This window comes from Pseudoalteromonas sp. A757, from assembly GCF_004103285.1.
In the GTDB taxonomy this organism is placed as follows: Bacteria; Pseudomonadota; Gammaproteobacteria; order Enterobacterales; family Alteromonadaceae; genus Pseudoalteromonas; species Pseudoalteromonas galatheae.
In genome coordinates this window covers 1-57,671 of the sequence record NZ_QNQN01000053.1, presented here as the reverse complement: position 1 = coordinate 57,671, position 57,671 = coordinate 1, and the positions used below count along the sequence as shown (strand labels likewise).

Annotated in this window: 46 protein-coding genes, 1 tRNA gene and 1 pseudogene (1 of these 48 running past the window's edge); 25 read left to right on the top strand and 23 right to left on the bottom strand. The window is 42.9% G+C overall.

Going from position 1 to position 57,671, the window contains the following annotated elements:
* The 3 genes from nusA to DRB05_RS02395 all read right to left on the bottom strand — a co-directional run.
* Nucleotides 1-1,071, bottom strand: partial view of a transcription termination factor NusA gene (gene nusA / locus DRB05_RS02405; protein WP_128725524.1) — the 5' portion only. It extends 429 nt beyond the left edge of the window; the window shows 1,071 of its 1,500 coding nt (coding positions 1-1,071); its start codon is at nucleotides 1,069-1,071; its stop codon lies beyond the left edge, outside the window.
* Nucleotides 1,072-1,110: 39 nt separating this feature from the next.
* Nucleotides 1,111-1,566 (bottom strand): ribosome maturation factor RimP, encoded by a 456-nt coding sequence (gene rimP, locus DRB05_RS02400; RefSeq protein ID WP_088531273.1) that lies wholly within the window; start codon nucleotides 1,564-1,566, stop codon nucleotides 1,111-1,113.
* Between the two features lie 270 nt (nucleotides 1,567-1,836).
* A tRNA-Met gene (locus DRB05_RS02395) sits at nucleotides 1,837-1,913 on the bottom strand.
* Nucleotides 1,914-2,569: 656 nt separating this feature from the next.
* On the opposite strand from DRB05_RS02395, the gene DRB05_RS02390 reads away from it, so the two are divergent.
* From DRB05_RS02390 to DRB05_RS02370, 5 genes are all read left to right on the top strand, one after another.
* The gene (locus DRB05_RS02390) at nucleotides 2,570-3,349 is read left to right on the top strand and encodes a delta-class carbonic anhydrase (RefSeq protein ID WP_128725523.1); all 780 of its coding nucleotides are present in this window, start codon (nucleotides 2,570-2,572) and stop codon (nucleotides 3,347-3,349) included.
* A 211-nt stretch (nucleotides 3,350-3,560) separates the two neighbouring features.
* Nucleotides 3,561-4,031, top strand: a complete 471-nt coding sequence (locus DRB05_RS02385) for a hypothetical protein (protein ID WP_128725522.1) — start codon at nucleotides 3,561-3,563, stop codon at nucleotides 4,029-4,031.
* A gap of 149 nt (nucleotides 4,032-4,180) precedes the next feature.
* Nucleotides 4,181-4,693 (top strand): hypothetical protein, encoded by a 513-nt coding sequence (locus DRB05_RS02380; RefSeq protein WP_128725521.1) that lies wholly within the window; start codon nucleotides 4,181-4,183, stop codon nucleotides 4,691-4,693.
* A gap of 59 nt (nucleotides 4,694-4,752) precedes the next feature.
* Complete coding sequence (locus DRB05_RS02375) at nucleotides 4,753-6,060, top strand: DASH family cryptochrome (RefSeq protein ID WP_128725520.1); 1,308 nt, start codon at nucleotides 4,753-4,755, stop codon at nucleotides 6,058-6,060.
* Nucleotides 6,057-7,616 carry a cryptochrome/photolyase family protein gene (locus DRB05_RS02370; RefSeq protein WP_128725519.1) on the top strand — a complete coding sequence of 520 codons (1,560 nt, stop codon included), beginning with the start codon at nucleotides 6,057-6,059 and terminating at the stop codon, nucleotides 7,614-7,616. Before DRB05_RS02375 ends, DRB05_RS02370 begins: the two co-directional genes overlap by 4 nt.
* A gap of 24 nt (nucleotides 7,617-7,640) precedes the next feature.
* Here DRB05_RS02370 and DRB05_RS02365 read toward each other — a convergent pair whose 3' ends face one another.
* Nucleotides 7,641-8,039 (bottom strand): DUF3019 domain-containing protein, encoded by a 399-nt coding sequence (locus DRB05_RS02365; RefSeq protein ID WP_128725518.1) that lies wholly within the window; start codon nucleotides 8,037-8,039, stop codon nucleotides 7,641-7,643.
* Entirely contained in the window at nucleotides 8,029-8,844 is an 816-nt protein-coding gene (locus DRB05_RS02360) for a MipA/OmpV family protein (protein ID WP_128725517.1), read from the bottom strand. The genes DRB05_RS02365 and DRB05_RS02360 overlap by 11 nt, the downstream gene beginning before the upstream one ends.
* A 212-nt stretch (nucleotides 8,845-9,056) precedes the next feature.
* Here DRB05_RS02360 and DRB05_RS02355 point away from each other — a divergent pair, with 212 nt between their 5' ends.
* Genes DRB05_RS02355 through DRB05_RS02345 form a run of 3 tightly spaced genes read left to right on the top strand, consistent with a single transcriptional unit; the run spans nucleotide 9,057 to nucleotide 11,769 of the window.
* Nucleotides 9,057-10,067 (top strand): phospholipase, encoded by a 1,011-nt coding sequence (locus DRB05_RS02355; RefSeq protein WP_128725516.1) that lies wholly within the window; start codon nucleotides 9,057-9,059, stop codon nucleotides 10,065-10,067.
* On the top strand, nucleotides 10,067-11,245 hold the full coding sequence (locus DRB05_RS02350) for a peptidylprolyl isomerase (RefSeq protein ID WP_128725515.1): 1,179 nt from the start codon (nucleotides 10,067-10,069) through the stop codon (nucleotides 11,243-11,245). Before DRB05_RS02355 ends, DRB05_RS02350 begins: the two co-directional genes overlap by 1 nt.
* Entirely contained in the window at nucleotides 11,242-11,769 is a 528-nt protein-coding gene (locus DRB05_RS02345; RefSeq protein WP_128725514.1) for a hypothetical protein, read from the top strand. The genes DRB05_RS02350 and DRB05_RS02345 overlap by 4 nt, the downstream gene beginning before the upstream one ends.
* A gap of 50 nt (nucleotides 11,770-11,819) precedes the next feature.
* Here DRB05_RS02345 and DRB05_RS02340 read toward each other — a convergent pair whose 3' ends face one another.
* The 3 genes from DRB05_RS02340 to dapE all read right to left on the bottom strand — a co-directional run bounded on the left by DRB05_RS02340 (nucleotide 11,820) and on the right by dapE (nucleotide 14,489).
* Nucleotides 11,820-12,488, bottom strand: coding sequence for a hypothetical protein (locus DRB05_RS02340; protein WP_128725513.1), 669 nt, complete (start codon nucleotides 12,486-12,488; stop codon nucleotides 11,820-11,822).
* A gap of 217 nt (nucleotides 12,489-12,705) precedes the next feature.
* Nucleotides 12,706-13,152: an Hsp20 family protein gene (locus DRB05_RS02335; RefSeq protein ID WP_128725512.1), complete on the bottom strand. Its 447-nt coding sequence runs from the start codon at nucleotides 13,150-13,152 to the stop codon at nucleotides 12,706-12,708.
* A gap of 155 nt (nucleotides 13,153-13,307) precedes the next feature.
* Nucleotides 13,308-14,489: a succinyl-diaminopimelate desuccinylase gene (gene dapE, locus DRB05_RS02330; RefSeq protein ID WP_128725511.1), complete on the bottom strand. Its 1,182-nt coding sequence runs from the start codon at nucleotides 14,487-14,489 to the stop codon at nucleotides 13,308-13,310.
* 259 nt (nucleotides 14,490-14,748) lie between these two features.
* Between dapE and DRB05_RS02325 the strand changes: the two genes are divergently transcribed.
* Nucleotides 14,749-15,399, top strand: coding sequence for an OmpW family outer membrane protein (locus DRB05_RS02325; RefSeq protein ID WP_128725510.1), 651 nt, complete (start codon nucleotides 14,749-14,751; stop codon nucleotides 15,397-15,399).
* Nucleotides 15,400-15,473: 74 nt separating this feature from the next.
* Here the strand turns inward: DRB05_RS02325 and DRB05_RS02320 are convergent, their stop codons facing one another.
* Nucleotides 15,474-16,007 carry an acyl-CoA thioesterase gene (locus tag DRB05_RS02320; protein WP_128725509.1) on the bottom strand — a complete coding sequence of 178 codons (534 nt, stop codon included), beginning with the start codon at nucleotides 16,005-16,007 and terminating at the stop codon, nucleotides 15,474-15,476.
* A gap of 272 nt (nucleotides 16,008-16,279) precedes the next feature.
* On the opposite strand from DRB05_RS02320, the gene DRB05_RS02315 reads away from it, so the two are divergent.
* Nucleotides 16,280-16,774: a hypothetical protein gene (locus tag DRB05_RS02315; protein WP_162847778.1), complete on the top strand. Its 495-nt coding sequence runs from the start codon at nucleotides 16,280-16,282 to the stop codon at nucleotides 16,772-16,774.
* Between the two features lie 28 nt (nucleotides 16,775-16,802).
* Here the strand turns inward: DRB05_RS02315 and tyrR are convergent, their stop codons facing one another.
* A complete protein-coding gene (tyrR, locus tag DRB05_RS02310) occupies nucleotides 16,803-18,359 on the bottom strand; it encodes a transcriptional regulator TyrR (protein ID WP_128725508.1) in 1,557 nt (518 codons plus the stop codon).
* 290 nt (nucleotides 18,360-18,649) lie between these two features.
* Between tyrR and DRB05_RS02305 the strand changes: the two genes are divergently transcribed.
* From DRB05_RS02305 to DRB05_RS02275, 7 genes are read left to right on the top strand one after another with little or no spacing between them, the layout of a single operon-like run.
* Entirely contained in the window at nucleotides 18,650-20,854 is a 2,205-nt protein-coding gene (locus tag DRB05_RS02305; RefSeq protein WP_193554551.1) for a CapA family protein, read from the top strand.
* A gap of 15 nt (nucleotides 20,855-20,869) precedes the next feature.
* Nucleotides 20,870-22,843: a hypothetical protein gene (locus DRB05_RS02300; RefSeq protein ID WP_128725507.1), complete on the top strand. Its 1,974-nt coding sequence runs from the start codon at nucleotides 20,870-20,872 to the stop codon at nucleotides 22,841-22,843.
* Nucleotides 22,844-25,948: a poly-gamma-glutamate biosynthesis protein PgsC/CapC gene (locus DRB05_RS02295; protein WP_128725506.1), complete on the top strand. Its 3,105-nt coding sequence runs from the start codon at nucleotides 22,844-22,846 to the stop codon at nucleotides 25,946-25,948.
* The gene (locus tag DRB05_RS02290) at nucleotides 25,935-28,187 is read left to right on the top strand and encodes a hypothetical protein (protein WP_128725505.1); all 2,253 of its coding nucleotides are present in this window, start codon (nucleotides 25,935-25,937) and stop codon (nucleotides 28,185-28,187) included. Before DRB05_RS02295 ends, DRB05_RS02290 begins: the two co-directional genes overlap by 14 nt.
* Nucleotides 28,174-28,926 (top strand): hypothetical protein, encoded by a 753-nt coding sequence (locus tag DRB05_RS02285; protein WP_128725504.1) that lies wholly within the window; start codon nucleotides 28,174-28,176, stop codon nucleotides 28,924-28,926. The genes DRB05_RS02290 and DRB05_RS02285 overlap by 14 nt, the downstream gene beginning before the upstream one ends.
* Entirely contained in the window at nucleotides 28,905-33,128 is a 4,224-nt protein-coding gene (locus DRB05_RS02280; protein ID WP_128725503.1) for a hypothetical protein, read from the top strand. Before DRB05_RS02285 ends, DRB05_RS02280 begins: the two co-directional genes overlap by 22 nt.
* Nucleotides 33,118-37,182, top strand: a complete 4,065-nt coding sequence (locus tag DRB05_RS02275) for a poly-gamma-glutamate synthase PgsB (protein WP_128725502.1) — start codon at nucleotides 33,118-33,120, stop codon at nucleotides 37,180-37,182. The genes DRB05_RS02280 and DRB05_RS02275 overlap by 11 nt, the downstream gene beginning before the upstream one ends.
* Before the next feature lie 11 nt (nucleotides 37,183-37,193).
* Here the strand turns inward: DRB05_RS02275 and DRB05_RS02270 are convergent, their stop codons facing one another.
* A complete protein-coding gene (locus tag DRB05_RS02270; RefSeq protein WP_128725501.1) occupies nucleotides 37,194-37,373 on the bottom strand; it encodes a hypothetical protein in 180 nt (59 codons plus the stop codon).
* Here DRB05_RS02270 and DRB05_RS02265 point away from each other — a divergent pair.
* On the top strand, nucleotides 37,339-38,511 hold the full coding sequence (locus DRB05_RS02265; protein WP_275669071.1) for a nitronate monooxygenase: 1,173 nt from the start codon (nucleotides 37,339-37,341) through the stop codon (nucleotides 38,509-38,511). The two genes, DRB05_RS02270 and DRB05_RS02265, sit on opposite strands and share 35 nt — an antisense overlap.
* A gap of 114 nt (nucleotides 38,512-38,625) precedes the next feature.
* Nucleotides 38,626-39,642: a UDP-N-acetylglucosamine 2-epimerase gene (locus DRB05_RS02260; RefSeq protein WP_128725499.1), complete on the top strand. Its 1,017-nt coding sequence runs from the start codon at nucleotides 38,626-38,628 to the stop codon at nucleotides 39,640-39,642.
* Nucleotides 39,643-39,713: 71 nt separating this feature from the next.
* On the opposite strand, the gene DRB05_RS22715 is transcribed toward DRB05_RS02260, so the two are convergent.
* Complete coding sequence (locus DRB05_RS22715; RefSeq protein WP_162847777.1) at nucleotides 39,714-39,875, bottom strand: hypothetical protein; 162 nt, start codon at nucleotides 39,873-39,875, stop codon at nucleotides 39,714-39,716.
* A 451-nt stretch (nucleotides 39,876-40,326) separates the two neighbouring features.
* Nucleotides 40,327-40,800, bottom strand: a complete 474-nt coding sequence (locus DRB05_RS02255; RefSeq protein WP_128725498.1) for a VOC family protein — start codon at nucleotides 40,798-40,800, stop codon at nucleotides 40,327-40,329.
* Between the two features lie 197 nt (nucleotides 40,801-40,997).
* Here DRB05_RS02255 and DRB05_RS02250 point away from each other — a divergent pair, with 197 nt between their 5' ends.
* The 3 genes from DRB05_RS02250 (at nucleotide 40,998) to DRB05_RS02240 (ending at nucleotide 46,295) form a co-directional block, all read left to right on the top strand.
* Nucleotides 40,998-43,550: an Ig-like domain-containing protein gene (locus tag DRB05_RS02250; protein ID WP_128725497.1), complete on the top strand. Its 2,553-nt coding sequence runs from the start codon at nucleotides 40,998-41,000 to the stop codon at nucleotides 43,548-43,550.
* Nucleotides 43,551-43,918: 368 nt separating this feature from the next.
* A complete protein-coding gene (locus tag DRB05_RS02245) occupies nucleotides 43,919-45,268 on the top strand; it encodes an MFS transporter (protein ID WP_128725496.1) in 1,350 nt (449 codons plus the stop codon).
* Between the two features lie 88 nt (nucleotides 45,269-45,356).
* Nucleotides 45,357-46,295, top strand: coding sequence for a hypothetical protein (locus DRB05_RS02240; protein ID WP_240036190.1), 939 nt, complete (start codon nucleotides 45,357-45,359; stop codon nucleotides 46,293-46,295).
* On the opposite strand, the gene DRB05_RS02235 is transcribed toward DRB05_RS02240, so the two are convergent.
* Complete coding sequence (locus DRB05_RS02235) at nucleotides 46,292-47,407, bottom strand: AraC family transcriptional regulator (protein ID WP_239966197.1); 1,116 nt, start codon at nucleotides 47,405-47,407, stop codon at nucleotides 46,292-46,294. The genes DRB05_RS02240 and DRB05_RS02235 overlap by 4 nt on opposite strands.
* A gap of 176 nt (nucleotides 47,408-47,583) precedes the next feature.
* Here DRB05_RS02235 and DRB05_RS02230 point away from each other — a divergent pair, with 176 nt between their 5' ends.
* Nucleotides 47,584-48,417, top strand: coding sequence for a DUF2306 domain-containing protein (locus tag DRB05_RS02230; RefSeq protein WP_128725494.1), 834 nt, complete (start codon nucleotides 47,584-47,586; stop codon nucleotides 48,415-48,417).
* Nucleotides 48,418-48,529: 112 nt separating this feature from the next.
* A complete protein-coding gene (locus DRB05_RS02225; protein ID WP_128725493.1) occupies nucleotides 48,530-49,705 on the top strand; it encodes an alpha/beta hydrolase-fold protein in 1,176 nt (391 codons plus the stop codon).
* Between the two features lie 131 nt (nucleotides 49,706-49,836).
* Here the strand turns inward: DRB05_RS02225 and DRB05_RS23075 are convergent, their stop codons facing one another.
* The 9 genes from DRB05_RS23075 to DRB05_RS02180 all read right to left on the bottom strand — a co-directional run bounded on the left by DRB05_RS23075 (nucleotide 49,837) and on the right by DRB05_RS02180 (nucleotide 57,186).
* The gene (locus tag DRB05_RS23075) at nucleotides 49,837-49,959 is read right to left on the bottom strand and encodes a hypothetical protein (protein WP_275669070.1); all 123 of its coding nucleotides are present in this window, start codon (nucleotides 49,957-49,959) and stop codon (nucleotides 49,837-49,839) included.
* Between the two features lie 9 nt (nucleotides 49,960-49,968).
* Nucleotides 49,969-50,877 carry a DUF808 family protein gene (locus DRB05_RS02215; protein WP_128725492.1) on the bottom strand — a complete coding sequence of 303 codons (909 nt, stop codon included), beginning with the start codon at nucleotides 50,875-50,877 and terminating at the stop codon, nucleotides 49,969-49,971.
* Nucleotides 50,878-50,948: 71 nt separating this feature from the next.
* A complete protein-coding gene (locus DRB05_RS02210; RefSeq protein WP_128725491.1) occupies nucleotides 50,949-52,922 on the bottom strand; it encodes a DUF2207 domain-containing protein in 1,974 nt (657 codons plus the stop codon).
* 205 nt (nucleotides 52,923-53,127) lie between these two features.
* Nucleotides 53,128-54,063: an endonuclease/exonuclease/phosphatase family protein gene (locus DRB05_RS02205; RefSeq protein WP_128725490.1), complete on the bottom strand. Its 936-nt coding sequence runs from the start codon at nucleotides 54,061-54,063 to the stop codon at nucleotides 53,128-53,130.
* A 12-nt stretch (nucleotides 54,064-54,075) separates the two neighbouring features.
* On the bottom strand, nucleotides 54,076-54,714 hold the full coding sequence (locus DRB05_RS02200; RefSeq protein ID WP_128725489.1) for a DUF1826 domain-containing protein: 639 nt from the start codon (nucleotides 54,712-54,714) through the stop codon (nucleotides 54,076-54,078).
* A 23-nt stretch (nucleotides 54,715-54,737) separates the two neighbouring features.
* A complete protein-coding gene (locus tag DRB05_RS02195; protein WP_128725488.1) occupies nucleotides 54,738-55,115 on the bottom strand; it encodes a MerC domain-containing protein in 378 nt (125 codons plus the stop codon).
* A gap of 303 nt (nucleotides 55,116-55,418) precedes the next feature.
* Nucleotides 55,419-55,850, bottom strand: a complete 432-nt coding sequence (locus DRB05_RS02190) for a hydrogenase (protein ID WP_128725487.1) — start codon at nucleotides 55,848-55,850, stop codon at nucleotides 55,419-55,421.
* A 171-nt stretch (nucleotides 55,851-56,021) separates the two neighbouring features.
* A complete protein-coding gene (locus DRB05_RS02185; RefSeq protein ID WP_128725486.1) occupies nucleotides 56,022-56,615 on the bottom strand; it encodes a Crp/Fnr family transcriptional regulator in 594 nt (197 codons plus the stop codon).
* Between the two features lie 199 nt (nucleotides 56,616-56,814).
* The gene (locus tag DRB05_RS02180; RefSeq protein WP_128725485.1) at nucleotides 56,815-57,186 is read right to left on the bottom strand and encodes a nuclear transport factor 2 family protein; all 372 of its coding nucleotides are present in this window, start codon (nucleotides 57,184-57,186) and stop codon (nucleotides 56,815-56,817) included.
* 321 nt (nucleotides 57,187-57,507) lie between these two features.
* Between DRB05_RS02180 and DRB05_RS02175 the strand changes: the two are divergent.
* Nucleotides 57,508-57,671 (top strand): annotated as a pseudogene (locus DRB05_RS02175) (transposase); the annotation flags it as partial.

The following is a 57,671-nucleotide window of genomic DNA, read 5'->3' as shown; positions in this document are numbered from 1 at the left end:
TGATTCTTCCGCGCTCTTACGCTCCATCTCTTCCACTGTCATTACATTTAGTTCCCAACCAGTAAGTTGGCTAGCTAAGCGTACGTTTTGACCATTACGACCAATCGCTTGCGCTAGATTGTCAGCTTCAACTGCAATTTCCATCGTACGCGTATCTTCATCCATTACGATTGAAGCTACTTCAGCCGGTGCCATTGCGTTGATTACGAACTGTGCTGGGTTATCATCGTAAAGTACGATGTCAACACGTTCACCGCCAAGCTCTGAAGAGACTGCTTGTACACGTGCGCCACGCATACCAACACACGCACCTACAGGATCGATTCGCTTGTCGTTTGATTTTACAGCGATTTTAGCACGAGAACCAGGGTCACGTGCAGCGCCTCTCAGTTCAATCATTTCTTCGCCGATTTCAGGAACTTCAATACGGAACAGTTCCATCAACATTTCTGGCTTAGAACGCGTAACAAATAGCTGTGCACCACGTGCTTCAGGCTTCACTTCATACAGCAGACCTCGTACACGGTCACCTGGACGGAAGCTTTCGCGTGGTAGCATGTCTTCACGGTAAATTACCGCTTCAGCATTGTTACCAAGGTCGATAACGATAGCGTCACGCGTTGCCTTTTTAACAACACCTGTCACTAGCTCGCCTTTTTGATCTTTATATGCATCAACGACTAATGCGCGCTCAGCTTCTCGTACTTTTTGTACAATTACCTGCTTCGCCATTTGTGTCGTGATACGGTCAAATTTAATTGATTCGATCTGTTCTTCGACGTAATCACCTAATTGAATATCCGGCTCATCAACTTGCGCCGCTTCAAACGTAATTTCCGCATACGGATTTTCTAGTGAACCATCTTCTTGTGGCTCAACCGCTTTCCAACGACGAAAAGTATCGTACTCGCCCGTTTTACGGTCGATAGTAACGCGTACTTCGATTTCACCGTCGTGCTTCTTTTTTGTTGCTGTCGCTAGTGCGAACTCTAATGCTTCAAAAATCTTTTCTCTTGGGACCGCTTTTTCATTGGAAACAGCTTCTGCCACCAATAATATTTCTTTTGCCATAGGTAATGCCTCGCTTGCCCTTGTCCTTCGCACTCAAAGTTAGAATTTTGCGATGATATTGGCACGTTCAATGTTACTCAACATCAAGATAAAATCCTGACTGTCAACTTTCAACGTGATCATATCGCCATTAACTGCTACTAAGTCGCCTTTAAAATTACGGCGACCTTCTTGCGGAAGTTTAGTACGCAAACGTACTTCCTCTCCCACTGCTGCTTCATAGTGAGCTTGTTTGAATAATGGTCTGTCAACACCAGGAGAAGATACTTCCAAACTATATTCGTTCGTAATCGGGTCTTCGACATCTAAAATTGCACTAACTTGACGACTCACTTCCGCACAGTCATCTACATTAATGCCGTTTTCATGATCGATATATACACGAAGTGTAGAATGACGACCAGCTTGCACAAACTCAAGACCGAGTAATTCAAAGCCACACGCAGCAACTGCAGGCTCCAACATTTCAGTCAAATCTTGCTCGAGTTTTGACACAGAACTCCTCCATACAAACAAAAAAAGGGCCTAAAGCCCCAAATCATAGCTGCTTGATCTTGGGCTCAGAATACACCTTGCGCCAGATACAACAACGCCCCGAACCAAGCGGGGCGTCACACGAATAACAAACTGTGTGGCCAAAGGCCGTGCTTGGTTTGCGAGCTATCTCAGCCAAATTAATCATCAACTTAAACAAAAAAGCTGATGCTTAAACGCAAAACGCGCATTACAAGGAATGCGCGAAATCAAAGAACTCAATCTTTAACTTGGTTGCGGGAGCCGGATTTGAACCGACGACCTTCGGGTTATGAGCCCGACGAGCTACCAGGCTGCTCCATCCCGCGCCAACACATAAAATTGTTTTACTTCTACTTTTCAAAGAAGTGGCAATCGGATTTGAACCGACGACCTTCGGCTCTTTACAAAATTAAGCGCCCGACCATCTATCAAGCAACTCCATTCCACACCGAAACATAAATTGTTTTACTTCTACTTTTCAAAGAAGTGGTATCTTAAAAATACCATTTTACTGAGCAATGCATCGCTCATGCTTAAAGACAATTATACTGAAAAACAAAAGTCTCAGGCCTATTGCCTAAATATGCTGCGTATTATAAAGACAGTATGCCTAGATAGCAACCTTGATTTAGAACTATCTTCTGGTGTTTCAGTTCATTGTTGAGGTGCAATCCGGCATTTTACTTTTCATATATCACATCATCGCACCCAACTCATCGGTCCAGTTTGATTTTAACACTGCTTTATGTAACAAAAAGTAAACTCCTGATCCATAATTGAGTGCAATAAAATTAACTTCCTTCAATGATTAAACTAAGATTGAGGCAAGAGAGCCTTATCGATAGTAAGGCAAGAGCTTTACTATTTAATTATCTTAAAAACAATTTTTAACGTAATAAATGATAGGTTTGCTCCTTCAAGTCGAACAAGCTATTAATTGAAGCTGAAGTAGGAACAAAATGATGAAAGAAAGGAAAACCAAATGAAAGCAGCTATAAAATCAAGCTTATTACCAGCATTATCTTTATTTAGCTTTGAAGCATTTGCAGCGCAATGTGCATCGGCAGGACCACAAACACCGAGAGATATTGATAGTTCGCAGGGTCACAACAAACGAGTTTTTGCTATGGCTCCACCAAAAGAAAAACTCAACCTATGTAACATTCACTTTCATAAAAATGCGGAACACAAAGCCAAAGACTTCTCAGTAGTCTCTAATGACCCAAAATACGGTGGATTCCAGTGTAATGCGACAGCGAGCCTTACCCCAGCAGAGCTTGCTCCTGTAGAGGGTAAAGTATGTAGCAACGTAAAACCGGGCGACACAATTGAAGTACACTGGGTTCATAGCTCTTGTGATGTAAAACCAGGGCCCACACTTGGTGCTTGCTTGAACGACAGCTGTGCCAACCCCGATCTACGCGTTGAAACTCAGGTATTTTTGGTGGTTAATGATAAAAATGCGCAAGACTTCACTGCGCTTGATTATCAAGGGCAAGTTGGCGGCTACCATCAAGCAGGTGCTCTACCAAGTAATACAGGCACGCCGGTTGAGTTTCTAGGTTCAACCACAGGACCTAGCTATAACAACCAACAGTGTTCACCTTTACAGGTAAGCTGGAGCGTACGCCCAAGCTGTGCCAAGGTTGATATAAATAGTCTCGCACGTTGGTGTAAAGACAATGATTTTGAAGAGGACCATGCGCATGGCATTCGCAAACTTGTGACAGATCCACAGTTACTTTCTCCAATTACGCACTAATATTTTTAAATGAACGTGGGCCGTTGCTCAATATCGGCCTACTGTAGCTGGCTTCAGCATATTGAAATTCAATTAATTATTGCAATGTAAGAAAACTCTCACAAAAAGATATTAAAAAGTCTCGCATTTAAAAAAAACAGCTATACTCAAGCTTAGGCAATTTGTTTTCTTGAGCAAAGGATCCGCTCTTCACCAGTTTGAAGAGGCGTCTATGAGCATAACTCCCTATCAATATCAACTTTTAACTCAAACGCTAGCGAGTATTCGCCCGAATTTCCACGGCTTTTGCACCTCTTGGTATAACCAGATCCAACATTACGATTTACGTATGCAAATACCAACAAGCGTTGGACAAATTATAATCTGGGAACATCAGATATTCGATTTTGTACAAAATTGCGTAATGCGGATTCCGCAACAATCCAACTTATTGCTTTATCTGCAAAAGCAACGAGAAACACTTTTATTTATGGGTACGACAGAAAGAGATATCAGTGTCTTACTATTCACATTTACCGCAACATTGAAGAGTCACCTGGGCAGGCACTTTACCAGTGCCGCAAAGAATGCTTGGAATAAAGCGTTGCTACTTATAGAGAATATGCTTCGTTTTGAGTTATTCAAAAAGACAAATGTTATTGGCCTGCAGGAATTTAAAAAAGCACAACAGCAAGTGAACTAACTGAGCTTCTAGTCATAATTAGACAACTGCAACCACTAAACATCGCTCTAAAGCCAAAGTCTTGCTGAGCTTGCAAGTCCAAACTCTGCGTGACTTCTGGCTCTTAGCTTATTAGACTTTCATAAAATTTTTATATAGGAAGTGATAAAATGCTAAGAGCGATTGCCTTTGCGTCTACTATTGTTGTCTCACTCACCGCATGCGATATGCTGGAAGATTCTAAAGCCCAAATCGAGGCGCAATACTTGTCTGAACATCAAGAGCTACAGCAAGTGGTTGAACAGATCCGTGATAAAGGAATTGAGTCAGTACAAGCATCAGCAAAGGCAGGTAGTGTTGCAGCTTGTGTAGCAAACAATCTTGACGCCGACCCGATGGGGGCACTTATTACCGTTGAAGGGGCATTGCAAGACAGTGCAAATCTAAGCGACCTACTCAACTCTATTTCTCGCCTCAGTCAGCAGGAAATTTCCATCGAACAATTTCCTGATTTACTTCAGCAAGGTGCTGATACCGTTAGATATTTAAGAACCCTGCTCGAGCAGTACGATTTGGCTGAGCTAAAACAGCAAGCGAGCAACTTACTTGAACAAGGCCAAACCAAAACACAAGACGTTGGTGCTCACTTGCGGACACTTATCGAATCTTGCCAAACTAACTGAGCAATTTAGCTGATTGTTACGTATAGAGTCTTATTCGTTCATGACTGTTAAGAATAAACGTGAAAGTAGGACTCTATTTATTTGAAAACGACTGTCGCCTTAGTGATAATCCCGCACTTACAAAGCTGGCGTCTCTAGTCGACACACTTATCTGTATTTATCTACCCAGTGTAAACCTATGGACGGCTCGCAAAGCACAGTGTTCAACTTCTTTTGCTGTCGAATGTTATCGCAATCAGACGCTCAACGCCTTGCATCAATCACTAACGTCACAACAACAGAAGCTGTATATACTACGTGACACAACTCACCTCAAAGCACTGACCGAGATTATTCATACACAGCAGATAACTCATATTGGCCGCGCAGCTCATCCAGGATTCGATGAACAAAAACTTTGGTTAAAGTTACAAGACAAGTTTCCGCATATTCAATATATTAGCGCTTATTCTAGTACGCTATTTGAACCAGAGATATTACCACTCAAAATCAGTGAGCTGCCACCTAGTTTTACGCCATTTAGAAAAGCAGTTGAGGAAATTGAACCTAATCCACCTATTGCAACCGCTATACTTCCACCAAGGCCAAACCAGGTTGCTGATTTAACCGAATTCAAAGCAAATGTTCCATACAGTGTCAAAGTGCCAGCGGGTGAAGCACAAGCACAACAGCAGCTACAACAATATTTTCAAACGGATGCAGCGCTTACATACAAAGAAACCAGAAACGCCTTGTTCGGTGAGCATTTTTCCACTCGCTTTAGCCCGATACTCGCCTTTGGCGCTATCAGCCCTAAACAGATCAAGCAAGCACTTACTCAATTTGAGCAGCAAAGAGGCGCAAATGAGTCAACCTACTGGATTTGGTTTGAGCTTCTGTGGCGTGAGTACTTTCATTGGTATGCATTCAAACATCAACAGAAGCTATTTTACTTTTCAGGCGTCAAAGCCAAAACACCAAAAACCAGTTTCTATCCAGAGCGCTTTTTAAAGTGGTGCCAAGGTCAAACGCCCAGCGCACTAGTCAATGCCATTATGCACGAATTAACTAAAACTGGCTGGATTTCCAACAGAGCGAGACAAATAGCTGCGAGCTACTTTGTAAATGAGCTACAACTAGATTGGCGCTATGGTGCTGCTTTTTTTGAGCAACATCTTATCGATTATGACGTCGCGGCAAACTGGGGAAATTGGCAGTATAGCGCGGGCGTTGGGGCTGACCCTCGAGGCGGTCGCCATTTTAATATCAAAAAACAGCAAGAGCTATTTGACCCAGACAGCAAATATATAAAACTATGGCAAGGAGACGCCTCCTCACAACTAGATAGCTATGATTACGTTGGCTGGCCTTTGGAGAATAATGAATGACACAGCAAAAGCATCAGTACAAAGCCATCAGATTGATTCTTGGCGATCAACTCAACGCCAAACACAGTTGGTTTTCTGACGATAAAGCCGAGTATCTATATTTGATAGCAGAGCTCAAGCAAGAAGCTAACTACACCAAACATCACATACAAAAGGTATGCGCATTCTTCAAAGCCATGAAAAATTTCGCTATTGCTCTGGATACAGCAGGATTCAATGTGCTTCACCTTACACTTGATGAGACTCAGGACTATTCAGATCTTCCCGCTTTAATTACTGATTTATGTGATAAGTATCAAGTATCAAACTTCGACTATCAGCGACCTGACGAATATCGCTTACTCAAACAAATGACGGAGTTGAGATTAGACCATTTACAAGTTCGCTGCTTTGATACTGAGCATTTTCTAGTTCCATATGAAGAGCTGGATGACTATTTAACCCCAGGAAAACACACCACAATGGAGTTTTTCTATCGCAAGCTGAGGCGACGTTTTAATATATTGATGGAAGAAGGAGAACCCGTTGGTAAACAATGGAACTTCGACAGCCAAAACCGTAACAAGCTCAAACCAAAAGATATCGACGCTATTCCACAACCACTTTGTTTTGCCAACAATGTTAGTGACATTTTAAAGCGGATTGAACACCATAAAGTGAAGACTATTGGTAACACTAAAAATGAACTGCTTTGGCCGACTACACGCGCTCAAGCCCAAGAACTTTTATGCTATTTTTGTGAGCACCTACTGCCTTCATTCGGTCAATTTCAAGATTCAATGACCTGCAAAAGTGACGATAAATGGTCGCTGTATCACTCACGGCTCTCTTTTGCGCTCAACACAAAGATGCTCCACCCTAAACATGTTATTGATAGCGCGATCGCAGCTTACGAAAACAACTCACAAATTGATATCGCCCAGATTGAGGGGTTTGTTCGGCAAATATTGGGCTGGCGAGAATATATTCGAGCCGTTTACTGGCTCAATATGCCTGACTACCGCCATAAAAATTACTTGCTCGCTCAGCGCAACTTGCCAAGTTACTTTTGGCACGGAAAAACGAAGATGCGTTGCCTAAGTGAAGCCATCACTCAAAGCCTAGATTATGCCTACGCCCATCATATTCAAAGATTAATGGTCACAGGAAACTTTTGCCTGTTAACCGGAATTCACCCAGATCAAGTGGATGAGTGGTATTTAGGTATATACATCGACGCCATTGAATGGGTGGAAATGCCGAACACAAGAGGTATGACACAATTTGCTGATCACGGCATAGTAGCAACCAAACCTTATGCTGCAAGTGGTAACTACATGCAAAAAATGAGTGATTATTGTCAGCATTGCCACTACGACGTCAAACAAAAATCGGCGGACGATGCTTGCCCGCTTAACAGCCTTTATTGGCATTTTATGCACCGCCATGAAGACAAATTTGCCAATAACCATCGTATTGGCATGATCTATCGAAATTGGCAAAAACAAGATGAGAAAACACAGCAAGAAATACTTACAAGAGCACAGTGGTGTCTAGATAACATTGAGCAGCTTTAGGCTGCGCTTGCTCGCAACCTAATATTAAAAGAGACGCCAACGCCTTTTTTTAATTTTTACTTTATGAACCCAGTTCACCTCAATGGTAGTGACGGCAAGTACATCTCGAGACTGCTTTGAAATAAGTTCATAACTTAAACTCTCATCAGAACTAAAGTCTAACTCATATTTAAAAGTGTCTGTTTTAGCCCAGCATTGTAGGATTTTTTTCGACAAACTTTCTCGAATACAGTAGTCACCTTCAGTTGGTGCATTTACGGTTACTTTGACGTCCGCATAGCAGGTCCTCCCCTGGTTCAGGGCAACACACTTGCTTGGTACGGCATGGAGTATTCCCACTGAGACAGTTTCTTCGGCATGTAGCAATTCACTAAATAGCAAACCTAGAAACAACACTATCCATGTGATTAATTTAGAAAACATACTTCACCCCAGTAAAAAACACTCTAGCGTGACGAGAGCGAACTAAGGGGCTATCTAGCGTATCTTGCGATCCAACCAACCAAGATGCACCAGCGCTGAACACCCAATCTTCTGCAATGGGATAATTAAGCTGCATTTGTGCAAATGCAGAGGCTGAGGCACCGGGTTTATAGGGAGAAAGATACTCATTAACTTCAGCCTCAGAAACACCGTAAAAGTAGCTATGAAAATTACTAGAATAATAATTAGCGCCGAAATTTAGCCACAAATCCCAGTTTCTTAATTCAAAGTTACGTGTCGCTTCAAGGTGAAACACCCAACCATTGGTATCTCCAAAGACATCATAAACAACTTCAGCAACAGCAAGAAACTCTCCAACATGGCGGTAATATGAAAAACCTAGTGAATTGTCTTGTTTACGCTCTCTGATCCCTCGCAGCTCAGGCACTACATCGTCACTTTCATAGTAGCCGCGCTCCGAAAAAGGCAACATATAGCTGCCATAAATGGCATCTATTCCCCACTCACCATTATTGATAATTTGGTAACCAATATCCGATCCGCCAAAGAAATCCCCTGAATGAGTATTGAGGTAAAAGTTTTTATATTCTATTTTTGCATCGACAAGAAAGGTACCGTGTTTAAATGAAGAATCCGTACCAACCAAAGCCGGCATAGTCATATCAACATAGAAAGCACCAACACTCAGCTGCCAAGCAAACTCGCCGTCGAGCTCATCATCCCGTTCTTCGCATATTCCGTAAAACGGTAATAATAAACTGATTATTATAAGTAGTTTATTCATGGTTCCATTTATCTAGCGCAGATGTGCCTAAATTCTACCCGAGATCATACCTGACCCATTTATGACCAACAAGCTTCTTCTCTATTTTTTAGCCATCAGCATAAATTAACTTTATTTTAATTAAAAGTTCACATAAATTATTTTAAATAGCGCACTTTGCTTTTAGCAGAAAAATTTGCGTTCACATAAATTAAAATGAATAGAGGCAACTCATGAAAAAATATGTACTCCCTATAGCGCTACTAGTTGCAGCAGGTCAAAGCCACGCATTTAGTCAAGAAACACATAAGCGTATCGTAATCGATGCGGTGAACTACATGGCACAAAATCCAACAACGACACAGTATGCGAAACTACAAGCCTATGCTCAAGCTAACGGCATGTCTGTATCGCAGCTCGCCAATGTACTAGGTCAGGCAGCTTATGATGTCGATGACTTTGAAGATACGTTTTTTTGTGGCGCTATTACGGGTGATTGTGTACAGGCACCTCTTTGGGGGGCAGCTGAAAGCATAGTGAAATATACTAGCTACTGGCACTTCCAAAACCATACTCAAGGAGCTGATACTCACGGTAATGACTTCGGTGGTTATAATTATCAAAAGCTAACCGTGTGGGGCTCTGTTGATACAATGGCGGCTACTTGGTTAAAAGGTGACTATTTAGACGATGGTCATGGCGGAGAAACGGGTTGGTTCAGTGCTGATGACACTAAATACGATAGTTATGGGGTCACAGAAAAGCACTATCGCATTGATAGTCACTCAACATACAGTATGTACGATGATTTTGAAGAAATGCCTTTTCAACCGATTGATAACTTAGGTCAGTATTGGTACCAAAGTTATGTGCAAAGCGGAAACCCACAGGTACTCGGCTTTGTATTTCACACCACGGATTTACTGCAACCACACCATACTTGGACAACATCAGCTCTGAATCATGCTGGCTGGGAGTCTTGGGTAAAAGACTATTATGATCAAGAATCATTAAATGATTTTACTTTGGTCAAGCAAGCAATGAATAGTTTTAGTGCGGTTGATACTAACTCAACAGACATCCGCCCATTACTAACCCAAGGCGGCGCTTTCTCCTATTCGCAAGGTGGCATCGTATTGAATTCTGAGGATCATTACGACCGTGTGAATACAGGAAAACAAGTGATCCCACATGCGATAGCTATGGTTGTTCACTTACTCAATCACGCGATGGACGTGAGATAATGCGATTTTTTTTACTTCTCTTGGTAAGCAGTTATTGCTTACCAAGCTTTGCCTCACCAAGTATACCTAAAGCCCTGACGCCTTTGGTTCACCAACTCTATCTTGAGCAAGGTCGAAAGCTATCTAAAAAGCAAACTGCGGCGCAATTGCTTGAAAACCAATTTTTATTATTCCAAGCGAGGCAACTTAACCCAAGTATTTTGGAGCGCCAATCTAACGTTGGTTTCAGCACCGAATATCACGTCGATAAGTTTCTCGCAAGCTCACTCTTGCACTGGTTCCCAGTACTTTCTCAGCTTGAAAAAAAACACTACCCCTTGGTATTTGATAAAAATCAAATGCTCTCCTTACTGGGTCAGTACCCCGCTGACGGACAATATACTGCAGAGCAATTACTCAAATGGCAACAGCAGCAGCTAACAAAATCAGCGCCACTGACACTTGCTCAAGTATTACACAGCCAATCAATGCAAAATCGCTTTAAACTTCACCAAGGAGAGCTCGCGTTACTGCAAGCTATTGTCAATCAACATCTCAATCAACAGGCGCTATTTACCGCCGCAAAACCTTACGTGGCAAAGCAAGGTCTGACAATAGAACAGTTACGACAAGTGGTAACCGCAGAACTATTGAGGCCGAGCATGCTGGCATTTCTTGGTGTTAAGGAAGAGATGCACGGTGCAACGAGCCAGTATGTTGATGCCCTAAGAAGTGAAATTCCAGAAAGTGCTATCGCGAAGTATTATGAGCGTCATAAGAAGAGGTTTAAATACATCAAACAAGTCAGTGCAAGCGCAGCAAAGTTCCCCGAACAAAAAGCCGCACAGCAATTTAACGAATATGCAAATGCACACTCATGGCAACAAGCCGTCGCTAAATATACTCCCAATTTAATATGGCAAGCCAAACTCATTCCGCTGACGCGCCAAAGCACGCCAAAATGGGAAACACAGCTGGCGTTTAGTAACCAACAGGGCAAGATAACGCCTAGTATTCGCACGCCAAGTGGCGAATGGCTGGTATTGTATAGCCAATCACCGATATATGATTACTACGATGTGAAAAGTGAAACAGTACGCTACCAAGCACTGCGAGCACTAACCCAAGAGTTTGCTCAGCACAAATTCGAGCAAAATTATATGGCTTGGAAAGCAGCAAACAGCGGAGCGGTAATATGAAGTATTGGCAAGCATTGATCGTTATATTCCTTGGGGCAGTGATCGCTGCATTCACACTGCGTTTTGCCAACATCAGTTGGCAAAACGCCACATATAACGCCCTATCACAGGCAGAGGCTGAGCCCGAGCCGGAGAAAAGAGCTGAAGCATTAAGCGCACCAATCAATACTTATGCTCCACTCAACTCAAATGCCAAGACCTCACGCAAAGCTGTTAAGTCGATCACGGATCCTGAATATGTGCCGCCAATAAGCCGAGTCGAAAAGCAGAAGGATAATTTTCAGGGCGACTTGTCGGATACTAATGCCTACCAAGCGTATTTGAATCAAAAAGACGCCAAGTTAAAACAACAGTATATTGCGGCCGTCGATGTCAAAGTAGAGCAAATAGAAACACTGCTAGCGCGTGGGATTAAAGAGGGATTACCACAACAACAGTTACAAGAGGCAAGAGATAAAATCAATGCACTTAAAGACATGCAAAGTGAATTACGTATTGAACTAAGTGAACGTGATAACAAATAAAGTTAGGCAGTAGCTCCACTCGCCTAACCCCCTGCCAAAAGCGAAAACAATTAACGTACCTGCAGCTGAACCTTGCCGCTAGCCACATTAGGGTTTTTCATCACCGCATTGAGGACTACATCTTGTTGACCTCCGTGATAATAGCTAATAATTTCTTCCAGCACTTTTTTGGGAGTACTTGGATTCATCGCAAGTGCAAGGTGGGTAGCAAAGTCTCGTTTTAGACTCAAATAAGTTAGCGTGTTTGGTGCCGTCGCGGGGTTTTGTGCAACAGCTATATCTATCACATCGCCACTTTCAGGGAGATAAGAAACCAACGCTTCGAGTTGCTGAGCTGAAGTGTGACTGTCTTTGGCTTGTTTTAACACTACAACATGTTGATTCATGTGTAATAAGATATAGATCGCAATGCTGACAACACCTCCCCAAAGCGCTAAGTGTGTATATTTGATGCTCAGAACTAAGCCATCGACATGCATATCATGACGGGCAGCATGCATTTTCAAAAAGAAATAGCTAAAAATGGCGCTGAATAGAAAAACCAAAAAACTATGAATTAGCATGGCGTTTACACCAGCATCTTGCGAAAAGGGAGAAAATGGCACCTGGTGATGAAATTGTGCAGACATCCGAAACAACAGGGTATAAAATCCCCCCGCAATGAGTAACGATAACCCACCTGATTTCAACAACAATATCAGCTTATCTTTTAGTTCCATTCTTCATCTCAACGCAATATTTTTCTTCTACCATACAAGTAACCCGCTAAAAACACTACACAGATAACCTAAACAGCACTAAATTCACAGCCAATAACCCAACTTAGCCTTCTTTGAGCAAGTGGATGAAATACAAACCATACAGAGTAAAATCAGAAATTAGACAAAAAAAGCCGCCTTGCGACGGCTGGTTGGAAATCAATAGATTAGCTTAATATTACTTGCTCTCAAGTAAGTTGCCCGAGCCAATTTCTATTTTTCTTGGCTTCAGTGCTTCCGGTATCTCACGCTCGAGATCAATAACCAGTAAGCCGTGCGTTAGGTCTGCACTTAATACTTTGACGTGATCACCAAGTTGGAATTTGCGCTCGAAACCGCGCTCGGCAATACCTTGGTGAATAAATTTACGCTCTTTAGCTTCGTCAGCCGCTTGCTTTTGACCTTTCACAGTCAACGTATTGTTTTCTGACTCCAGCGTTAGCTCTTGCTCGGTAAATCCTGCAACAGCCATGGTAATTTGGTACTTGTCTTTACCTAGCGCTTCAATGTTGTATGGTGGATAGCTAGGTTGTTTATCTGTTCTTGCGGCATCATCCATCATAGAAGCTAAATGATCAAAACCGATAAATGAACGATATAATGGTGATAAATCTACTGTACGCATAATTTTGTATCCTCTTAAAGCTATACATAGGTGCTCACTCTTCAAAAAGAACAAATAAGCACTTTAAAAACAAATGGTTATTTAATTTATGAGGCCCTATCGGCGTCCTCATAAAGCTATTTATGGCCAGCAAATTTATTTTCAAGGAAATTCTTTTAAAAATTTTCAACTTTTATAAAAAATCTTTTTAAAACAGACAAGTATATTTTTTCTATCACATGTAGGTCGCTGAGGGATAGATGTTCATTCACTTGATGAATTGAATCATTCTTTACCCCGCATTCGATCACTTGCGTTTTTCCAGTCGCGAAGAAGCGACCATCAGAGGTGCCGCCTGCGGTACTTAAACTCGGATATTGCCCCGTTGTTTCTTGGATTGCTTGCTCTACCAGAGTTAAAAAGCAGTTTTCTTGCTTCGCGCCGGTGTAAAATGATTCACAAGGCCGCTCCCAACAGATCTCCAACTCAGTACCGGATTTAGCCAGCGACTCCTGAATGTACTGCACCACTTCTTGGCTTTTGTAAGCATGGCTGTAACGAATATTAAAGGTGATTTCACACTCTGCTGGTACTAAATTATCCACGATACTTGGAACTGTGATCCCGGTGACTTGCAGCGTGGTTTGCGATCCCACTTCATCTTTCCACCAAGGTAAAAGCGCGAGTTGACTAACTAACTGGCCGGCGACGTGAGCCGCATTAACGGTGTGTTCTGGATACGCCACATGCCCAGCCTTTCCTTTAACGTGAATACGTCCTGAAATGGCCCCGCGACGACCATTTTTTACCGTATCTCCCACCACTTGGTGTGAAGTCGGTTCCCCAACCAAACAAGCATCTAGCTCAATGTCATTTTCCACTAACCGCTCTGCGATCAATTTGGAACCAAACTCCGCTTCACCTTCTTCGTCAGACGTGAGCAACCAGTAAAAGCTTCCTTGTAATTTTTCACGGTGCTGAAGTAATGCTTTGGTTGCAGCAAGCATTGCCGCAACACCACCTTTCATATCTGCAGCTCCACGTCCATATATCACGCCATCAATAATCTGCGCACTAAATGGCGGCACAATCCAGCCTTTATTATTTGCAGGCACAACGTCCACGTGACCAGAAAAAGCAAAGGTGGGTCCTTCAGAGAAATGATAACTCGCAATTAAATTCTTTACTCCTTGCATCTCAAACTGCTCAATAGTAAAGCCCAGCGCGGCGAGTTGCTCTGACATAAAAGTGATAGTACCTGCATCACACGGCGTAACTGAGGGCGCTTGGATCAAGTGCGTTAATATCTCTGTGACGTAAGATGAGCTAAGATCTTGATATTGTGTTGCTAGTGACATAACTAAGAATGATTTGTAGATGAAATCTAGCAATTATTTAAAGATGAAACTTTGACCACAGCATTGCAGTTTTAATGCAAATTAATGACATCGAGAAAACTTAATCTAAATCAAACTTTCAAAAATTTCTGAAAGCTTACAATTTAAAAATTGATCTAGAACAGTTTTTCATTTTTTGAACCCTTTTAAGATGGCTTCATTGAAAACACACACTGTTTCACAGTTTAAAAATGTCCTCACATAGGGTTAGGAGAAGAAAATGAAAACTTTAAGCGCTGCACTTTTATCTACTCTGCTAGTTGCTGCTCCCTTCGCACACGCAAATTTCAGTGTTAATGTTGGTGCTATTAATGTAAACCCTGACAACACGGCCTCTGCCATTGATCAAGATAACTCGCTAGGCTTAGTCGCTGATTCAAATACTCAGCTTGGTATCACTCTTGATTACCACTACAGCGATAACATCGTGTTTGAACTAGTTGCGGCAACACCATTTTCTCATACCGTAGACGGTGCTGGTGGCTTGGCTGGAGCTGAAATTGCAGACATCAAACACTTGCCACCAACGCTACTTGCGCAGTACCACTTCTTTGATTCGAGTGCCAAGTTCCGTCCATTTATCGGTGCAGGTCTAAACTACACAGTATTCTTCGATGAAGAGCCAAGTGCAGCACTTAAGGCAACGCTAAAGACTAACGATGTGGAAGTTGATTTAGATAGCTCTTTTGGTATCGCATTACAAATTGGTTTTAACTACGACTTAAATGAAAAATGGGGTCTACACGGTATGATCTCCAAAATGGACATCAATACCGACGCAACAGTGTACGCAAACGGCGTAAAAGCATTGACTTCAGACGTTGAGATAGACCCTGTTGTGGCTATGTTCGGTGTGAAGTATAAGTTCTAACACCTAAGTAGTTTAAATCACAGATTTACTGTTACTTTCTCAATCCCCAAGGCCACTGATGTGGCCTTTATAATTTATATATTACTGTTTTTCTTTGCCTCTAACATGGCTTTCCAATGCATAATCTCAGGAGATAAAATAGGTGCTTCACCGTTAAACCCTGCCACTTCCAACATTTCCTCAACTGTAACTACCCCACCTTTGCGCTTGAATACTCCACGAACATACGCAATCGCATGTAGTCCACGCTTCGAATGAAATCGCTGCTCAATGTAAAAATATTTATGATCCCACCCCACCACCTTAGTGGTAATGGTAAACTTTTGCAGTGGTTTGATATCACGAATATAAGTAATCGCCGTTGCGTTCACAATTGGAAACCAGCGGCGTTTCATCACAGCTGCAAATAATCCAACTCGCTCTGTCATCCAAGTACGTGCCAAGTCCATGAACGCAAGATATCGAGAATTGGTCAAGTGCATATTAATATCACAGTCACTTGGTAGGGCACGATACTCAATATCTATCGGCGATAAAATGGAATCTGCTATTTGTTTATTCTGTCTTATTCTCCAAAACAACAGCAGTAAACGGAAATATAAATTCATAACAATGGTCTTACCAGTTAATAATTTTTCGATTCTAGCATAGCAATTCATATTCTAAAGTGATTATTTTGCTACGCTTACTTCTATAACCGATACATTGCTTTGACCCTTAGTTGCGGTAATGCTCTTGGTAAACTAGATTAATATCCTGAGCTTCGAAGAATGAGCGCCTTACTATCATGGCGAGAGAAGCCTGCAAAATAAGTTTAGAAACAACGAATTAGGCTTGGGCATGGCCAAGTCTATAATTAATAATAGCTAAAGTGAAGTCGATGAAAAAATTTTCCCTTTTTACTTATTTTACCTTGTTACTTGCCTTTTCCAGCGTGTGCTACGCAGACTTTGACTTTAAAGGAGAAGGCACATTAACTTACCCAACTGGTGTAGAAAAAGCGTTTGAGTTTGGTTTTGCTTGGAACAAACAGACTGAACAATTTCGCATAGGTGCGAATCTCTATGACATGTCTGAATTACCAGAGTCATACTCTGTCGCCATCACGCTAAGTAAAGACGATACCCGCGTTTGGATCCAAGAGTTCAATCAAGGTTTTATTTCTGAGTTTAAGTGGCAAATTGCAGATCATCACATCTCTCTTGTGAAAAAAGAGTTTAGTGACTCTGTGAAGGGTAATTACATCTTGACAGTAAATGGGATAGATTATTTCTTTGCGCGAGATAACGTTAGTATCACACTCTCTTTTGAAGAAGATGGCATTAAGAATATTAAGGTCGATGGCGTGACAAAAGACATGGGAACCAAATCATAAGGGCCACACACACCGCATGGCCTTCAGATCATACCTTGACTGTTTTTCTGTTTATCCCATACTCACGCAGCTTGTTGGCAACGGCTGTGTGACTCAATCCCAAACGTTTCGCCAGCTGTCGTGAACTTGGATAAGCAGGGTAAAGTTTGCGCAACAAAGTTGCTTCAAACCGCTTCACGGCTTGGTCTAACGTCCCTTCAAAGTCAGACTCCAAATAACCTAAGTCATGCGTAAAGGTCGGTAGGTTTAGATGCTCGGTACGAAGTTCTTTATCGTCAAGCAACGAAACTGCACGATAAATAGCGTTTTCTAGCTGCCTCACATTACCAGGCCACGGATAATTCTCTAAAAACTCAATACATTCTCTAGCAAGAGTTGGCGCTGGATGGCCATTTTGCTGGGCATATTTTTGTACAAAATGCTCAGCCAGAGGCCCGATATCTGCTTTCCTATCTCTGAGCGGCGCAATTTCAAGTGTTAGTACGTTAATACGATAGTAAAGGTCTTCTCTGAATGCACCTTCTTGCACCATTGCAGGCAAATCTTTTTGCGTTGCAGCTATGATGCGAACATTGACCTTAACTTCATTTTCGTCACCGACTTTACGGAAAGTACCATCTTGTAAGAAACGCAGTAACTTAGTCTGTAACTGTGTCGACATTTCACCCACTTCGTCGAGAAATACCGTGCCACCATCAGCCTGTTCTAATACACCGCGTTTTGGCGCTGCATTTTCTTCATATCCTGCGTAACCAAAAAGCTCGGATTCAGCAACGTCATCAGGTAATGAGGCGCAAGAAAGTGCGATAAAGGGTTTTAGCGAACGATTGGAAGCATAATGGCATGCTCTAGCCAGCAGCTCCTTACCCGTACCAGTTTCACCTGTGATCAGAATTGGCGCTTCTAGCTGTGCCATTTTTCTGGCTTCACGTACGACTCTGCGCATCGCTGTGCTGTGATTGTGAATGGTTGCAAAGCTTTCTTGACCATAACGACGAAATGCACTGACTTGTTGGCCTAATCGCGACTGCGACTTGATGTTAATTACCGCCCCTGCTAATACGTCACCTTCAATCCCCTGAGGTACCGAAATTGGCAAAATATCAGCAATAAAATCTTCCCCACCCACTTCTACTCGAGTCGTTTGGCCTAATACCTCTTTACCTTCTAACCAGCGGGTAAAATTAAATCCTTTCAAAAGGTTGTTAATATTAGCACCGATCACTTCCTTCTCAACCATGTTTAGGTCACGACAAGCTGCATCATTGCAGTGACGAACCCAACCTTTAGCATCAATAGAAATTACGCCATCAGGCAAAGCGCTGAGCAAAGTATTCAACTCATTATGCTCACGTTCTGATGGTAAAAACGCGGTAGTACGAACATCTTCAACGCCATCAATTAAACGGATCTCAGGCATAATTTTCTGGAACTGTTCAAATTCGATGGGTGGAAAGCTCACGTACATTCGACAATTTACTGAATCAACTTCTATACCTTTTAAGTCGACACGGTAACTCACCAAGATATTGAGAATTTCTTGGGCAATACCAATACGGTCAGCGCAATGTATCTCTAGACGCATTTGTTCCTCAAAGCGGGTTTTAACAATTGATGAGATCATACTCTAAGAATAGCTGGCCGACTAGAAAAACGTAAAGAATATTGAACAGGATTTTATCTACTTTCGTAAATTCTTACCCTATACTAATAGTGAACAGAAAAAAGTTGCTTATTAAAACACCTTTCAGCGCTTATTAAGTTTTTGATTTAGAAAATCATATTCTATTTCAAAAGATTGCAACGCATAAACACTTATAGATATAATACTAAAGAACTAATTAATGTATCTTTTTTGAAAGCAGGTTGGCCACAATGAAAAAAATACTAAGCTTGGTACTACTAATTGCACTCACAGCCTGTTCTGTAGAAGATCCAAATGAAACAGGGCCTTCTCAAACTGATAAAGATGAAGATAAAAGCCAGCAAGATAGAGATAAAGAGACACCCAATTTAAGTGTATTGTTGAAAAATGCAAACACAGCGCCCATCGCCGGCGCTAATCTCACTATAAATGGTCAATCGTTTACCTCAAATAGCGATGGCATGTTTGACTTATCGACTTTAGCTTATGGTACTTATGTTGCAGAAGTATCTCACCCAGATTACTTGCCTTTGGTATTTACGTTAGCGAATCAAAATAATAACGAACACCAACTCTCGCTTGAACTAAAAGCCAAATCGAGCACCCTAAAAACCATACTTTTTGCTGGTGATACCATGTTTGGGCGTCGTTATTTCAACCCAAATTTAATTACGATGGGAAATTCATTGCCAAGCACACCTGACGGACTGATCCAACCTCAAAGCGCAGGTCCTGATGCCCAAGCGCTAGTAAAGTTTATGCATCCTTTATTTAAAAATGTTGATTTTGCTTCGGTTAACTTGGAATCTCCAATCTTAAAAAACCCAACCACGGTCCACCCAAGTAAAGAGTTCGCATTTTTTAGTTTGCCGGAATCATTAATTGCCCTCAACGATTTGGGTATTGACTACGTAGCTCTTGGCAATAACCATGTCTATGACTATCGAGCTCCAGGGCTTAACGATACCTTGAAGTATGTTGAACAAGCAGGGTTTAAACACAGTGGCGCTGGCATAAATGCGACCGAGGCATTCAAGCCTTATAGTTTAAGCCTTGGTGAGGCAACCATAGATTTTGTCTCGGCGACTTCTATAACTGGCGACCAACATACTGTTACATACGTGGCATCAGACGCTAAAGGGGGCGCTGCCGATCTGACTGACACCAGCGGCATTAGAGAAACGGTGGTTCAGGCCAGTAACAACGGCCGCTTTGTTGTAGCTCAACTACATGGTGGTGACGAGTATGCTTACGCGCCAACAGCGTATATTTCAAACCGCTTTGATTTACTCTCCAACAATGGCGCTAGCTTAATGATCGCGCATCATCCTCACGTTGCACAAGGGTTTGGACTATACAATGGCGTACCAACCATACTTGGGCTGGGCAACTTTGTGTTTGAGCAAAATCGTCTTGAGACCTTTTTAGGACTGATCACAGTTGTCGAATTAGAAACCGCAGGCACTCCTAAAATCAATGCATTAAAAGCCTATCCCGTTTATCTAGAAGACTATGTTCCTAAGTTTGTAAGTGGCGATCTTGCCAATGCCCTACTAAAACGCATCGCTGAATTTTCTTCACCCGAAATTGGTATCTCATTGCGCTCTGGATTTGCAGAAGTCACCTTTGATAAACCTATTCAAGCAAAAGAAATCGAGCAAAAAGTCATTACCTTGGAAGCCGGTGAGCACATTGTTGATTTACGCCAATATTCAAACAGTGCTGAGTTTCTTAGCAAACTCACTTCTAGTAATGCTCAAGCAGAGCTTGTGCTTGGTCGCGACTTATTGTTCTTTGGCGATTTTGAGGACTGGGACAGCGATGACGAAAAAGGAGAAGTCTCTCGTTGGTTGATTGAGGCTGACGATATCGCGCCCTGTTTAGTCGGCAAATATCGAGGTTCACAAGGGCTCTGCTTACAGCGAACACAATTTAATGAAACGCCAACGCGTGTGCCATTCAAGCATACTATTCGCACCATGCCAATAACACCAGCGCCGAGCACGGCAAAGGCTTACCATGAGCTGTCACTTTTTGGTTATGCTAAAGGAGACAATGCAGGTGAATTCAAGGCCGATATCCGCATCTTAACTTCAGAAGATAGCCTTATCTTTTCCGAGTCAACGCCACTGTTAAAAACAGCTGGCAGCTATGACTGGCAAACGTTTAGACAAGATATTACCTTACCTGACGATTCCATTGTGCTTGGCGATGAAGGACTGCCTGCTCGTGGAGTGCAGTTTGGCCTATCCATGGCACCACCAAGTAGCGGTGAAAGTGCCTTATTCTTAGATGATATTGCGATGATCTCGTGGCAGCGCCCACTAGAGCTTCAAAATGGTCAGTGGCAAAGCGCACAAATTCATGGCCTAGAATTTATTAAAATAAAAGTAGCGAAGACGACTGAGCTGACTCTCACTTTTAGCCAACAATAAGAGAATAAATAAAGCATGTCGGTTTTTAGTCAATTAAACTTTATAAAGCGCCAACGTGAGTTTTGGCTATTTATGAGCTTATTCGCTATTTTATTGCTCGTTTCAGTATCTGGTTTGTATAAGCAGGTTAACCTAATTGGCTTGCAATGGTTTTCTAAGCTCAATGCCACTCAAGCAACTGAGGTCGTTGTGGTTGAAGCAGAGAACTTACAACAGCAACATCAACAATTGGTAAAAGCACTTTCTAGCTATAAGCCAAAAGCCGTTGTGTTCTTTTCTAATACAGCGCTTTCACCGCAACAAAGCCGTGTTCCTGTATATTATCCTTTTAATACGTCATCAGTCTGTCTGTTGGACACAGAAAACTGGTATGGCAGCGCAATCAGTCTCACACCACCGGCGAGCTCGTGTGAAATACTATGGGATAAGATCTTTCCTCAGCATGGTGAATACCTCAACAAAATAATAGACTATTCACTACCTTATTATTCATTACCAAAATTCAGTGCACAGAGAGTACTGGATGAGGATCTATTCACAGCACAACTCAGTGAAAAAGTGATCTTAGTTGCCCAGCATTCAAAATTTTCATCCTTGGATAGCGGCGCTTATTTCGGTGCGCAAGAACTTCCGCCAGTTTACCTACAAGCATTTATCGCCAACAGCTTTGCATCAGACAGCTTTATCCAACCTTTGCATAAAGCGATGATAACTGCACTTATGTTACTTGCATCAATATTGTTCTTGGTGTGGTACCAAAGGAATGCAACTAAGACAAACTTGGTCATCGCTTCCTTGGCCAGTATTTTACTTGTAGTTTGTGGCCTCGCTGCGCATCATTGGTATTCAGTGTTATTGCCGCTTGGGGAGTTGTTGTCTTTGATATGGCTGACGCTACTTTGGGTATTTATCTCATTGAAATGGTCAGAAGAAGAAAATCTAAAATCACTGATAGCACTAATCCAGCAACGTATGTTAGGTCGATATCTTCCGCGTCACTTCCTAGAGCAAAACGAGCCTTGGGATGCGATAATCCAACTGGTTAATCAACAGCTCAACTTGAAAAGAAGTATCTTTCTCACCCGCTTAGAGGGTGACCACAGAGTAACTGAAATACGTGCAATACACTGTCAGCTCAGTGATATCTTAGAGATGCGACGAGACTACGAGCGAGTACCTTATTCAGATGCAATCAAAGCGTTTGGCGCCATCAAAATTACCCGCCCTTTCTTCCAACATCTAGCGGAAGATGAGCAGCAGTATATCGCGCCTTTAATGTATGCGGGAGATGTTCGAGGCTTTTGGGCGCTAACTGTCACTCCACAAGATAACTTTGACGAGCAAGCGTTTATCAAAAATGTGAATCTCTTTGCGCACCAAATTGGTGAGTTGTTATTTCACTATAAAGTGTTTTCTGCTGAGCAGAAAAACCTCAAGAGCACACTAACTCGAGCACTAACCTTTTCTCTGAAAGAGCCATTAAGCCATAAAGTCAAAAATGCAATTAATGAAATGGATCAAAAACTCACCTCACTGGAGCATGTTTTTAATCAGCTCCATAGTGCCAGCATCTTATATAACTTGTTTGGCCAAATTGTGCAGGTAAATGAATCGCTTGAGCGCTTTGCTAGGGAGCATAGTCTGTCTATTTTTGACATGTCTGCTTTAGACTTGCTTTGCCGCTGTACCGAGATGGATAGTGAACAAGCCAAAGGAAAGCTACGCTATTTAACACTCAAACGTGGTAAAATCGTGTTGCCCGTCTATTTGGACAATCGCACTTATTTACTAAGCATTCGCGCCTTACTTAAACAATCAACGAGCCTTAATACCAGCACACCTTTTGAAACCAGCGGGGTGTTGTTTGAGTTCATCGACCTTGGAGAGCAATTATCTCAACTAGATGATAAAGAAGCCTTTTTAACACACTTGTCAGAGCAGCTTGCAGTTAATGAGCAGATTTTGCCTGAAGAGTGGGATGTCAAATAGATGGACTGGACATTGATGCTATTTCCGAGCGCAGGCGGACTTGGGCAGTCCGTTATTACTTGTGTTTGGATAGGCATCGCGGTTGTTGCATTCTTCAATCTTAGGTTTGGCTTCCCGCTAACCGGTTTGGTGGTCCCAGGTTATCTAGTTCCATTGTTCATTGTAAGTCCAACATCCGCCTGGGTGATCATTGTTGAGGCTATTGTCGTTTACGGCTTGATGCGGTTCTTTGCCAAAACACTTGTTGAGCGACTGGGTTATGCTGAAATGTTCGGTCGTGACCGCTTTTTTGCCATCGTTTTGTTAAGTATTATTGTTCGAGTTACCATGGATGTGTTGTTTTGGCCAGTAGTCGCTGCGCACCTCACACAATGGGACATCACGTTTGATTACGCAGCACAGCTTTATAGTCTCGGGCTTATTATCATCGCTTTGACAGCCAATGTAATGTGGAATGGCGGCTTTAAATACGGCGTAAAAGTCACTGCCATTCAGTTAATTGTGACCTATGTCATCATTCGTTTCGGGTTGATGACATTCACCAATTTTAGCATTGCTAATCTTGCCGTCATGTATGAAGCGGTTGCAGCCTCCATCATTGCAGCCCCTAAAGCTTACATTATCTTAGTGATCACCGCTTTTATTGCATCAAGAGCTAATTTAAAATACGGCTGGGAATTTAATGGTATTATGCTGCCAGCGCTGCTGGCACTGCAACTGATGCAGCCCACAAAGCTGCTCACCTCATTCGTAGAAACCGCGATTATTTTAGTCTTTGGATATTTAGTTTTAAACTTTACTCGTTTAAAACACGCCAATATCGAAGGCGCGCGCCTCATGTTGCTGTTTTTTAACATTGGCTTTGTCTACAAGCTTATTTTGAACTACGTCGTCGTCGGTTACTTCCCTGCCTTAAAAGTGACTGATACCTTTGCTTTTGGCTACATGCTATCGACCTTACTAGCCCTTAAAATTTATCAAAAAAATGCGCTTGGCCTTGTGATCCGAGCAACCTTTCAAACTTCAATTGTCGGTGGCTTTATCGCCATTTGTATCGGCTTTGCGATTATGGTTATTCCGAGCCTATTCGAGAAAAGTAATACAATAGCGATAGACGAAACAACCAGTGATTTAACACTCAGCCAAGTGATAAGTGACTACAAAAGCCAATTATATACTCAAAGTACAACCAACGTGAATGTCAGCCAATATGTAACCGAACAGCAACGCAGTTACTTTAAACAAGCTATCAGACTGATTAAACAAGACATTGATTCAAACTATGCTGAGGCTGCCACTTTACTGCGTCAAGCTGGTTTTTCTTTACAGCGCTCGACACAGTTTTTAGTGATTAAAGATAATCAACAAGATAGTAAACGAGGCTTGTTTATTATTAACTTAGCAACGCAAAAAGCACATATAATCAGTGTGCCTTATCCCACCGCTGAACGACTTGCCAGTGAGGCTGGTGGCATTTTGTTTTCCTACTGGCAAAGTCAAGCTATCGCATTTGGTAATGCACGGCCTAACCAAAGTGGCGATAAGAATGGCAAACAAAGTGAGTTCTATCGTGACTTTTTCATGGCAATGGATATCCCAGAGGTCGTCCAGCTCAGAGAAGTTAATCGTCAAGTAAGTCAGGTGTTGCACCAACACAGTTTGAAAGAAAAAGCGCAAATGTGGATATTTAACAGTGTGCCCAACTCAGTGCAACAATCTGAACTTGCTACCTTGCTCAACATCAGCGATGCACACTTTGGTCTCGCAGAAAATGCACATTTACCTTACATCCAGTTCCATGGCCAGATGATAGAGGCGTACTTAAGCTCGGATAGCTATTCCTCATTACTCAGCGCATATGGCCTACAACGTATCAATAAAGACATAGGTAAGATAAGCACAAGCGATGAGAGCATACTGGCTCTGATTGAAGCTTTTTCAAGTCACATTAGTGCCAAAGGCAGCGGCGCATTTAGTGCACTGAGTGATTCCAGTGCTGCATTGTGGGAGTATGAGGTATTAAGGCCGCTATTTTCCATCACTCAAAACCTTGAGATAGTCACCGCGCCAGAAACGCTTAAGGTAAGGCTGAGTCAAATAAATCGCGTAGCAAACCTATTACAGTATCAATTAACTTTAGTTGAAAATAACCAAGGGCAATTCGTTGCGATTTCTCCTTTAGATACCAAGTCTGCCTATGATTTGGGTCAAGGGATTTATTTTATTGCCTTGTTGGCTAAGCCATCTCTCACAATAGCCGTACCAAGACCGCTTTTTGAGAGCAACACTTTGGAATTTTCAGGCCAACTGTTTACGGCAACCCATGCAAAGTTGCTGGCAATCGCTGGTGCTCATCCATACACCAGCATCGACGCAAACGTAATGGCAGCCGATAACGTGCGCTCATTGTTTAATGTGGTGTATCAAAGTGCACAGCGCTACTTTTATGATAACCCTTTACTTAATTTACAGATCCGCAGTCATAGCGCGCCCGCAAGTGTCAGACCTTCAGCGCTTGCTTACCAATTCACTACGCCTAACCCTATTCATAATGACACTATTGCTAAACTACAAAGGGTGCTGGCAGATCTGGGTGTTAATACTCAAACCGTATTAGGACAAGAAGCGACAAGAGGCTTAGAGCTCGGGACCACCCCACAGTCTGGATATCAGCTGTTCGCGCCAAAAAGTGAGTTAGCGGCACTGTGGTTGGCATCAGATTTTAAATCGCACTTTGCTATTGCCAATGATGCCTTATTGCAGCGCCTTTTGGCTATTGCACACACACCTAAGCTCAAAGTAATCGACTTACTTACCCTTTCTCCAAATGATTGGCACGAGGCCACTCCGCAATTTATTGACGCACTTAACGTGGCCACAAGGCGTTATGCCACCACCCAACATTTACCGGTGCTCCATGCACTCTGCCAATTCGAAAGAAAATGTGACATAAGCGTTTTCAGCACACAGAGAAATGGTGAACTGGGATTAATGTTTACGCGTGACAACAGACTGCTAGCGTTATACTTACCAAGAAGAAATCGCGTTATTGATTTAGCCACTTATGCGAAAGCGGTTCATGAGGGGCGTTATGTTTTGGATTAAGCAGATATTACGATTTACTATTGTTGCGGTTTTTCTACTACTTTTCGTTTGGGTTGCCGTTACTTTCTTTGTGTGGGTAAAATCGGCGGAACCCTCAAATACTTCGACTCTATTTAATATTCGCTCCAATGTTCATTGGCTAAAAACCGACGGTATACTGAAATTTTCATTTTCTCCCTCTCGGACTATGTCTGTTCGGGTGTTGTCCAATGGGATATTCGAATCTCAGCCGTTGGATGATCAGCCTGTTAACTACGCTATTGAATATCAATTGCTTGATACAAAGGGAACGGTTATTTATAAAGGTACTTATCACCATGCGGCTAAAGCTGCCTCAAACGACTTTCAGCAACAGGTAAAACAGATTATTGAAAACCGTGAAGCGTTGGCCGTGGCGTCGGGGCAATCCTTCTATTTAAATCGTGAAGAATTACAACAGGCTACAACTATCACTTTAAAGTTGATACCAGAAAATGCTCAGCTTAAAGGCGTTGTGGTACGTGTCCATGCCCAAACCAGTAACAGTATTACCGACCCCGCCAAAGGGTGGCTTAAAAGGCCAACAGAGTGGCGCGAACGCATGACGAATTATCACACTATAGGTGAAAACGCCTTAACCAACGAAGAAAAATACAATTCGGTCATGCTGGATTGGCAAAAACTAGCACCACAGGGCGTGCCAAACATCGACTTTCGTGCTGACTTGTTATACGAGTCACTCCCCTACAATGTGCTTAACCATGATTTCTCGACCCAGCTAGATTTAGACAGTTTGTTTATTTCTGAGCAGCTTAGCGCCAGTTTTCGTGTCTATGAACACACGGAATATTCACTAAGCCACCCCGAAAATGCAGATCTTATTTTTGTTTGGCACGATTTACGCCAACTCGACGCGCCAAAGCAACTAACGCCTGAGATGCTATCCAATACGCAATCAAAACTGAGCAACTTACCAGCCGGCCTTGTAACCATTAGCTCAAATTCTCCAACCAGCATTCGAGTATTTGGCAATGGTGTTGATCCAATAGTCCCGCTGCATAGCTATTATTACATGTTAAACGCACAAACGCCGGTTTACTATCAAGTGTCACCTGAAAGCGATATCGCTCTAGAATGGCGCGCGCCCATTGGCAGCACTATTTCGGTAGGTCTCTATAGCAATAATAAACTAATCAAGCACTATGCTTTTACCGCAACAGCAGAACAAGCTCTGTACGATAGACTGATAACTGAAACCACGGAGCGTCAAACCTTACCAACAGCCCAAAAGCGCTACTTGGCAATTCCAAATAGCGTTAACCAAATAAAAATTGAAGCCGAAGACGCGATGGTGAAATTGCAAGCCCGCAGCCCAACATTTAATTACCTGAGCCACCGCTGCGAATCTATATGCAACCCTGAAAACCCAACCTATCAAGGTATCGATGCATGGTTTAGTCAAAAGGCCGACAACCACTACCTTTTCCATACACAAAAACAGATAGTGTCCGTGCGTCTATTTGAAGCGCCACCCGAAGTACCTGAGTTTCTACCTCAATATCGCTCCAAAGACTTGAATCAACTTTTACCTGTCTCAGATATCGCACTGGTACCCATTGAGCAAGTTTACTTTGACAATTCAGTACCGAAAATGGAATTTGAGTATCGTCAGATAGCTAAATCTGAACTCTTTAAGCTCGGTGAAGCAACAAACTACCCAAGCAGTGTGATTGTGAAGCAAAAGCGTAAACCAATGCTATTTGAAGTTCCCCTGAACAGCTTGCAAGTAGAGGCGTTAGCTAACACCCAAGCACTTTTTATCAATCAAGGGTTACCCAGAACCGTGAGGAAGATCCGCCTGTACAAAGTGGCTAAAGCGACACCACTCACTGTTGCTGTTAGTGATAATAACCTGCAACCTAACGCTTTGGTCGTCAAAGTATTTAGTGCCGACCCTCAAGATGAAATCACCGTTGCAACCACTCTGGATAGCACTAAGGTACTCACCCCAAGCGATGAGTACACCATTTTAGCTAAACACTTTGTCCTACATCCAAACACAGCACAAATGAGGATGTTTTTTAACCCTAGTCACACTGAGCTGTACGAGTACCCAAGTATTACTTTGCCACTGTTTCAAGACTTAACATTGCCTAACACCATAACGCTTCGCTTTTCACATGATGTTTGGATAAGTGTACTGGAGGAACATGAACAGCCTGATGCAACATTAAACTGGTGGCAAAATGAGACGCCTTAGTAGCTACGCGCTTTACATTACATTCAGCCTGCCATTAAATGTTAATGCTGCGGTTCCCAGCAGCAGCACAATGGCGCACTGGTTTAACCAACCTGTGACGCTCGACGGCTGGCAATTAACGCATCAAGCAGAGCAATTTACATTGACGCCAAAGCCTCAAAGTGATGCGCATGGCGAAGTCATTTATGCGCCAAAGCATCGACCTTGCGTGGTATCTGTTCCACATCGTTTTCATGATAAGCATACACTGACCATTGGTGAGCATATTTTCCAACACAGTTGCCAAGTACTCGTGAGCAACACAAAGCACAGATACAAGAGCAATGACACAGCAAAAACCTATGATTACGCCAAGCAAACACACAATATTCACGCTTCAGCGGTTGTAGGTTTTACATCTTTACATCCAAAAGCAAAAGTGTTCCAAATACATGGGTTTAGTCAGAAAAAGCGAAAGTCCGACGCAGGTAAACTAAGTGAGATAATATTAAGCCAAGGCAAAAGTAATAATGACACACTATGGAAGTTGAAATCTTGTCTTGTTAAACAAGGTTATCGGACGCTGATTTATCCGCAAGAGGTGCGAGAATTAGGCGGGACGAAAAATGTCCTACATCAACTTACGCTCCCAGAATATAGTTTTATCCATATTGAACTAAGCTATCAAATAAGAAAGCAATTAATTAATAACAATCAACAACTAGAGCAGTTTACTCAATGCGTGCAATCACTTTTATAATGACACTATTGCTGTTTGCAACGATATCCCGAGCCAATGAGGTAGGGACACAAACGGCTGCCCAATGGGTTGATTTGCCACGTATGCAACTTACTCAAGCTAGTGCCAACAAGTATTTCGCACCGCAGCAAAAAGCGTGGTTGTTTTTGCCAAGCCGTGCTTGGTTAGTCACAACACCAAATTCCCTTGAGACATTTGAGTTTTTTGCAGGTGAAACGCCAGAGCTACAGCGTGCTATTCCAACGTCCGACTGGTTATGTGCTCAATCCCGCTGCCAATTGAGCGCAACGGAACAAAATCGATTAATTCAGGTTGCATACCAAGGTGATAGTGATCAAACTCTCGCACTTTGGCAGGGCAGCATGCACAGCCACAGAGATCCTTATCGAAGAGCCCTTAGACTGCCGGGGCTTGACGACCAAACACTACAATTAGCGCAAGATACAGAGCGCTGGTTCCGTCTACAGCCTACTCAAGTGACAAGCGTGTTCTTTGAACACGCCAAAAAGCTCAAACTAGAGGTTCGAAAAGATCTGCATGCGATTGCGCAAAATGGCACCGTCACGATTAAAATCAATGGTGAGGTTATCAGCACCATTGCGATATCAGATATCCAAGCGGACGAGTACCTTGAGCCTAAAGTAGGCTTGTCTAATCAAGATTACATTGCCGTCCCAAAAGGTAGCTACCTCACCATCACAGCTACCGTGCCTACCTATGTCAACTTACTACAAATGCATCGTGGTATATACGATGACAATGCAGGAATAAAGCAGCAAGAGCGGTTGTTTAACCCATACTGGAGCAAACAGCTAAACGAACAGCTCAGCACCCTCTACATAGATGGTGATACTTCATCACTCGCTTTTAACGTTGAAGACACAGCAATAGCTTTTAAGCGTAAGCAAATGCTTAATGATATTGCCTCTACGGTTTATTTTTTAACGCCAAGCTCTTCTCAATCGCTCACTCATCATGTTGCCCTAAGCGGAGTGACACTTGGCAGTCGCACAGTCTCAGGTCATGTACTGCTCACCTCAAGCGCCCAGCGAGTGAATTACATAACGTCATCTCAGCCACTTAATTATAACCTTGAGAACATATCAAGGATTGATAACGAGATTACTCTATATATTCGAGCAAGAACGAAAGAGCGCTTAACCATCACCAGCGAGCATGATCAACACTCGCTGCTGGTTACACCTAGCGGTCACTTTCAAAGGCTTACCCTAAAGGTAAACCCAGCATCGACAAATATAACGATAAAAGGTGCTAAGCAAGCGCTTGATATCGCTGCAGCAGTGAATCGCTTACAACCATTTCCCGACTTCTTACCTATGACGCAGGAAGCATTATCCAAAGGGTCACTTATCCAAGAACTGCTGACAAGAAGCAAACAAAATAGAGCAGATACTTATAATTTATCTCTCAGCGGGCTGAGCGCACCAGAGTTAAGTGTCAAGACAGACAGCCATAGCCAGTTTATTGCCATCAAAGTACTTGCAGAATTGCAAATCGTAGCAAAGACTAAGCCACTCATTGCACTTGCAAAACTGAAGCCTCATTTGAACGGCCATAGCGAGCAAGTTATGCTAATGGCTTGGCAACTTAATATTGCTATTTTGACGCAACTAGAGCGCAGTGGAAACGCCGAGGTACTACTAAAATCACTACTTAAAAGTAGCGCTCAATCTTTAAGAGAATACGCTGCCAATGAGCTGCTCTCGAGATACTTAGTACTGAGTGAATATGTTCAAGCTAGCCTTTTGTGCGCCGCCTACGGAGCGGATATTACACAATATCAATGCGATGACATTCTGTTGACATACCTGCTTGACTCAGGAATTGTGCAAGAGGCGCTTTGGACAAGTCAGCAAATGATGCTAACACCTGAACAAGCCGAGCAAGTGGCTATGATTCAAGCAAATGAATTTACCCAGCCTCAATACAGCCTTGATCACTATGGTGTACAGACCGTGGAGTCGATGGATGATCAAACCGAGCTACACTCACTAAGCCCTGGTAACCCCATCAAACTTGTCGCAAAAAAGCCATTGACAGTAAAACTGAGCGCACGAGCGGCTTACCAAGGGCAACAATATAAAAATACTCAATGGCTGCTGTACGAACACAACGGCGAAACTAAGCTATTACCTATATTTAGCGATATCGCCGCAAACTTACAATTGCAGCCACAAGCCACTCGGTTATCTATTGCATCACAGCAATATATCCAGTTAGCAGCGAATGAAAGCCTCACCCTTTTCAGCGAAAACGATTTGTTTGTGGATATCAAGGTGCAACCAGAAGCTTCGAACATTCTCGCAAATGCAGAGCGGTCTGCACACCTGGTTAGTAGCGCTGATTTACTTCTAGCTAATGAGCTCAGCGCTAGAGAAATTGCCGTAAATACTTTATATCAACTGAGTCAACAAGCACTAACAAATGAAGACTACAATAGAGTCCTTCAACGTCTTCACCCAAGCCTATCGGGTGATGCCATCTTAACCGATTTATATGCTCGCCTAATGCGCTATGGTCAATGGCAAGCCGCCGAGCAATATACAAGCTATGTGGGTACACAAAAGGTCGAGGTCGATACGCTTACAGCACGAAGCTTTGGTGATCAGATAACTGCACACCTCACAGAAAATCAGCTGTCTGGTCTGTCGCTCAGAGCAAATGAAATACTGACTATTGATTTTTCTGAGTACCAACACGTCCAAGTACGACTAAAGTTTGCTTACTCTTCCGCTAAGCACGTTGTAGCACCGCCTGCTAATGTAGAGCTAGTAGGGCCAAATCAAGGTGATGTCATCTCATTGCAACCTACACAACCGCTCTATTACGGCATTAAACAAATCGAAACACGCCAAGGGTTACTGCAATTGCGCTGGCTCAACCCTCTATCTGGACAAAGTGTGAGCGTACGCCCGCAATACTTCGATCAAGGTCAATGGCATGATATTCCATTGGATACTAGACAAATTTTTTATCGCTCTGACAAAAGCACTCCTATCACGGCAAAATTAACTCGAGATAGCCTGATTAAAATTGAAACTCTTGCAGACGGTAATAGAAGTGAGGCCACCTATTTTCACCCAGCGGGACAAGTTTCACTTACCGCTCAACAACAGCAAACGTTAGCACGCATGTCTATCTGGACGTTAAGCCCAACGTTGCATCGCGTTAACCTAGTGCCTGAAGTACCACTGCTTTTAAAAGCCAAACAACCGTTGGCTCCAACAAGTGCTGAGCCAGTATTTCAGCACGCTCGTATTGAAACCGATGAAAGTCGCACTGGCGTCGAAGGCTTTTTGAATATTGATAGCGATGACATTGTACAAACAACAGAGCCTAGTCCTAGCAGAACCACACTCGATTTAGGCTTGTCATTAAGAATGAAAGATGAGAATAACTGGTATCGTATCGATACTTTCTACACGATGGACAATCATCATCAAGACACCTTCTCCATTAACGGACAATATGATTGGCTTTCACAACAGTCGAGTTGGTTTGCAGAAGCGAGAATACGTAATCGCTGGCAAGATGCAACGGCCATCAGTGAAACCCATTTAAGCTCAAGTATTTCGGCAAAGCTTGGCCAAATTCACCGCTATAATACTGGTTTTAGAAGCATTTGGTGGTGGCAGCCTTTTTACACTTACACCAGTATCAGTAAGGAAGAGTTTATTGCAGACGAGCAAATTGGTCCTGATATGTACACCTTTTACCGTAATAACCATAAACATGGCTGGCAAGCGCATGCTGGGCTGCGCTATCAACCTTGGGTTGATAGCTACTTCAGCTCAAGCGTTACTCTGACGTCTAATCAGGATTGGCAAACGCTCGATAATGCACTGTTTTCATTTGATTGGAGTCAATTTTATCAAGGCCATATTTTCAGCGCAGGATTAACATCAAGCTATGTATTTGCTGATCAGAACCGCCCCAACCCAACATGGCAATACTTAACTCAATTAGGTTGGCAAACGGGTTTTGACTTTAGTCATGACACCGCTGGTTGGTTGAGCGTAACTTGGACTCAAGACTGGTTTAACAATACACATCAAATCGGACTCCAAGTACGTTTAGGTAATTTACAGCAAACTGCTTTTGCCCCCTATGCGCATGACGAAATCATTTTCGAGTCGTTACAGCTAAGTCATTTATTAGAGCAAGATTTACATGAGCGCTAAAGCCTTAAAGAGTCAATTAGAAGCCCTATTTTTTGCCGAAACTGAAAGGTTTTGGTTAAACCTATATCAGCATAAGTATAGTGCGCTGATCGACGAACTATGTGCATGGGAGCTACTCTACAACCGACCTGAAAATGAGGATGAAACCGATTGGCTTATGCTTCAATCTATCGCTTTTTTAAGGCATAAGATTGAAACCCTAAATGAGCAAATTTTGCAGCTAGAGGTTGCTCACACCGGATTTGTTCAACGTATTGCAAAGTCTGAATTTGCCAGCGAAAAAGAACTACATATTATCGCCTATGCTCAGGAGCTTGGCGCAACTAAAACGGTGTTAGAGCAAGATAAAAAAGCTTTTTCACGATGGTTTGACGAAGGTGCTGTGGTTGCTCGATATCAGCACCAAGTTGCCTCGCTAGAGCAACAGATTAAGTTTTTAATAGCTAAACTTGGCGCGCTAACTAATCGTTATCTACGTGCCCACCACGATACGCTAGAAAATGCCTGGCAACGCTTAGATTTGCAGCCATTTTGCTTGAGCTTACTCGGTCATAGTCAGAATCAACACATTCGTCATGGCTTGATCCGTGCACTAGTTAATATGGTCGCAACGTTAAATAGTTATGAGGCCGACCCAGAATTAAACGCAGAGCTTATCGCCAAGCTTATTGAGCTGCTTGAGTCTGACAACATGCCCTATCAGGCAACCGTCGACATTTTAGAGATTTTAATACATCAGCGCCCCACCTTTATTCGCGCCTATATGTGGGCTTTACTAGAGGAAGCGAACAACAACGATAGCCAGCAAGTAGACGCGGAAATACTTTATATTTTAAGTGTTTTCCCAAAAATTATTGTCAGCCAATCAAAGCTCACTGAAAAAGATTTCAATATGCTTCGTGCGCTGAGTGAGCACACATTGCCAAGAGTGCGACAAGTCACTTTAGAGCTTGTCGAGTTTTACCCTACGGCATTTGCACAAGATTTAATAACCAAGCGGTTTGAACAAGAGAGTGAAAATGCCGTTCGCTTCACTCTGATAAAACAGCTATCCGCAGACCGATTTTGTCAACAGGACTTCGCATTTTTATTGTGGCAACGCGTATTAAGGAGTGATTTTAGTATGCAACTTAAGCGCTTGGCTCTTGAGCAAAGCGCGCGTATTATGCTGAATATGCAGCTAGAGTCAGATCAAACTGATCTCTGTTTTAGGCGTTTTATTGATACCTTAAATGACTGTTTGTCGAGAGAAACAAACATCGCGGTTTGCCGTTATATAACCAGAGCCAGAGAACAGTTAAGTAGCTTCTATCATCAAGCCATCATAGCGCAACTCAATGCATCTCTTGAAGCCAAAGAGCAAAGTGAAGCACTTGCAAATTGGTCTCGAGATGAATTAGGCCGCTCACTTTCTTATATTGCGCAGCGTGGTCAAAGCCTCAATGCCTCAAAAATGAAAACAGGCTGGCGCATTCAACAGGGTTACCGTCAAGCAAGAAGGTTATGGCGAGTATTACACGAAATAAGACACCCAAGTACCGATAAGCGTCAAAGCTATTCTCACACTAAAGCGAAAAAGCCCAGCGTGTTGATCCATGCCCCCAGCTGCACTACCGCAGAAATTAGCGAAACAACAGTGCCTGGGGAGTTACTCTTTAACCTCGCGGAGCAAACCAGCAGACCACATTTGCCATTGCTCGACTTTCTGCTAAGCGTGCTTACCAATGACCATAGTAAAGAAGATGCCAAAACCTATACGCCAGATGGTATTTTAACGGTCATTCCGCCACCAACTTTATGGCGACGCTTAAAAGCCTACTGGACTATAACGTGGCAGTTTGCTGATCTTGACCATCTACGAAAAGGCAACGAATTAGAGCAAGGTAAGTATTTAGACACACTTAACACCCTTGGGTTTTCGTTGCACTTTAGTGCCTATGGTGACATCGCAAAAGCACCATTCCCTGTCGCGACAGACATTCAGCGACTTTATACGCGCTCAGGCGCTACTTCAGCGCTGCTCACCATTTGGAGCAGTTTTAAAGAATATGTTGATGCTATTTATCAAAATAGTATTTCGCAGCTGGTTTTCTTTGTGCTTGCATTTATCAGTTACTTTTGGACTCGCCATATTTATATCAGTAAAAGAATAAAGCAAAACCGCAAACACATTCCGGTCTCCATTGGCGGCTGGGGAACCCGAGGAAAGTCAGGAACCGAGCGTCTAAAATCAGCGTTATTTAGCAGTTTAGCCCTGAGAGTTGTGAGTAAAACCACCGGCTGTGAGGCGATGCTTATCTATTCAAAGATTTCTGGCGAACAGTATGAGATCCCACTTTTTAGGCCCTTCGATAAAGCGAGTATTTGGGAGCAAGCTGATGTTTTACATTTTGCAAAACAAGTAAAAGCGGACGTTTTCCTGTGGGAATGTATGGGCCTGACTCCTAGATATGTAAAAATTCTAGTTCGCTGGATGAAAGATAATTTTGCCACCATTACCAATGCCTACCCAGACCATGAAGATATTTTGGGCCCAACAGGTTTAGATGTGGCAAAAGAGATGTCTGCTTTTTTAGGCTACAACACCCAAGTGTTCACCGCCGAGCAGAATATGGCCTCTGTGCTCAACTTGGCCGCGGAGCAAAAAAGCACCTCACTTATTCAAATTCATTGGGGAGATGGATATCAGATCACACCTGACATCCTCGCGAAATATCCCTATGCCGAGCACCCAGATAATATCGCTTTGGTCTGCAAGATGGCACAATACATTGGCATTAATAAGGACTATGTCTATAAAGAGACGGCATCTAGAGTTATTCCAGATGTTGGGGTGCTACAACAGTTTGCAACCGCAAAGATTGGTACAATTAGCCAAAGTTTTATCAATAGCATGTCTGCCAATGAACGCTTGGCAACGATTGAAAACTGGAAACGTCTAAACATCGTTGAACAGGGAAAGCAGGGGCAAATTGTTGCACTGATCAACAACCGTAACGATCGTGTTGCGCGTTCACAAGTATTTGCGAACATTCTGGCCAACGATCTGCATTTTGATGTAGTTGTCGTTATTGGTACCAATATTGATGGCTTTTTTAAGTACTTTCTCACTGCACTGGAAAACCTCTTACACGGTATTTTTAGCAACAATGACCACGACTCACTGCGCGACTTACTTGGCCGTTTTAGGCTTTTACTATCGAAAGAGACGCTGATTGCATCGTTAAATATCCCTACAGACACGCTGCCTGAATCTGCGTTTTCAAGTATCGACTCACTACAATCACAACTTAACAGTGAAGATGAAACACATCAGCTAATTCTAAAACGTTTTGAAGCGTGGACAATTGCCCATTCGATTTTGGAAGTTGAAGATCTGAACACTAAGCTTTCACAAACAGCGGCCCTCGCAGAGCAGCTTGCTACACTCAAATGCACGTTAGTGCATGACAGTGATATCAAGCCCGATCCGTTAAATCAAATCATCGCTAAACAAGCGCTGCCAAATGAACATCAAATCATCGTCGGGATGCAAAATATCAAAGGCGCGGGACTCGGCTATGTATACATGTGGCAAAAGTGGCAATTATTTAATCAGCATTGCGAGCGTTTGAGCCGCCGCAGCGTGACACAAACTGAGTTTAGAAATGGCCTAAGTAGAATCTTGCAGCAAGAGGAACTCAGTGCGATTGAGTGTCAATACTTGGCTGACAAGCTCGAATTGTTTGCAACTTTGCCCAATGCCCAAAGCGAATTCAGTCAAGCTGAATTAACGCAAATAAAGCGCAAGCTTGAGCAACAGAAGCAAAGGTTAGAAAGCAAAGATAATACCCGAGCTCGCTCGCCGCTAACACGCTTTTTGAATAAATTGGTCGAGTCATTTTTAGATGCCGGCGCGGCGGTAAAAAGAAAGAAAATAGCAGTTCAGGTATACAAAGATATCGCCGATTTTAGGATCACAATAGAAAAGGCAACGCTCATTTTAAGTGAATTAAATCGCTCGCAAAAACCAGGATGGCTGAAATTACAAAGTGGTAAGCGCCGCAAAAAATAGCTAGGCGCTCGTTACCCAACCATCAAAACGTAGATGAGTTTAATGATCAGCGTTACCATTAATAACGGCAGTACATATTTGGCATACTTTTGCATTTTATCTAGCCCTAAACGCTGCTGATACTTTTCCAATAAAGGTATCAAGACAACCAATGCAATGACTAAACTCACTAATAATATAACTACGTTCATCTTAGCTCCTCTTTCTAAACAGGTATCTTACAACCAGTGTTCACTTCAAGCAAAATTCCAGCTATGCTCATACACACATCTGACCAGTAGAATAACAATGATGAAAACTGCTATCACCGAATTATTTGGCATCGAAAAACCCATTATACTCCCCGGCATGAGCTGGATTTCTGTACCTGAGCTTGTTGCAGCAGTAAGTAATGCAGGTGGCTTAGGCATTTTAGCCACAGGTCCGCTCAGTAAGAACGAAACACGTGAGGCAATACGAAAAATTCGTGAACTCACCGATAAACCTTTTGGCATTGGTGTGACCTTAATGATGCCTGGCGCCAAAGAAAATGCCAAAGTCGCATTAGAAGAGCGAGTGCCTGTTATTAATTTTTCTTTAGGAAAAGGCGACTGGCTGGTAGAAGCGGCTAAAGCCTACGGCGGGAAAGTTATTGCGACTGTGGTGACGCAAAAGCATGCCTTAGCAGCACAAAAATCTGGTGTCGATGCACTATTGGTTACTGGACATGAGGCTGCAGCCCATGGCGGTGAAGTGACTTCACTGTGTTTGGTGCCGAGCATTGTCGATATTGTTGATATACCTGTGATTGCCGCAGGGGGATTTGCCGATGGTAGAGGGCTTATCGCCGCGCTAGCACTTGGCGCAGAGGGGGTTGCGATGGGTTCTCGCTTTGCAACATCCAAAGAAAGTCCTTTGCATCAACATGTCAAAGATACCGTAGTAGAAAAAGACGTTGAACAGACGATTTATTCCAAAAACTTCGATGGTCTTTATGCTCGAGTAATGAAAGCTCCTATGGCTGAAAAGGCAACGCGCCGCCCAATGAACTTTTTCATGGCCACCATAAAATCATTCAAGGCCGCTAAAATGGTCGACATGCCTTTATGGAAGCTACTACTAGGACTGCTTTCTCAATTCGATAAAATTAAGATGCTGTCGCTCTTTGGTGCCGCCACCGAAAAGCTCGAAGCCGCCACTATTCACGGAGATTTAGACCATGGCGTACAGTTTATTGGTCAATCTCAAGGCTTAATTCAAGAAATCGAGTCAGTACAAACCTTAATGGATAATATGATGGCTCAAGCCACTGAGGTGCATTTACGTATCGGCAGCATTACCCCCGATTAACGGATGTTTGGTATTGGCGCGCTAAAAGCGGTATTATCTTGCTTAATATCGCTCTGGCCTTAGTTGCGCCACTCAAGTGCTGACCATAAATTCTGATTTTATAAGTGACTTTCAATGCCTAAACATTATCTTTTCTACATTGAGCAGCCATATAGCTTTGCTATTCTGAGACCCCTCCAAAACGCTATCCGTGCTAACGGTGACGTGGTGAAATGGTTTTTAAAAGGTAAAGATGTAAATTCAAGTTCACTTGCAGCAGGCGAAGTAGAGTTACTAAGCGTAGAGGACGTCAAGGCGTTTAACCCCAGAGCTGTGTTTGTACCAGGAAACGTTGTTCCTGACTTTTTCCCAGGTGCCAAAGTACAAGTGTTTCACGGATTAGAATATAAAAAGAAAGGTCACTTTGGGATCCGCGGTTTCTTCGATTTGTATTGTACTCATGGCCCTATTACAACTGCGCCATTTAAGCAACTAGCACAAAAGCATGGCTATTTCTCGGTGATTGAAACTGGTTGGCCAAAGCTCGACCCGTACTTTGATTACACCAAGCAAGAGAATGAAAAGCCAGTCATACTGTATGCTCCCACTTTTTCACCAAATCTCACGTCGCTAGAAGCATTACATGCGCAAATCAAACAGCTAGCAGAGTCAGGAAAATACAGAGTCCAACTTAAGTTTCATCCTAAGACGAAACAGCAGTGGCAACAGATGTACATAGAACTTGAAACCATCAGCGACTTTGAAATCGCCGGGAATGACAATCTCATTCCACTCATTCAACAAGCTGATGTAGTGATTTCTGATACATCTAGCGCTGTAGATGAATCACTGCTAATTGGTAAGCCGGTTATCACTTTTAATAACCACCAACCTCAAGATGCATTAATCAATATTACCGACGCCGGCAAATTATCTGAAGCGGTCGAACAAGCACTTAATCTGTCCCACGCACAAAGTGAACGAATTGAGCAATATATTCAGCAAGTGCACCCTTATCGCGATGGTAAAAGCGCAGAGCGCATACTCGCAGCGACAGAGACTGTAATAGCGGCTGGATTAAAGCGTAAACCGCTTAATTTATTGAGACGTTACAAAATACGTAAAGCACTAAATTATATGAAGATAAAATAAAATTTGTGACCTTGAAAAAATAAAAAAGCTCACTTAACGGTGAGCTTGTTCATATTAATTTATCACTAACTTTAGCAGTCACACTGCCAGTATTGATTGCCAGTTTCCGTCAAAGGTGGACGACAAGGAATGCGACTGTTTGCGCCACCAGCAATGTTTGGCGTTTGCTCTTGAGGCAAGTTTTGTTGTTTATCTAGTTGTTTTAAAGCTGTTTTTTTAAATTTTAATTTCATTTTCTTATCCTTGAGTTATTTTAATTAATTTACAAGCTGTATTGTTCAAGGTTGCAAGGTTGGCGAATAGCGTTCTCCGTATCGCCACACTAACCTAAAATACAGTAAAATTAGCAACGGCAATGCCCATAATCCGTACTAGTCAAGGTTTCTGTAAAGGTAAGCTTAGGCTTTTATCTAAGTGCTTTAGTGCCGATTTTGCTTGCTTTTACTTCATCATCATTTCCTTGAGCTAGTAGCATAGTGGTCAAAATTCATCACTACCCATAAGCTGCCATGAAAAAACAAAAAATTCAACAACATTAACAAAAAAACTAAAATTAAAATCACCCCACAACAACAAAATCACATAAGAGATTGTAAAATATGATTTTTATCAAATTATCTCGATAACTACAAACCACAAAAAGCGAGAATCAAGTAACAATAAATTAAAATACCATCACCTCAACTAGGCATCTTGTTGCTTATCCATAAAATCAGCCATACGCGCGAGTAATTCAGCTTCTGTGAGATCTTCTTTGTGCGTGCCAATCGTCCAGACATGACCGAATGGATCTCGTAGCGTTCCCGCCCTATCACCATAAAACTGATCACAAACGGGCGTGACTTGTTGCGCCCCCAATTCAATTGCCCCCGCAAACACAGTGTCCACATCGTCAACATACAGCATCAAGCTAACCGGCGTGCCGCCAAGCTCTTTGGGATCTTTAAAGTGTGCATCAGGGCACATATCTGAAAGCATTACATAAGAGTTACCAATCAGCAGCTCCGCATGAGCCACCCCTCCATCTGGCATAGGTAACTGAAGCTTTACGCTAGCACCAAAAGCGGCTCGGTAGAACTCGATGGCTTTTGCTGCACCAGCCACAATGAGGTAAGGCGTGAGTGAATGATAACCGCAAGGAATTGAAGAGGTCGCCATTATATGGATCCTATAAAGTCCGTTAAATTCCCTCTAAACCTAGCCGATTATTTGAAATATGCGAATTAAAATTGCGATGCTCACGTAGTTTCAGCGATGAGATTTACTCATAACTCGAGTGTTGATTAACGAATTATTTACCTATATGCTGATTTGGTTTTGTTCATAAAACACACAACAACATGTAAGGGATCAGTATGAAACCAACCTCTATTTTACGATTGGCTTGGACGAGCGGTGCTCTCATCCTCGCAAGCCAAACAAACGCCTACGACTGTAGTAATTTAAGCCCTTGGTCTGAACAACAAGTCTACAGACAAGGGGATGTTACACAGTCCCAAAACCAAGCATATGAAGCTAAGTGGTATAGTCAAAACGACAATCCAGCAGGACACTCCGGTCCTTATGATGTCTGGCGGTCACTGGGAGCTTGCGCAACGGGCTCAGGTCAAGCCCCGAGTGTCGTACTCACCAATCCAAATGATGGCGCTGTGCTGGGCAAAAATGACAACGCTGTTTTTTCAGCTAATGCCAATGATGTCGATGGTGATCTGGCTTATGTCGAATTCTTAGTGAATGGGCAAGTCATCGCAACGGACAATACCGCGCCATTTCAAACCACTTGGAACGCAGTACTTGGCGAATATAATATCAGCGCAATTGCCACTGATGCCCAAGGGCTAACCGGAAGTTCGCAATCAGCACGGATCACAGTAAAATCGAGCGGGGAAAATTTACCACCGAACGTATCCATTGCAGCTCCAGCCAACGGCCAGCAGTTCTATCAAGGGGATATGGTAGGGATCAGCATCACAGCCGAAGATAGCGACGGTACTATTGCGGGAGTGGAAATTAGCCTGAACAACCAGCTTGTCGCGGATCTAACCACCCCACCTTTTCAGTTTGAGTTCCAAGCGGAACAAGTTGGCGTAAACCAACTAAATGTAAAAGCGATAGACAACCAAGGCTTGATGAGTGAGGCAAACCTTGCCATCGGTGTGTTAACAAAAGTAGGAGGAGGCTGCCAAGGCCTAAGAGCATACAGCGCAGGACAAAATTATCAGGCCGGTGAATTGGTCGCTCATAATAATCATAAATATCGCTGTGATATTGCTGGTTGGTGTAGCTCAAACGCGCTGTGGGCATACGAGCCAGGTGCAGGCCAATATTGGACAGATGCATGGAGCGATTTAGGGATCTGCGCAATCGCGCCAACCGTAACGTTCGAAAGCCCATCCAATAATGGTACTGTTTTGGTCAATGCGCCCACCACTATCTCTGTCAGTGCTCAAGATACAGACGGCAACATTGCTACGCTGTCACTCTATGCCGACAGCACACTCCTCGCCACAGCCAATCAAGGAACGCTTAATCACAGCTGGACACCAATAGCCCTCAATCCAGTGAGCTTAAAAGCCATTGCCGTCGATAACGAAAGTAATCAAAGCGAGCAAACAATTACAGTGAATGTAACTGATAAACCGATTGCCGTTGATTTACTCGCCCCCACTAGCGGCAGCCAAATTACCTTGGGTAATTCCACTCAATTGATTGCACAGGCATCCTCTTTTGTTGGACAAATCACACAAGTCCAGTTTTATGCTGATGGCGTGTTACTCAATACAGACACAACGCCACCCTACGAATATAGTTATGCACCGGCCTCAATCGGCACAAAAACACTTTATGCCACGGCCACTAACGACAATAATGATCAGGTATCCAGTAGCGGCGTGACAGTTCAAGTCATCGACAAACCCATCGGTAAAAAGCACAAATTGATCGGCTATTGGCATAACTTTGTCAATCCAGCGGGTTGCCCTATTCCACTTGATCAGATGTCTACTGCTTGGGACATCATCGATATTGCCTTTGCTGAAAATGATAGAAACTCGAATGGCACAGTGCACTTCACACCATTTGAAAAAGACATTCGCTCTAACTGTCCGCCTATCGACCCGGTAAAATTCAAATCTGACATGCAAGCACTACAAGCGCAAGGTAAAGTTTTTGTGTTAAGCCTAGGTGGTGCAGAAGGCACAATTACCCTCAATACGGATTCCGATGAAGCAGCATTTGTCAGTAGCCTCACCGATATTATTCAACAATGGGGATTTGACGGGCTCGATATTGATTTAGAGAGTGGCTCGAACCTTGTGCATGGCTCTCAGATCCAAGCTCGGCTGCCTAGAGCATTAAAGCAAATTGAACAAAATATTGGTGGCAATATGGTACTTACCATGGCCCCTGAGCATCCCTATGTACATGGTGGCATGATTGCCTATTCCGGTATTTGGGGTGCTTATATTCCACTTATAAACGAGCTACGCGATACATTAGATTTACTTCACGTACAGCTATACAACAATGGTGGCCTACCTAACCCATATGAACCGGGAAGTGCTCCTGAGGGCTCAGTGAACATGATGGTTGCCCATGCAAAAATGTTGATTGAGGGATTTGACCTTGCTGATGGCACCCGCTTTGCGCCACTTAGGGATGACCAAGTAGCCATCGGCCTGCCTTCTGGTCCACAGTCGGCAAATTCAGGCCAAGCGCCTATCGGCAATATCATCAATGCCTTAGATTGTTTAACCAAAGGTACAGGGTGTGGCACTATCCAGCCTAGCAAGGCTTATCCGAACTTTGGTGGCGTGATGACATGGTCGATTAACTGGGACAAGTACGATGGCTATAACTTCTCTCAACCCATTGGCGATAAATTAACGCAGATGAATCAAGGAAATTAAAGTTACATTGGCCTGAGTTTGGTATGCACGGCAAACGTTATTCTGAGCTCAGGTTGATTAATCAATAAAATGCAAAAAATAAAGGCAGGTACTAGCTCGTAATAATTTAGTCCTGAATTTAAGTTGTATCAACTGAACAAAAAACACCCAACCAAATTAAAGCAACAATTCAATCATTCGCGTGTTATCACTGTATTTTTGCCAGAACCACACTGAATAACCCTATAACATAGGCTATGTAGCAATTAGCCAACGACACAAGCAAACAAGGTTGATAAACAGTCAACAGCTTTTTGCTTGGAAATAAACTATTTCTCCCCTACTATTAGAACGTTACACGCAAATTCATAATGAATGCCAAGGTCGATATGAAATCTTTTCCCTCGCTTTATTTAACAAACCTATTCTTAGTCGGTGGGACAGGCCTGCTGACTACTTACTTAGCGCTTTATTTAGGCCAGCACGGCGTCAGTACGTTTTGGATTGGCTTGCTTACCTCGTTTTATTACTTGGGTTTGTTGCTAGGTGCCAAATTGGGCTACCACCTGATCAAATCCGTTGGGCATATTCGTGCGTTTGCGGCAAGCACAGCAGCAGTGACGGCCTGCGTAGCAATACATGGGGTGAGTGACAATATCTATCTTTGGCTTGGACTACGACTTGTGGTGGGTCTTGGCATGATGTGTAACTTTATGGTGCTCGAAAGCTGGCTTAATGAACAAGCGGCACCTGAGCAGCGAGGGCGGGTATTTTCTTTTTACATGCTCACCTCCTACCTCGGTATGGTAAGTGGACAATTTGCGCTATCTAACTTTCCAGAGCTTGGCTATGCCCCGCTGTTTTTAATTGTTGTTGCCTTATCCTTTGGAATTATCCCCATTTCAACGACGAGGCGGATCCACCCGAAGCCACTTAAGCCCATTCAAGTCAGTTTGTTTACCTACTTCAAAAAAGTGCCCCAATCTCTCACTGCGGTCTGTTTTGCCGGTGTGATTAACGGTAGTTTTTATGGCCTTGCCCCGACTTTTGCCAGCCAATCAGGATTTAATGCCGAAGAAATTGCCATGTATATGTCGGTAACGATTTTTGCAGGCTTGCTTGCTCAGTGGCCAATGGGCGTTATCTCCGACCGAGTCCGCAGAAGCATATTACTGCGCAGTAATGCTATTTTTATCGGGTTGATTTCTCTTTGTATATTTTTGCTGCCACTGAGCCCAAACTACAGTCTTTGGCTAACTTTTGGTTTTGGGTTATTTGCATTTACCATGTATCCACTTTCTTCAGCTCTCGCAAACTCGCGCGTTGATGATGAAGACCGTGTTGGTGTTTCTTCTGCGCTGCTGGTGGCGTTTGGGGGAGGTGCCTGTGTTGGCTCAGCCTCTATTGCACAGATCATGTCCCACTTTGGTCATCAAGCGTTATACGCTTCATTAAGCGTGCTAACCGTTGTCATGTTTTTACTCCTTCACTTTATCAACGCCAGACAAAAGGCCGAACAGCCAGAGCCTAGCGACTATGTTGCTGCGACTTCTGACATTACCAGCTCACCGCTCGCTGCCACCATGGATCCGCGTATCGAGGAAAAAACGGCGCACGAGCAACTTCTTGTCGTTGACGAAGACGCGCCTCGCGATAACGACGATGAACTCGATGACAATGAGCAAAATAGTGAGCAAGTCGAGGAACTGGATGAAACAACTAACAAGACTCAGCCATAGCCTGACTGATAAGCACTAGTCGCCAAAGATTGCTTAATCAAGGTGTTATCAGCTATGTTTATAGAATGTAGCTGAGGAGTATTGTGATTTGCAAAACACTTGGATTGCCTTTTGTGGCGTTATGTTGCTCATAGCCTGTACCATAGCCAATAGCTGTGAGCTTGCAGTGCTTGACGGTAATGTCGTGCTCAATTCCTCGAAGATACAGCCTAAATGTCGTTTTAAACAAGATCAAACAGGACAGTTGTCTGCTGCGGCTAAGTTCACCTCGGCGCTAACTCGCCAAATGCCAAATTCTAAAATACAGCGGCTATCACAGGAGCACGCTCAGCAATCATGCAACATCGACGCGACCCAAGGCAGTTTGACGTGTACATTTAATGGCAAAAGCGACCGCTTCACGCTGACTAACACCGTTAAACAGGGGAAAATCGCATCTACAAACTGGCAAGATGATGAATATGTTTACCTTGGCTGGATGACTAATACTGAGGTATTAATGGGCTATATTGCGTTTGGCGCGCTTAACAAGCATATCGCACCCTTTTTCATTCCCGCCTCCCAGTTTTGCCAATATGGTTTGAGCTCGCATATTATCGATCTTGGTAAGGGCGACTTATTGTGCCAAAACCACGAGGGGGTTTGGTCTCATAGCCGTTTACTGCCCTTACCCCAGCCATGCCAACAACCACAACAAATGATCCAAGATAAAGGTGGTATTTGGGCGCTGGAATTTAACAAGAATAGCTACCAGTGGCAGATCTGTAGATATAATGATAACGCAGGTAGCTTGCTAGCCGCATACGAATACAGCATAGATTTAAAGGCAACGCTGGCTCGGTATGACTTACAGCCAAGTGATTATACCCAACTTACTTTTTTATCCAATGCCGATACTAACGCTATCGCGAATACGGTGGAAATAGATAACGTCTTTCCGGTCAGTGATATTACACCGGAGCTTGACCCACAGACGATAGAGCTACCTATTCAGCAGCTACGATACAAACTGACTAAGCGAGATTAATTGCCACTTACTCTTGTGCTTCGTAGCACTTGCGTTTCGCTATTTTGCTTTCTAAATTGATTTGGCGTGGTCCCCGTGGCTATTTTAAATGCTCTAGTAAATGGCCCAACCGACGCAAAACCACTTTCCAGTCCAACGACAAGTACCGGCCAATGCTGTTTAGCGGGATCTTGTAACAACACCTTGGCATGCTCAACTCTCAACTCATTGACCAATTGGCTAAAATTTCGCGCTTTCAGGTTTTGCCGTATCACTCGGCTTATCTTGTATTCAGGTTCATTAAATTGCTGAGCTAAGTCAGCAACTTTTAACCCTTCTTTGAGAAAGCCTTTTTGATCGATAAGAAAGTGTTCCACCTTCTGCTGGAGTGCAATATCATCCTCAGTTTGTGTTGTTCCATTTGATTCAACGCACCTAACAGATGTTATTGTTCGTTGAGACGAAAATCGCCAATACAGTAACACTTGCGCCGTCAATATAATGAGGATGGCTGCGCTTGTCACTGCCCATTCTTGAACCTCACGATTATCGGCAAAGCGATTTTCGACTAATTTGGTGCCTGCGACGCAAATAAAATAAGCAGACAAGAATAGCACCCGTTGTGCTTTTTCTTGCCCTTGAGACTGCGAGAACCCTCTACATCCTTCCCAAAATGCCAGCATGAGTACACTAGATGACAACAATAGGGTAAGCTCATACGTCGCAATGTTAAGCCACTCCACAAATCCGCTAGCATTCATGTGTAATTGGCTGTCGATAAATAAATAGCCCTGTCGCCACACGACTAAGGCAGCAATGGCAATTGCAAATACAATATGTCTTTTTAAAATGGCATATTTTTCTCTAAATAATGCCCGAGCAAGCAACCAAAACCCATTACAGGTCACACAAGCACCCATGCCAATTAAATACTGATATCCATTTAAGGAGTCCTGAGTCAGTTTTTTGGTCGTGGCCAATGCTATCGAGCCGCACACTAAAGCAAAGAGTAAATGTGCTGCTTTTTTCTCTTTTACAAAGAGCTGAGCAATAACCAAAGTACAACATAGGCTAAGCAGAAGTAGGTAGTAGTTTTCAATAGTCATGGTGATTGAAGGAATATTGATAGACACAGAAACTCTAACAGCCACACCAAAAGCATTCAAATTAACTTTGTAAGTAAACTTAACACCACCATTTTTAAAATTCGGCCTACTTTCTTTGCTTTGATTTTCAAAATCAAAGCGACGAGATAGTAAAACCTTGTCATTTTATATATCAAGTTTATTGATTTATAAGGATAAGTATTTTGTCTTCCCTCAATCTAACCAATTCAACAAGGGTGTCCTTTAATCCCTTTAGCGTACTGAGTGGTGCCGTGAAGAGCTGGGTATGTGTCGCATTGCTCGGGCAATGGATGTTTGCTGTTTATATCTTAGGCCTATATGCCATCCCGCTTATCGCGGGGCTCACAGAGCAAAGTGCGGCTGCTTCACCAGCGAGTGGGCACACAAAAGATGCCAAGGTATTTTTTAGCCACGTTTTACCCGCTGTGATTTTGGCCACCAGCGGCTTATTACAGCTTATTCCTACGGTGCGAAAACGCTTTCCACGCTTCCATCGTTACAACGGAAGAGTATTTTTTATTCTCGGTATTTCGGGCGCACTCACCGGGTTATATCTCACTTGGGTAACCGATCTTAGGCTAAGCGATGTTGGTGCCATTGGGATCACACTCAACGGTATATTAATTCCCATTGCGATATTTTTTGCTTGGCGCGCCGCCATACAAAAAAATATCGCCGCACATCAACGTTATGCCGCGCATAGTTTTTTCTTGGTGAATGGGGTGTGGACGTTTCGTCTTTATTTGTTTGGTTGGTACATGGTCAACCAAGGCTTCAATGGCAATACCGCAACCTTAGATGGCCCTGTCGATATATTTATTTCGTTTGCCTGCTATCTGCTACCAATGGCACTCGCAGAACTCTACTTTTGGGCAAAACGCCAAACCAAAGCCAGCGCACCGGTGTGGGTAATCGCGGTGATGATGAGCCTAGGTTTTGTGATCACCGCGATTGGCGTCTGTGCGGCCGCTATCATGATGTGGTGGCCACGCATTTCAGCCGTCTTTTTTAGTTAAATTACGGTTTAATCAGTTACAAATAATTCCCCAGCGCTGCTATATAACCCGTTCCTTGTCGTTTTGACTCGTGTTAAATTAGCGATGATTTTTAAGCAAGGAACGAGCGGTTATGCAAACTAGGTTAGTTACTCACATTGTTATCGTGGCTATTTTTATATTGCTGTCATTTGGTAGCGCTGTTGCTAATAACTCAGCAGATGCGAACTCGACACTGCAGCTTTCGTCCGCTTATTTTTCGCAAAAAAGAACGGTTCATATCGTCCTACCACCAAGCTATGAGCAAGGCAATACAAGCTATCCAGTGTTATATCTAACTGATGGTCAGAGCAATCTTGAACATACCGCTTCAGCGGCTCGTTTCTTGGCACAACAACATAAAATACCGGAACTTATCATTGTTGCTATCGAAACCAACGAACACCGCACTCGAGATCTGACCCCGTCTTATCGCAAAGGCAGCCTTGCGGTACTGGGACATTTCGCAGGTCCAACACGGCAGCAAAATCCGGGCGGTGCAGAAATGCTACTGCAATTTATCGACAAAGAACTCATCCCTTACGTAGACAAACATTATCGAACATCAGGCTATCGCGCGTTAGCAGGACACTCATTCGGTGGGCTATTTGCAACCTATGCACTACTTGAAAAACCCGATTTATTTAATGGTGTGATGTTGGCAAGTCCAAGCCTTTGGTGGGATAAAGAGCGATTATTAAATGACTTACTGGCAAAAGCGTTAATCAACAAGTGTATCTACATCAGCATGGCAGACGAAAGCACAATCATAACGCAGCCATTTCAACGTCTTAATGATGCTTGGCGAAAGCCAAATGGAATTGACTTCAAAGCGCAGCACTTTAGCGGCGAAAGCCATACGAGCGTCGTCTACCCGAGCTATTATCATGGTCTGCAGCACCTATTTAACCATTACCAACCATCCTTGAAGGTAGCTGCTGCCGGTGTCACTCAGCTGGAAAGTCATGTCGCCATCGCTAAGTCACTATATGGACTAAAGGCTTACCCCTACGACGCACTGACTTCGCAAGGGTATGCCGCCCTATTCGAACGTAACTTCACTGCGGCCATCAACCTGTTTAGCTTTGTGAGCCAACACAACTCAGAATCCCTCAATGCACTGCAGCAATTGGCGATGGCTTATCAGCAAAAAGGAGATAAGCCATCGCTATTAAAGACCTACCAAGCCATGCTTAAACTTAAAGGGCTAAGTGAAAGCGAACAAAAACATTTGCTCTCAGAAATCAAAGCATTGCAGCATTTACATTAACTGATTTTTCTAAAGTGGTGATATTCACTCAACGCAAGTGGCACGGAAACCACAGGGTTTTGTGAATACACCGTGCCCTCACTAATGTTGTGCCGCCAACACATTAGCAGTAGCACACGGTTCAAGTGCATTTAATAAACCGTGACATGATCCATAGTGATGTCATTCTCAGCACCACCGATGGCGAGGTAAATATACTTAGGTTTGCCTTGAATATTGGCTAGGCTTTTTGTGAATGCTTTTGGAAAAAACAAACACTCCCTTCAACCTTGTGCCTTTTTAAACACTGCCAGCAACTGACTTAGCACCGCCGCAATAATGACTCCAATCACCGCACCCAATCCAAGCTTGGCGATAATACTCAAAAGCCAGCTCATTGCAGGGAGCAGCTTTTCAATAGCGTGAACAATTTCTTCAAGTAAGTGGAACTGGTGAGCCAAAATATCAACGCCAACTAAAAGCATTGCCAACACACCGGCGACTGACAAAAACTTCATCAGACCGTTGGCAAAATAAAGCAGCCCCTTACCCACTCCACGTTTTATCGCCGCAAGTGTAGTCTTACCTACGTCCTTAATCATGGCTAAACCAATATCATCAAGCTTCACAATCAAAGCCACAATTCCGTAAACTCCAACGGTCAGCGCAAGCCCTATTAACGAAAGGACTATTGCTTGCTTTTCGAAAGGCTGATCAGCAATCGCCCCCAGCGCAATGATGATAATTTCCGCCGATAGAACAAAGTCGGTAACGATAGCGCCCTTGATTTTGTCTTTTTCAAACTCGACTAAGTCAATACGCTCATCCTCAAGCGCTTTGACAAACTCATCGGTTTCTTGCTGTTGCTCCTGACGGTGAAAAATAGCGTGGAGAATTTTTTCACCCCCCTCAAACAGCAAGTACAGCGCCCCTAAAATTAGCATAATGGGGATCATAAACGGCGCAAAGTAACTGCAAGCCAAAGCAACGGGCACTAAGATAAACTTATTCAGCAAGGAACCTTTAAACACCTTCCATACCACAGCAAGCTCCCGATCTGGTTTGATCCCACCCGATAGCTGCTCTGCGTTGACGGCAAGATCGTCTCCTAACACCGGCGCGGTTTTAGTTGCAGCTAATTTTGTTAGCGCAGCGACATCATCGAGCAAGGCAAGTAAGTTTGCAGATGGCATAGCACACTCCTTTCGTTTAAGTTGTTCATCAAGTGCGGTTGTCAACTAACTGTTTACGTTAGCAACAGGCCCTAATACACAATATTTTTATCATAGGCCAAACATGATATTGAAGGCATGACTGCTTCAAGACAACTTAAATGTTGTTTTAATTCTCTCGGCTCGGTAATTTTTTTATATCGTATCCAAGGGATCAAAGGCGTAGTGTCGTCCTGCTCTGTAGTTAGATAAGCCTCATACCCTTTTATCCATTCATTCAACAAACCAAATGCATACGCATAAGGTAACAATGCTTCGTACTCCGCCTTTTCGACTCCTTCAGCAAAGCAGTGCTGACTCTTTAGTTTAATGTATTGATAAAATTGCTGAGACTGCAATACCCAAGCTTTAAATTGCTTGGAAGGCCCGATAAATGAAAAGAAAGCCGCAATAAAACCTAGGTAAAAGAAGTGAAAAACCACACTGGTACCATTCACCAGCTCATCATCACCATCAACACACATCCATAATAAGAATAAATAGGTAGGAATATAAATTAACGCGCGTACAAGCCACATTTCTCGGCTCTTTTTATCTTCGTTGCGATGTTCTATGAACATCTCTACAATAACCACCGCGATTAACAACAGTGAAGTGCATAATAAAGCTACAATTAAACTACCCGTAAACACTTGCCACTCATTGCCAGCACCAAGTCCAATCACAACAAAAGAAGCACCTAACCAAAGTAAAATAGGCACAATAAAAGCAAGAAAGTTTACATTATGCTGCGCTTTTCCCACTTCGGCATTATTCACATAATGGCATATTATTTCTGTGAAAGACGTCCTCCCCTCGTTTCCTTTGTTAATAACAAAACGGTTTTTTATCACTCGTTTTCGCTTGCGTTTTCCACTCGAGTTTTGCACGTCTTGCTGTTGATAAAAGTAACGTTGCAGCTTACCACTTAACCCAACCACCTCTGACTCACTCGGCGCTTCGGGGTTTAACTGAATTTGGTGCAGCTTTTTTGGGTCAACATTACTAAATTCATCATTGTTTTTACCCCGTTCGCTAATCGTTAACTGTTTCGCCACTGCAAGCTTTAACACCTCAGCTAACGCGTCTTTTGCTGTTAGCATGCGTTCGATATTTGCAGAAACCAGCTCTCTTACCAAGCAAATCGGTAAATCTGGTGGTTGAGTGGAACAAGGAAGCGCATCGGCAAGTTTTGGCAATGCATGGAGGCGCTTGCGCGTTTGCCACACAGCCAATGCAAATAATATTAAAAACGGCAAAGCAATAAATAACACTCTAAACGGATACCATACTTTGCGGTAAAGGTAATTATCCTTAAATACACCTTTTTCAAACGCGAGTGCGATTTCTCCCTGTGCTTTATCTGCGATCTCAGATTGACTCTCGAATAGGAGCTGATTACGTCCATTAACTATTCCATCGCGTATCAAAAACGCATCATTGTTTAGATGATCGACAAACAATTGGTGTTCCTTGAGCGTCGCAGTTTGAGGGTAGAAAATGGAGACAGTAAGCTTTTTAATTTTCAGATTAACATTAGGAAAGAGTGCATACGTCAATTCGTCCAATGCCGGATAAAATCGCATCCGGTTTTTTGATTGATATCGCACTTCAAATTGCTGAGCTTGCCCTTGCTTTGGAAGCTGCTCTTTGCTTATTACGAGCGTTACTGCACTTCTATCGTAGTTATACTTCAGTGCATAACGCACTTCTTGCTCGTCGATTTTTACTGAGTCAATGCTGATATCGCTCAGATAGTGTGTACCATCTGGATATCTCACATCCAGCTCAATTGTTTGCTCGAGTCCCTGCCAATCGAAGTTTCCCCCTTGCAATATGCCTTGCTGAGTAACTTGAAGTGCACCAGATTTATTAATATCGAGATTAACTTGTAGCTGAGAGAAGTGAGGATCCGCTACTGACGCATCTTTAAATTTTAAATAAGCCAGGGAAGGCGCACTCACGAGCAATAAAATGATTGCCAGCAATACACCATAAAGCGTGGTAAACCAAAAGCGTTTAGTCATTGTTCAAATCCTTTGAATGCGCAGCGCTAAGTCTATGTAACTCAGCTCAATTTGCGCAGCAGACTAAAGCAAATAAGGTCTAATTTCAACACTAAAGTCACCATTAAAGGAGCCGCTTTTGGCGAGTAGACCTAGATAATATTTGCACATCACCGATTGGCTTTTTGGCTATACGCACTCCCTTTTAGTGCAACTAACAACCGCCTTAGCGCACAGTAATTGACACCGGAATAGCGCAGTGATCGCTGAGCATTCTCTCTTCAGACATATCCGCAAAAAAATGTACGCTGGGGTCAAATTTTACCGTGTTTGCAAGCTTGTTGCTTAGCAATATATGGTCAATCGGAACTGGGTAACGTGGGTGACAACCTGTCAGTGTTTTAGTTGCGTTTACCAAAGGTGCAGAAGCATTATTTTGGTGCTTGGTTAACTGCTGCCAAAATTGATTGTCGCCATGACTTAAACGATGATTGAAGTCGCCCAACACAATGGTGTTGCTATTTGCGCGTTTCTCCAACCAAGACTTAAGTACTGGTAATTGCTCTGCCAGCAATCGACAAGCTTTTTTATCCGAAGTCGAGTAGTTATCAACAAAACAACCGCTTTTAAGGTGAACATTAAGCACTGAAAGCTCACCAAACTGAGTATCTAAGGTCACAACTAGGCCATGTCGTAGCCCTTCAACATTCACGCTAAGTTCGCTCACGTTATCCACTTTGCTTGGGACAAGGTTATTTCTAATCGCAAACGCGGTTTTCTGTTGTGTGGACAGGTTGCCACTATCTCTACAATCATACGTCGCGCTATCTGCTCGACTTGAAATCAGTAATTGCCATTCACTGCTTGGAAAGACCTGCTCCAGCGCTTTAACCGATGCGACCTCTTGCAGCGCAATAACATCAGCATTAAGCCCTTTTGCATAATCGCGCAATGCGCTTATCTCCTGCTCGTCACGAGGCCTACACCCTACGCTCGATGGATATGCTAAATGCTCCATGTTCCAAGTCGCAATTTTAAGCGGTGCGGCGATTGCTTGGCTGCTCACCTTAGAGATACCGATATTTGAAGGCTCTGACTGGCATCCCAATAGCGAAAGGCCAAAAATAGTGCTAAATACAAATGCTGTTAATTTTGTTGTCATAATGAATCCAATCTAGGCGATAAAATCTAAAGTCAGTAGTAATCGCTTTTCCCCTGTAACTACTGCTGGTGAGCGATGCACTAAGCCACGGCCTTCATTACCGTCCCAACGCTCACCTTTTAATAATGCCACATCCCCACAGGCAAGCGATATTGCGTCTGCTTCAGGAGAAATAGTCAGTTTGTTGCCATCCCTTGATACATGCTGGTTTCTAAGCCACTCGCTGCCAGCGCCTGCGAGTGTAGTCACCAGTCGTACTGGCACTTTATCAACATGAAATTTCGGGCACATTGCAGTCTCGAGCGTTTTTAACCGTAAGCCAACGACGCGAAGCTCAAATAAGCAGCTAAACATATCCACAATTTCAATAATATGCGCCACCATCGTATCGCTAAAATTCAAATGCTTTAATGGCTCACTAACTTCGCAAGTGATCTTGCTAGTCGCAATTTGTAGGGCTAATTCTAGCTCTTTTGCTGTTTCTAAGTAGCGCCCAAACTCTGCTTTCAAAGCAGATGATAATGCATGTTGCCAAATCACAATATTGGTGTTGGGCTCATAAATCTTGGTTAACACGGTGGCATGCTCTGACTGCTGATGATGCAAAGAGTCCACGTCAAACAACGGCTCCATAGGCATAAGGCTATTCATAGTAACTCCAAATAGGGTTTTATTTAGTGAAAATTGCGACGCAGCGCATAGTTTCGAAGATGAGCGTAGGAGATGAGCATAGAGCCAAGCACTGTGAACAAGGTTTCTCCACCTTGTTCACCCAAAAAAGTTGCTAACACCAAGAGTGTGCAGCCCACGAGCCCTAAACTCACGACAAGACACGACTTATGCCGCACATAGCCAAACCCGAGAGCGAATATACTAATGGGTATAACGGCTATTAGTAACCACTGATGAAATACCTCATCAGATAGCGCTAATAGGCCCGCAAAGGGAGGAAGTACAATTAATAAAAAAGGTAATATTAAACAATGGACTATACACAACATAGATAACCCAATTGCTGCCTTGTCTCCAAACGACTGCACTTTTGCGCTCACGCTTTCTCCTTCGTCATGCCTACATCAACTTGATACAATATAACATACCAAACAAAGAAGAGTGAAACATTAAAAGCTGTAAAAATAAAAGGCCGCCGCGCCGTCTCTAAAAAGCGCATAACTGCGAGTGTTTGAAAGATGGTAGTGACGTTAAGTTTTATCTTCAGAGACAGAAAAGTACAGGAAGTGCCAGATACAAAACTTAACTATTGCCGCGCTAGTCGCTTTTTAGGCTAAGCGAGTGCTTACACAAAGCCCAAAAAGCGAGGCAAGTTAGATGACCTCTTTATGCATTAATTGCGACTACCGCAGTATTGGCAGTAACCCAAAAGCCAAGAAGGTACAGGCAATTAGTGATAATAATGACCCAGAACGCACCATAATCTTAACGGTTAATTCTGCAGTGACAGTTGATGAAAATCCAGCTCCAGCGATTGGAAGTGCTATACTTGCACCTGTTACAGATGCCAAAGTTATTCCCAGCCAAATAAGGGTAAATCCCAAGGCCGAGCCATAAGCCACAAATAGTTCTAAAGATAAAGGCAGCTCGACCAACGACCAGATAACACCAAAGATCGCGAGAGCCATTCCACATTGAACAGCAGTTAAGTGAGCGGAAAGCGCCATTCGGGAATTTTTAACCACTGGTATCAACGCACCTTGCATTAAACCGGCAAGAAAAAAAGCCATTCCAATAAAGATGAGTCGAGCGCCTATCTGTGTCAGTTCTATCATGATGTGCTCCATGCATGTATAGCACTTAGTTTGGCGACGCCACTTACATTACTGAAGTTATCAATGTAAAGCGATGAGTTTTGTTCCTGATGGCTTCTAAATTTATGAGCGATATTCATTATTAATCTCCGTTGAAAAAAGCATGGTAAACAACGAAGTACTAAAGTTCATTCACCTAGATTCATTTTTTAATTTACTCAATGTTTGGGGAGCGACACCCAGATAAGATGCCACATGATAAGACTTAACTTGCTTAAATATATAAGGGTATTCATCGAGTAAACGAGCATATCTCTGTGCAGCAGTCTCAGACATGAGAGAAAGGACACGTTTGTATGTTGCAGAATAATAGGTGTTATGTATCCATGTCCGTGCTAATACCTCCCATTTTTTATCTTGCGATAAAAGCTTATCAAGTGCTTCCAGAGGCGCTACATAAAAAACCGAATCTTCAAGAATTTCAAAATTAAGCATTGATCCTGTTTTTTCATAAAAGCTTACGCTATCGTCCATAAAATGATTTAAACCATGCTTACTTTTGCCACGAAAATAGAGCTGCCAAGTATGATCTTTGCCATTCATATCACTTAAATATGATCTGGCTAAACCACTTTTAATAAACCATATCTCATTAAACACCTCACCTGCATGATGTACCGTTGTTCCTTTTTTTACGTGTTTAATGTCAAATATTCCGCAAGCATAATCCCATTCATCATCATTGACAGGAATATAATGCTCAATCATTTTTCTAAAATATTTCATAGAACTACAGTTATTTTTTGTTAATTAGGCCAAAATTAACGGCAAAAATAGTTAGTCATAATTTGTGAGTAACGCACAAAGCCCAATTGAAGTATTTTTATACTTTTTTACTTCACTTCCTCAGCTTTGATATTAATAGTGAGGGTGTCACTTGTTTTGTACTTGATTCTTTCTAGCTGAAATAGGCATGTACAATTTGTTAAATCTCATTTTTCGCCGAAGCATGCGCTAGGATGATTCGCCACTTGCCGTTTATTTTTTGCCACACTTCGGAAATGTAGCTCGAGCGAATTATCCTATCTTTACCTATAATTTGGCAAAAACCAGTTACAGTTGTAACTGGACCCAACTGTTGATACTCCATTTGGGAGTTCTGAAAACTGGTAAAGGGTCCAAACCATTTCCCGTTTAATTTGCGAGCCGCGATATTTTTGAGCCTAGCCGGGTTAGATTCAACACCTTGCCCAGATACAATAGAAAAATTCTCAGACTCAATTTGCTCAAGTGTAACTGTGTTACCATCCAAATAGGCTTGTAGCCACGCTTCTCTAATCTTTCTTATTTCTTCCATGTTCAAATACTTCTCTCGAAATCTAAATGAATAAATAGCTGACACCCACTACTAATTTGCACCTTCCTAAGATGAATAAATAGCTGACACCCACTACTAATTTGCACCTTCCTAATGAATAAATAGCTGACACCCACTACTAATTTGCACCTTCCTAAGATACCGCCTAAGCTTTAATTCTGCACTCAAAGGATTGAGGAAACCAAACTATGGCTACTGCCCGTATCACAATTTAAACCAGACACCCACCGCTAATTTGCACCTTCCTAAGATACCGCCTAAGCTTTGAATCTACACTCAAAGGATTGAGGAAACTAAACTATGGCTACTGCCCGTAAAAGACAAATCAGTTTAACCGACACCAAATATTATCACTGTATCTCCCGTTGCGTAAGGCGCGCCTTTTTATGCGGTGAAGATAAATTTTCTGGAAAATCATACGAGCACCGCCGGGATTGGGTTGAAGAAAAGCTCCTGATGCTGGG

Coding starts and splice junctions, on each gene's coding strand:
- DRB05_RS02390 (WP_128725523.1), top strand. CDS start 2,570: ATGAAAGCAGCTATAAAATCAAGCTTATTACCAGCATTATCTTTATTT.
- DRB05_RS02385 (WP_128725522.1), top strand. CDS start 3,561: ATGAGCATAACTCCCTATCAATATCAACTTTTAACTCAAACGCTAGCG.
- DRB05_RS02290 (WP_128725505.1), top strand. CDS start 25,935: ATGTTTTGGATTAAGCAGATATTACGATTTACTATTGTTGCGGTTTTT.
- tyrR (WP_128725508.1), bottom strand. CDS start 18,359: ATGCGTCTAGAGATACATTGCGCTGACCGTATTGGTATTGCCCAAGAA.
- DRB05_RS02315 (WP_162847778.1), top strand. CDS start 16,280: ATGAAAAAATTTTCCCTTTTTACTTATTTTACCTTGTTACTTGCCTTT.
- DRB05_RS02210 (WP_128725491.1), bottom strand. CDS start 52,922: ATGACTAAACGCTTTTGGTTTACCACGCTTTATGGTGTATTGCTGGCA.
- DRB05_RS02255 (WP_128725498.1), bottom strand. CDS start 40,800: ATGGCGACCTCTTCAATTCCTTGCGGTTATCATTCACTCACGCCTTAC.
- DRB05_RS22715 (WP_162847777.1), bottom strand. CDS start 39,875: ATGAAATTAAAATTTAAAAAAACAGCTTTAAAACAACTAGATAAACAA.
- DRB05_RS02320 (WP_128725509.1), bottom strand. CDS start 16,007: ATGAATTTATATTTCCGTTTACTGCTGTTGTTTTGGAGAATAAGACAG.
- DRB05_RS02205 (WP_128725490.1), bottom strand. CDS start 54,063: ATGACAACAAAATTAACAGCATTTGTATTTAGCACTATTTTTGGCCTT.
- DRB05_RS02305 (WP_193554551.1), top strand. CDS start 18,650: ATGAAAAAAATACTAAGCTTGGTACTACTAATTGCACTCACAGCCTGT.
- DRB05_RS02355 (WP_128725516.1), top strand. CDS start 9,057: ATGAAAAAATATGTACTCCCTATAGCGCTACTAGTTGCAGCAGGTCAA.
- DRB05_RS02370 (WP_128725519.1), top strand. CDS start 6,057: ATGACACAGCAAAAGCATCAGTACAAAGCCATCAGATTGATTCTTGGC.
- DRB05_RS02270 (WP_128725501.1), bottom strand. CDS start 37,373: ATGAACGTAGTTATATTATTAGTGAGTTTAGTCATTGCATTGGTTGTC.
- DRB05_RS02285 (WP_128725504.1), top strand. CDS start 28,174: ATGAGACGCCTTAGTAGCTACGCGCTTTACATTACATTCAGCCTGCCA.
- dapE (WP_128725511.1), bottom strand. CDS start 14,489: ATGTCACTAGCAACACAATATCAAGATCTTAGCTCATCTTACGTCACA.
- DRB05_RS02335 (WP_128725512.1), bottom strand. CDS start 13,152: ATGCGTACAGTAGATTTATCACCATTATATCGTTCATTTATCGGTTTT.
- DRB05_RS02360 (WP_128725517.1), bottom strand. CDS start 8,844: ATGAATAAACTACTTATAATAATCAGTTTATTATTACCGTTTTACGGA.
- DRB05_RS02225 (WP_128725493.1), top strand. CDS start 48,530: ATGCAAACTAGGTTAGTTACTCACATTGTTATCGTGGCTATTTTTATA.
- DRB05_RS02300 (WP_128725507.1), top strand. CDS start 20,870: ATGTCGGTTTTTAGTCAATTAAACTTTATAAAGCGCCAACGTGAGTTT.
- DRB05_RS02295 (WP_128725506.1), top strand. CDS start 22,844: ATGGACTGGACATTGATGCTATTTCCGAGCGCAGGCGGACTTGGGCAG.
- DRB05_RS02185 (WP_128725486.1), bottom strand. CDS start 56,615: ATGAAATATTTTAGAAAAATGATTGAGCATTATATTCCTGTCAATGAT.
- DRB05_RS02350 (WP_128725515.1), top strand. CDS start 10,067: ATGCGATTTTTTTTACTTCTCTTGGTAAGCAGTTATTGCTTACCAAGC.
- DRB05_RS02340 (WP_128725513.1), bottom strand. CDS start 12,488: ATGGAACTAAAAGATAAGCTGATATTGTTGTTGAAATCAGGTGGGTTA.
- DRB05_RS02250 (WP_128725497.1), top strand. CDS start 40,998: ATGAAACCAACCTCTATTTTACGATTGGCTTGGACGAGCGGTGCTCTC.
- DRB05_RS02180 (WP_128725485.1), bottom strand. CDS start 57,186: ATGGAAGAAATAAGAAAGATTAGAGAAGCGTGGCTACAAGCCTATTTG.
- DRB05_RS02280 (WP_128725503.1), top strand. CDS start 28,905: ATGCGTGCAATCACTTTTATAATGACACTATTGCTGTTTGCAACGATA.
- DRB05_RS02275 (WP_128725502.1), top strand. CDS start 33,118: ATGAGCGCTAAAGCCTTAAAGAGTCAATTAGAAGCCCTATTTTTTGCC.
- DRB05_RS02190 (WP_128725487.1), bottom strand. CDS start 55,850: ATGATAGAACTGACACAGATAGGCGCTCGACTCATCTTTATTGGAATG.
- DRB05_RS02245 (WP_128725496.1), top strand. CDS start 43,919: ATGAAATCTTTTCCCTCGCTTTATTTAACAAACCTATTCTTAGTCGGT.
- DRB05_RS02200 (WP_128725489.1), bottom strand. CDS start 54,714: ATGAATAGCCTTATGCCTATGGAGCCGTTGTTTGACGTGGACTCTTTG.
- DRB05_RS02260 (WP_128725499.1), top strand. CDS start 38,626: ATGCCTAAACATTATCTTTTCTACATTGAGCAGCCATATAGCTTTGCT.
- DRB05_RS02345 (WP_128725514.1), top strand. CDS start 11,242: ATGAAGTATTGGCAAGCATTGATCGTTATATTCCTTGGGGCAGTGATC.
- DRB05_RS02215 (WP_128725492.1), bottom strand. CDS start 50,877: ATGCCATCTGCAAACTTACTTGCCTTGCTCGATGATGTCGCTGCGCTA.
- DRB05_RS02365 (WP_128725518.1), bottom strand. CDS start 8,039: ATGTTTTCTAAATTAATCACATGGATAGTGTTGTTTCTAGGTTTGCTA.
- DRB05_RS02325 (WP_128725510.1), top strand. CDS start 14,749: ATGAAAACTTTAAGCGCTGCACTTTTATCTACTCTGCTAGTTGCTGCT.
- DRB05_RS02380 (WP_128725521.1), top strand. CDS start 4,181: ATGCTAAGAGCGATTGCCTTTGCGTCTACTATTGTTGTCTCACTCACC.
- DRB05_RS02265 (WP_275669071.1), top strand. CDS start 37,339: ATGACTAAACTCACTAATAATATAACTACGTTCATCTTAGCTCCTCTT.